The sequence below is a fragment of the Halomonas litopenaei genome (assembly GCF_017303055.1).
GTDB lineage: Bacteria > Pseudomonadota > Gammaproteobacteria > Pseudomonadales > Halomonadaceae > Halomonas > Halomonas litopenaei_A.
On record NZ_JAEKJT010000002.1, the window covers coordinates 1 to 57,671 of the forward strand.

The window sequence follows — 57,671 nt, forward strand, 5'->3', positions numbered from 1 at the left end:
GTCGATGGGCGTACCGGGTGCATACTCGGTGGTGTCGCCGGGCACGGTGATCACCACCTCACCCTGACCATCGCCACCGCCGGAGGTCGTCCAGCCACCGCTCAGACCGCCGTCCGGATCCGCTTCGTCAGGACCGGTGATGCTCACTACCGGCATATCGTCATCGACGGTCAGCTTGAGGGAGCCACTGACACTGTCACCATCTCCATCAGTAATCGTAAACTTAAGAACAAGATCGATATCATCCTCTACCGCTGGGTCACTGTGATCCAGCCCCTGACGCAGAGTAGCTTCATAAGCTCCGGTAACAACATTGGTGACCTCAACCGTCAACACCGCATTGCCAGAGGCGTCGGTACCGCTCAGGGTAAGACCGTCGCCGGACACCGACCAGGTGACCGCTTCACCACCGCTGGTCACGCTGGGCAGACCAGCAGTGGTCCAGGTAAAGGCCTGACTGGCATTAGGCCCATCGGCACCGAAGCGATACCCAAGTGTGCCTGTCACAAAGACAGCAATGCCTGGCACATCCTCCGGACCGCCCGCAATACCTCCAGGCAACCCATCTTCATCTAATACAACGTTCAGACCTAGAGACCTAGGAGGGGTCTCATCACGACGATTTTCAGTGTCCCCGTCATGGGTATTCGCACCGCCAGCCCTGGGAGAAATATCATCGCCGACTAAACCATTGAAGGCATACTCCAGAGGACTGACTTGCTCCACGATACGCAGGAGTCTTACGAACCCGTGCCCCTCGTTCCCCCCTCCGCCCGCGCCAACAGAACCTGCCTGAGGGGCAAGGTCGTTGTTAGAATCATTTGAAGAATCCAAGGCGTTCAGTAGTTTATCCAACTGCTCCTCATCAAGAGGTTCGCCGAAAACATCGTTTTCGGCATCGCCTTGAGATGTCGGCAGACTGAGCTGCTGGCTAGCCTCCAGAACCAGAGGGAGGCTTCCATTCCCGGTATCGACAGTAGCAGAGCTAGCGACTCCAGTGATCAGCACGCAGTCACCATCCAAGCGATCTCCGATTCTTGCATGGCGAGTATTTCCAGAGGCATCACGAATCCACGCCTCACCGACAATCGCTACAATAACTGCATCTTCCATGTGCCTTTCCTTATCTTAGATAGCCTTCATTAGTTACCAACAAGATAAGTAAGGAATATGCGAAACCACACTGTACTTAAGGACTAGCTTTTCCATTTTTATCCGCACACAAGCGATTCAGCAAAATAGCATTTCAATAGCAATTTTTTATATCAACATCTATTCCAGTTACCAGAAAAGTCGGATCAACTGGGCCACAAAAAAGACTCCTTGACTTTCATAAAAAAAGGGGCCTGATCATCAGGCCCCTTCCATTTACTTCTTTGGCTTGCTACTCAACGATCAACTGTCCGTCGTCCAGCATCTGCTGAAGGACGTCTACACCGGAGCCGCTTCCACCTAGCCCTGCCAGCTCAATCGTCAGGTCGGCATTACTTCCCGAAGCGTCAATGCCACCATCAGACTTCACCTTCAGGACAAGCGTATCTCCTTCGTTAATGGCGATAAGGTAGCTCGAGATGTCCGCTGCCGCACCATCGCTTAGAATGCCACTTAGATCAAGGCTATCGGCCTCGTCACCCGAGCCAAGCACGAAGTCTTCGATACGGTCCACCTCGGGAACATCCGGGACGATGTCACCATCCTCCCACACAAAACTATCCTGTCCGAAGCCGCCCCACATCACATCGTCGCCCCGGCCTCCGACAAGAACATCCTGCCCCGCGGCGCCAATCAAGACATCATTCCCTCCTTGCCCATACAGCGTGTCGTTACCCCCATCCTGTCGACTCAAGTTCATCAGATCGTCGACATTATCAAGGACATAACGCTTTATCTCATCCTGATTAAGAGGCTCACCATCGCCATGCTCCGCGGACCATTTCAGGAACTCATAGAGGCCTAGATATCCCATTCCGTCATGCTCGCCGGCCAGGAATACCTCTCCGGTATCCCCGTCTGTCCAAGAGAGAGCGTCAGAATTTACCGTATCGCCAAACACGAGGTCATCCCCTGCTCCTGCAAAGACCCGGTCGTTGCCAAGGGGCTCTAGTCCAGAAACACTGGAACCGGTATCCAGTGCTAGATTAAGTCCTTCTTCCGTGTTCACGATATCCACTTCACCAACCGTACCGGAGAAGGTATTGCCATCCAAAAGTGTAAGTTCGACATCCTCTCCCAATACATCTGTATTGTCGAAATACCGTATATAATCGACAAGACTATCTTCACCAATACCTATACCGTGTACGGAGTCGGCGTATTCCAAAAGTTCATTGTAGACCCCGATAGCCTCCTCCATGGCCGTCAGCGTACCCTCCTGCAGCGGGTCAGGTATTACAATTTCACCATTATCATCGATCCAGGCGACAGGACGACCGTCGGTGACAAAAATAGCCGTTGACTCGTAGCTATTCTCCTGCGCCATATCTCTCAGGAAGTTCCTACCTGCACGCAACGCTGACTCAAAGTTGGTGGTACCCGACGCCTCCATACCCATAACATAGCTCACGGCATCAGCGAGGTTGTCGCGACCAAAGTTATCAAAAATTATGGGAGTACGAGCCCGTGAATCAAAGTCGACTAACTGAAGGTTCACGATACCTTCGAAGTCAGCCAACGTCTCCAATTGTCGAACCATTGCAGCCTGCAGCAACTCCAACCGGGTATAGTTGCCAGCACCATCGGGACGCAATGTCTCAACCTCAGCAAGCATACTGTCTGATGAATCAAGTATGAAAGACAGGTTGTAATTTCCCGCAGGATTCACAATGACAAAGGATCCGCCCGTATCGGCAATGACCACATCATCCCCACCACTAGTCGTAATGGTGTTGTTGGCATTGCTGGCCACCACGAACTCACCTGCGCCTGGTACGACCAACGCCAACTCACCAGACGTCGGATCGCCATCACCATCAGTGGCCGTTAGCCCCAGATTGAGATAGGCATCACCAGGTGCAGCACCACGGACGACCTCTACGTCTCCCAGTCGGAATGGCTCACCGTTGCCCTCCTTTATCGTGACCGACTGCATGCCCTCAAGACGAACCAATACGAAGGTCCAACCATCTTGGATACCTTCGACCCTAAGACCTTCGGCAGTCTCTGTTACACGAACCTCATTGGACACATCAATCCCGCGGCTATCCAAGATCCGTAGGTCGTCGGCCCCCAGCGCAAGATCACTGGGGGTTCCGCCGCCCGGGGTGAACTCCTCAGCCGTCAGAATCAACGTAGCTCTGGCATTGGCAACCCCATCGACATAGATCGTCTGACTGAACGCGCCGACACGGATAGCGTTATCCCAGGAAACGCCGGACGAGCCACGTGAGGCGCCTTCGACCATGTCAATGCGAACCACATCGCCGTCGTTGATCTGTCCGGCTCCCACAACTAGCCCACCATCCAGCACAGACACACCGTTGGTGGCGGAATACACCACCTGAGAGTCCAGGTCAGGATCTCCCAGATCAAGAATAGCCTCCGTGCCCCCCGTGATCGTGTCGACACCGTCAATAGGCACAGCCAGACGCGTGAAGAATGAGCGCTCCCCATCCTCGGTCTGCAAGAGATACCTATCGTTGGCCTCATCCAGCACCACTCGGAAGCCGATAGCGCCATCACTCGTGAGGGCAACCAGTTCTTTCCCATCAGCAGACAGCTGCCATCCTAAGGCGTCGCCGTTGAACAGGATGATGTTGCCTTGGATATCGAGAACGGGGGTACCATCGATTCCATCCTGAAAACCGATAGACTCACCAGAGCCATCTGCTCCATATCCGCCATCCAAGCCGAGAGACCCACGGGTATCTTCACTGATAACGCCGGATTCCGCGGCGATTGGCCCTGGAGTATCGTCGTCGATGCGCACCTCCAGTTCGCCGTTCGCCGTGCTGCCATCCAGATCGGTCACGACATAGCCAACGGACAAAGCAAGATCATCCTCCGTCGTAGCGACCGAATGATCGAGCGGCCCTGAAAGGGTCACCTCAAAAGCGCCAGTCGCCACATCTACGAGGGCGATGCGCAATACTTCGCTGCCAGAAGCGGTTGACGCCAGGAGTACCAGTCCACCGTCGGCCAGTGAATAACTAAGAGCTTCACCTTCTGACGTCCACGCAGGAAGCCCCGAAGTCGACCAACTGAATGCCCCGGTGCTGGCCGCGCCATCATCGCCAAAATCGTAGCCCAAGACACCACTAACCAAGGTGACCCGTCCAGGTACATCACCGTCTCCGCCAGCGATACCTCCCTCCAGGCCATCCTCGTCAAGGACAACTTCTCCGGGCCCGGCTGCTGGGTCGCCTCCATCCGTAGGCGTCGTCGGTGTAGCCGCATCCGCAATATCTGCACTGATATCGATTTCGGTGACGTCGCCATCGCCGTCAATCACCCGCAGCACGACATCAATACCCTGCTCGCTTGAATTGTCCAGGCCTGTGGCGGCCGTGAACGTCCACTGACCATCACCAGCGATCACCAGCTCGCCCTGGGGCAAGCTGATCGTTGTCGTTTCATCGCTGGCAGGAAGCCGGGTGAATGTCGAAGGCGAGCCGTTGACCACCACTTCGATAGCGCCAAGACCATCGGCACCAGCGTCAACTACCCAACTACCGGTGACGGATTCGCCCTCAGCCGTCTGAATCACGTCATCCACCACGGTGACATTGTCATCCGGGGTAATCGAGGCCACGGGTGAGTCGTCATCAATACGTAGGTCGAGCTCGCCGGTTGCCGTGCTACCATCCAGATCCGTGAGCGTATAGCCCACCGTAAAGGCCAGGTCGTCTTCCACCGAACTCACCAGATGATCCAACGGTCCTGTCAACGTGACCTCAAAGGCGCCTGTAGCAAGGTCTGTCACAACAACAGTGAGGATCGCCTCTCCCGTTGGCGTCTCAGCAACCAACGTCTGACCGTCATCGGCCAACCGATAGGTCAAAGCCTGCCCTATAGAAGTCAGCGACGGCAAATCCGACAGTGACCAGGTGAAGGCACCACTGGTGGCCGGGCCATCCTCACCAAAGTCGTAACCGAGGAGCCCTGAAGAACGGGTACTCTCACCCGCCACATCCTCTGGACCACCGGCGATGCCGCCGGGAAGCCCTTCCTCATCCAGCACCACTTCCGCTGGTGCCGCATCTGGGTCTCCGCCGTCCGTAGGTGTCGTCGGTGCCACCGCGTCACCTATGTCAGCGCTGATATCGACTTCCACGACATCACCGTCACCATCAATGACCCGCAGAACCACATCAATACGCTGATCCAGCGAGTTGTCGAGCCCCTTGGCGGCGGTGAACGACCATCCTCCGTCACCATTGACGGTGAGTTCACCCTGCGCAAGGGGCAATACGGTAGACTCACCAGGCCCTGGCAGGGTGACACTGGTGAGCGGTGAGCCGTTGACCATCAGTTCGATCGCGCCGAGACCATCGCCACCCGGCTGGATTGACCAGACACCGGTGACAGTGGCGCCTTCTTCGGTCTGAATAACGCCATTGTCAACTGTCGTGCCGGCGTCCGGCGTCACCGATGCGACCGGCGTATCATCATCGATACGAATGTCCAGGTGCCCATCCGCGGTGCTGCCGTCGATGTCAGTGACGGTGTAGCTCACCGAAAATGCCAGATCATCCTCAGTAAGCGATTCAGAATGGTCCAGCGGGCCGGACAGGCTGACTTCGAAGGTGCCGGCGACCACATCCGTCAAGGCGACGCGCAACACTTCATCGCCACTGGAGGATTCCGCAAGCAACGTCTGCCCATCATCGTCCAAACGGTAGACCAGTGTTTCGCCGTCAGATGTCAGCTCCGGCAGACCGCTCACTGACCAAGTAAAGGCACCATTGGCAGCTGGGCCGTCATCGCCAAACTCATACCCGAGCAGCCCGCTGGCGAACGTCGTCTCACCCGTCACATCGCCGTCACCGCCGGCATTGCCACCGACCAAGCCATCCTCATCCAGGACTACCTCAGCGGGAGCCGCTGCCGGGTCTCCGCCATCCGTCGGCGTTGTCGGCGTAGCCACATCGCGAATCTGCCCGCTGATGTCGATCATCACCACATCACCGTCGCTGTCCGTGACGTTCAGTACAACATTGACCTCCTGCGGACTGGAATTATCCAATCCAGTGGCCGCAGTGAAGGACCAGCTGCCATCTCCCCTGAGGGTCAAATCACCCTGGGGTAACGTCAGCACTTCCTCATCAGCCGGCCCAGGAAGAGCCGTGAACGGCAAGGACATGCCATTTACCACAACATCGACGGCAGCTAAGCCATCAGCGCCACCCGCGATAGCCCACTGGCCAGAGATGGTCGCACCTTCATCGACGTCAATCGTCCCGGCTACCTCGGTGCCGTCGGACGTCGTGACAGACGCTGTGGGAGTATCGTCATTGACAACGATGTCGAGCATTCCCGTCGCCGTACTGCCATCCAGATCGGTCAACGTATAGCCGACCGCAAGCGACAGGCTATCTTCGACCGAGTTCTGAGGATGATCGACAACAGCGGACAGCGTGACCTCGAAGTCTCCCGTCGTCATGTCGGTAAGCGCTATGCGGAGAACCTCATCTCCAGACGCTGTCTCGGCAATAACGGTCAGGCCGCTATCCGCCAGGCGATACGCCACCGCTTCACCCAAGGAGGTGAGCACCGGCAACCCATCAAGAGACCAGGTAAACGCACCATCCCGAGCGGGGCCATCATCGCCAAAGTCATAGCCCAGCTGCCCGGAAATCTGGGTGGCTTCTCCAGCGACATCACCATCCCCCCCGGCAATACCGCCTGCCAGTCCATCCTCATCCAGCACTATCTGGCCGGGACCCGCTGCCGGATCACCACCGTCAGACGGTGTCGTTGGCTTAGCGGCGTCAAGCACCTCACCGGAGATATCAATTTCCGTCACGTCGCCATCGCCATCGGTGACCCGAAGCACGACGTCAACCAGCTGGCCCACCGAGTTGTCGAGCCCGGTGGCGGCGGTAAAGGTCCAGCTGCCGTCACCATTCAGGGTCAATTGCCCTTGTGGCAAGGTCAGCGTCCCGCTATCGCTGCTGTCGGGCAGGCGGTCGAACGCCAAAGGCGACCCATTGATCACCACCTCAATCCCGGCAAGGCCATCCGCACCCGGCTGAATACTCCACTGACCAGAGATGGTCTCGCCTTCATCCGCCTGGATGACGCCATCAACCACGTCCACACCTTCATCTGCGACCACGGAGGCGACAGGCGTGTCATCATCAATGCGAATATCCAGTCCACCGGTCGCCTGACTGCCATCAAGGTCAGTCAAGGTATAGCCGAGACTGAGCGACAGATCGTCCTCGACCGAGTTTTCCGGGTGATCCAGGGGAGCCAACAGGCTGACCTCAAAGGTCCCGAGGGCCAGGTCGGTCACCGACACCCGAAGTACTTCGGTTCCCTCCTGAGTGGCGGCCACCAAAGTCTGTCCGTCATCCGCCAGTCGATAGGTCAGCGCCTGCCCCTGGGACGTCAACGCCGGTAGTCCTGTCAATGACCACGCAAAGGCCCCGCTGGCAGCAGGGCCATCATCACCAAAGTCGTAGCCAAGCTGCCCGCTAACCAGCGTAGCCGCACCAGGCACGTCACCATTACCGCCCGCAACGCCACCCGCCAACCCATCCTCGTCCAGCACGACCTCGGCAGGTGCCGCATTCGGGTCGCCACCGTCGCTGGGCGTAGTGGGAGACGCAGCATCATTAATGGCACCACTGACGTCGATCTCCACCACATCGCCATCGGCATCGGTCACCCGCAGCACCACATCGACAGTCTGAGCAACAGAGTTGTCGAGCCCGACAGCCGCCGTAAATGACCAGCTTCCATCGCCTTTCAGCGTCAACTCACCCTGTGGTAACGGTAGCGAAACCTCATCACTGGTAGCGGGTAAACGATCAAAGGACAGCGGCGAACCATTGATCAATACGTCGATACTGCCGAGCCCATCGGCGCCCGGCTGGATGCTCCACTGACCGGTAACCGTTTCACCCTCGTCAGCCTGAATCACACCACCTATCACTGTGGTACCCGCATCAGGCGCCACCGTTGCCACCGGCATATCATCGTCAATACGAATATCCAGGCCACCAGTCGCCTGACTGCCATCCACATCGGTCAGGGTATAAGCGAGGCTAAGGGACACATCATCTTCAACCGAGGTTTCAGCGTGATCGATCGGCGCTGCCAAGCGAACCTCGAAGGCACCCGTCGCCAAGTCTGTCAGCGTGACGCGTAGCACCTCATCCCCAGCCTGGGTGGCGGCCACTAGCGTCTGGCCATCGTTGGACAAGGTAAATGCGACGGCTTGTCCCATGGACGTCAATGCCGGCAAGCCGCTCAGCGACCAGGCAAACGCTCCGGATGAAGCGGGGCCATCATCACCAAAGTCATAACCGAGCTGGCCTGTCACCGAGGTGGCCTCCCCCGCTACGTCACCGGCTCCCCCCGCAATTCCCCCCGCCAGGCCGTCTTCGTCCAGCACCACTTCAGCGGGCGCAGCGGCCGGATCGCCGCCATCCGTTGGCGTCGTTGGGCGCGCGGCATCCCTTACCTCACCGCTGATATCTATCTCAACGATATCACCGTCGCCATCGGTCACGCGCAGCACCACGTCAACGACCTGATCCACCGAGTTATCGAGACCATCGGCCGCAGTAAACGCCCAGCTACCATCACCCCGCAGTGTCAATTCGCCCTGCGGCAGGGCCAGGCTAGCCTCTTCATTAACGGCGGGCAGACGATCAAACAGCAACGGCATACCATTGACCAACACCTCGATACTGGCAAGACTATCGGCGCCGGGCTGGATACTCCATGTTCCCGTGACCGTCTCCCCCTCCGTTGCCTGCACCACGCCGTCCACGACCAGGGTGCCGGTATCGGGTGCGACCGTAGCGACCGGTGTGTCGTCGTCGATACGGATATCCAAGCCACCCGTGGCCTGACTGCCATCGATGTCGGTCAAGGTATAGCCGAGGCGCATCGACAGATCGTCTTCCTCAGAGTTTTGGGGATGATCTAGGGGGCCAGACAACAGCACCTCGAAGCTACCGCTTGCCAGGTCCGTCAACGCCACACGCAGTACCTCAACCCCAGCATCGGTGGCAGCCACAAGCGATTGGCCGTCATCGGCCAGGCGATACACCAACTCCTGGCCCATCGACGTCAACGCAGGCAGCCCCCTCAACGACCACGCGAAAGCGCCAATGGCAGCGGGGCCGTCATCACCAAAGTCATAACCCAGTTGCCCGCTGACCCGAATGGCTTCGCCCGCGACGTCTCCCACGCCACCGGCGTTGCCACCCGAAAGACCATCCTCATCAAGCACCACTTCACCAGGCCCAGCGCCAGGATCCCCACCGTCAGTCGGCGTGGTCGGTGCCGCCGCGTCGAGAATCGACGCGCTGATATCGACTTCGCTGACGTCACCATCACCATCGGTGACCCGCAGGACCACATTGACGGCCTGCTCCTGAGAGTTATCGAGCCCCGTGGCAGCGGTAAAGGACCAGCTGCCATCGCCTCGCAGGGTAAGGTCACCTTGGGGCAGCGCTACCGTCACCTCATCGCTGGTATTCGGCAGGCTGGTAAAGGTCAGCGGCGTGTCATTGACCATCACCTCGATCACACCAACGCCATCGGCGCCCGGCTCAATCACCCATGAACCGGTGACGGTCTCGCCTTCGCTGGCAAGCACCTGTCCATCCACCACCGTCGTGCCCTCATCAACCGCGAGATTCACGACAGGTGAGTCGTCATCCAAACGCAGATCCAACTGTCCTTCGGCGGTGCTGCCATCGATGTCGGTAACGGTATACCCCACCGCCAAGACGATATCGTCCTCTGTGTCGCCTAGCGGATGGTCCAGGGGACCCGACAAGACCACCTCAAAGGTGCCGCTCGCAACATCTGTCACCGCAACGCGCAACACTTCTTCGCCATCCGGCGTCTCCGCCAGCAGCACTTGGCCGTCACCCTCCAGCCGATAGGTCAATGGTTCGCCTTGCGACGTCAGCTGGGGCAACCCCTCCAGTGACCATGTGAAGCCACCACCGGTGGCGGGCCCATCCTCGCCGAAGTCGTATCCCAGCTGCCCACTGACACTGACGACTTCCCCAGCGACGTCCCCAGGACCACCGATCACACCACCAGGCAGACCTTCTTCGTCGAGCACCACCTCTCCAGGGGCCGAAGCAGGATCCCCGCCATCGCCAGGCGTGGTCGGCTCTGCGGCGTCCTGAATCACGATACGGTGGTCTGCCACGGCCTGATCACCATCACCATCCGTTGCCACGATCGAGAATTCCACGGCGCGCTCAAGCGTCTGATCACGCCCACCTGTGGCCGTAAACGTCCAGGTGCCGTCGGCATTAACGACAAGCACGCCATCCGGGAGGGAAATCTCATCACCCAGCGCAAAGGTACCGTCGACTCCCGCCACCACCACCTGTGTTGATACGATGGCATCGGCGCCTTCTACCTCTTGCCAGACCCCTGAGACCTCTTCACCTTCCGATACGATGATAGGGCCTGTCACAGTGACGTCAGGCACATCATCCAGGATGAGCACGTCAAGACTGCCCGTCGTAGTATCCCCATCCACGTCGGTGACCGTCACCACAAAGCTCTCGATCAAACCTGCATCGGTCGCCCCTGGAACGGTATCGTTGTCTACCGCTGACAGTAACTCGTAGTGATAAAAGACGGTTCCGCCTGTGCCATCACCTGCAAATGCATCCAACCAGAGAACGCCATGGGGAGATTCGATGGACTGGGGCCCAGACGATAAGGCCAGCAGGTCCGCGAGCGTAAGCGCCACATCCGCCACCACAAGCGTATCCAACCCATCCACACTGCTGAAGGTGAAGCTGCTCGCCTGCTGGGCGGCACCACTGGACGAATCGCTGCCGCCCGTCAAACCTGACTCACGCACCAGCAACTCGGCACTATCGATGCCAGGCGGCAAGCCGTCGATATCTTCCAACCCACCGCCAAGGCCGCTCCCGTCGGGCCCTCCGACCAAGCCTCCCAACGACACCCCATTGTCAGGAGTTTCATCCGTATCGCCGTCAACGATATCACCGACAAACAAAGGAAATTCCTGATTGTCACCGCTGTTAAGGCCGTAGTCGTATGCGAGGGGCGATACCTGTTCGAGGACGCGTAGCAAACGGACGAAGGAATGCCCGTTGTTCGCTCCCGCTCCGCCCCCCAGCCCTGCGGCAGGGTCCTCAAGAACATCGAAGGGATCCTCGCCAGCATCTAGTGCTGTCAGCAAGGCCTCAAGCTGGCTGTCACCGAGGACGCTTTCCTGGGCAAGGTCGGCGGATACCTGCGAGCGGAGGATTTCATCAAACTCGACGACCAGGTCCTCTCCTGCAGCATTCTGAGGAACCTCAAGCGACTGACCTGCAGCCAGATCCAGCGATCCCTGTCCATCTCGGCTCGCCACTGTCGCATGCCCATTTTCTCCGGCCATGAGCCGTTGGCCCGGCAACAGGATGTCCCCCGACCGTGCGAGTGTGCGCTCCCCGGTCACATCGATAATCCAGACCGTACCTTCAACAGAAGTGATATTCATGGTTTCTACCCTGCGTCTTGCTGTTGATTAGTCATTCAAGGAGCAAACTAGGGCGCGCGGCTTTGTGACGGTAGTGTCTAGATGGTCAGTGGCGGGTAAATGCGCGGATAAAAAATCTTTAGTGCATATTTAGTACGAGTTATGGGTCTCACAAAGGCGACATAAGACAGCCGTTCAATAGCCAATAGACGACTTTTCAAACACCAATAACGACAGCTTAAAAAGCTCACGCGAATCTTTCTTCTAGGCCAAATCCTCGTACGGTCAGGAACTACTGGTTCACTTTACGGACGGCGGTATACGACACGGCACAGAAAAGCCCGAACACCTTGCGGTCTTCGGGCTTCGTGGAACTCACGTAAAGGGGATGCGTCAACGATCTCGAGACATTCTTAAAATCAACTGCATGCGATCCTTGACGCCCAGCTTGCGGAAAACTGCACCAAGATGTGCCTTTACCGTGCGCTCGGTGATACCGAGCTCCCTGGCCACCAGCTTATTGCTCTGGCCTTCAGCCACCGCCAGGGCAACATCCTTCTCTCGCTCGGTCAGTCCTTCCAGCACATCCTGATGAACCGCAGGCGCCCCGCCCATCGCCTTGAACACCCCGCCAACCAGGCTATCCATGAGTTCAGGCCATAACCAGATTCCGCGGTGGCGCACCACGATATCGACCTGACGCAGTACTTCCGGGGTGGACAGCGCGTGCACATAGCCCCTGGCACCGGCGTTAAAGGCCTGATAGGCCTCTGCAGAATAAGGGTTGAACGACAGCACCGCCACCAACACACCCTTGGCCGTCAGACGAGAGCAAAGCCCCGTCCAGTCACCGGCCTCGACAACGATCCAGGCAACGTCTCCCTTGATCGCATGATCCAATACACTATGGGGCGCCACGACCTCCAGATCGCTAAAGGTATCGCTCCAACGCGGTACCTCACTACTTCCTTGATAGACCAAGTATCGCGTCATCACCGCTCTCCCATCGCGTTACCCCACGCCCGCAACACCGGCTTCAGCAAGAACTGCATGACGGTGCGCTTACCCGTCAGGATATCCACCTGAGCGGTCATGCCCGGGATGACTTCCACCTCACTGGCGGCCTCTTCGTCCTGCGTGCGAACACGCACCCGGTAGTAGGTATTACCCTCTTCATCGGTCGTGGTGTCGGCGCTAATGTGCTCGAGCTCTGCCTCCAACCCCCCATATATCGAGAAGTCATAGGCTGTCAGCTTGATGGTCGCTGGAAGCCCCGGCCGCAGGAAGGCAATATCCTGAGGCGCAATCTTGGCTTCGACCACCAGCGCATCATCGGTCGGCACGATATCCACCACTTCCTGGCCAGGCTGGGCGACACCCCCGATAGTATTGATCGCAAGGCGCTGAACCACCCCATCCACCGGAGAACGAATCTCGGACAGGCGGACACGATCCTCTAGGCCCTCACTTGATTCATTCAGCGCCGAAAGCTCGCCCAGGGTCGCCGAGAGCTCCTGGCGCCATTCTGTCCGCGCCTTGGCTTCAACCTCCCGCAGCTCGCCCTGCGCCTCTACAATAGCGGCCTCGAGTCGAGACACCTGTGCCGCGGCCTGATTGCGTTCACCACTCGCACGGGAGACTTCCCGCTGCAATCTCAGTACCTCTACCTCAGATACCGCGCCAGTCGACAGCAGTGGACGGGTCATGTTGAGTTCCTGACTGGCCAGGTTAAGCTCTCGGCTAGCGGCATTGCGGCGCGCTGCCGCTTCATTCAGCTCTGCCCTGCGCTGCTCCAAGCGCTGCTGCAGAATCTGCTTCTGCTCGTCCAGTGTCTCCAGACTGCTCTGGTACAGCTCCCGCTCCCTCGAGACGATGTTAGGCGCCTGTTCGATCAACTCCTCCGAAGGATCAAAAGAAGACCCCGTAGCCAGCGCACGCAGACGCTCCGCCTTGGCCTGCAGGGTTTCGGCCTTGGCACGGTTCTCATTGAAATTGGAGAGGAATCGGGTGGGGTCGATGCGCATCAACAGATCACCGGCCTCCACAAAGTCACCCTCGGACACTTGAATTTCCTGCACCACGCCGCCGTCGAAGCTCTGCACTCGCTGCAACTGACTGGAAGGTATCACCCTGCCGCTGCCACGGGTCACCTCGTCAATGGGGGCAAAACACGCCCACACGATGACGCAGATAATCGCTACCACGACCATATACAGCATCAGGCGCGCCCGAAGGGGGTCCTGTTGCATGCGCGCCCAGTCGGCGTCGCTGGCCCAATCGCGATTCAAGTGCGAGGCACTGACCCGGCGGGCAAACAGGCGATCAATAAAGGGGCGAAAGACTTTTCCTCCCGAGCGGGAAACTCGGCCGACGCCCTCGAATCCTTTTTGCTCGGCACTCTTGGCAGACATCAGCTGGCCCTCCCGATTTGGCCCTTGCGCAGCGCATCCATGACGCTGTCACGCTCACCATCCGCCACGATCTTGCCAGAATCAATAACCACGATACGATCTACCAGCGACAGCAGCGAGGTACGATGCGTCACCACGACCACCGTCTTGCCACTTGCAAACTCATTGAGGTTGCGCTTGAAGGCCTCCTCGCTGGCATGGTCCATCGCGCTAGTCGGCTCATCAAGCAGGAGAATCGAGGGATCGTGCACGATGGCCCGTGCGATCGCCACGGCCTGCTTCTGCCCTCCAGATAGCATCTGTCCACCTTCCCCGACCTGCAGCTCCACCCCTTGGGGGTGCGTGCTGACCAGGCTGTCCAGGCCACTGATACGAATCGCCTTGAGCAGCAGGTCGTCATCGACACCCTCGCTACCGGCACCGGCAACGATGTTTTCCTTCAATGAGCCAAAAAACAGACGCACGTCCTGCGGGACATAGCCGATATGCCGCCTGAGCTGCAGAGGGTCCAGCTGGCGAATATCGACATCATCGATCAGCACCGAGCCCGCAGTTGGCTGATACAACCCCAGCAACAGCTTCTGCAGCGTAGTCTTGCCACAGCCTACACGCCCCAGCAAGGCGACTTTCTGACCCGGAGCGATGGACAGACTGATGTCGCGCAGACTGTCCGTCTCGGCCTGGGGATAGCGAAAGGTCACCTTGTCGAACTTCACCAGCCCCTTGACGGCAGGCCGGTCGATATAACTCTTGTCCTCGCGCTCGACCGGCATTTCCATCACGCGATCCAGCGATTCGAGCGCCGTCGCGGACTGGTGATACTGAGCCAGCAGCGCTGCTGCCTGGCTGACCGGGGCCAGAGCCCGCGACGACAGCATATAGGCGGCGATAAGCCCCCCCTGGGACAGATCGCCCTTGATGATCAGATACACGCCGATCAAGATGACGCAGATGCCGACCGTGTTCTGCGTCCACTGGGCAATGCTGGTCACCGATGTTCCCAGAAATTTCAGCTGTGCGCCTGTGCGAGACAGAAACGCACTGGCCTGCTCCCACTGCCCCTGAATCCGGCTCTCGCCACGCAGCGACTTGACGGTTTCCAGTTGGGACACTGACTCAACCAGGGTGGCGTTGCGCTGAGCGCCGACCTTGAGCGTGGTGTCAGAGAGGTCATGTAGCTTGCCTTGAGCACCAAGGGCATACAGCAAAATAAAGATCACTCCAGCAACAATGGGGATGACCAACGCCGGACCAATCAGGCCGATAATGGCGATAAACATGATCACAAAAGGCAGATCGACCATGGCGATGACAGTGGCAGACCCGATAAAGCTGCGCACGGACTCGAAGGACTGCAACATGGCCACGAAGGACCCCGTCGAGGCCGGCTTCGCCTCCATGCGCATCCCCATCACCCGTGCCATGATACGGGACGATAGCTTGACATCGGCCCTGCTCGCCGCCAGGTCGACAAAACTCGATCGCATCAAGCGCAACGTCAGATCGAACGCCAACACAATCAGCACCCCAGCCGACAGCACCCAAAGCGTCTCGGTGGCATGGTTTGGCACCACACGGTCATAAACGTTGAGCACGAACAGCGGCATCGCCAGCGCAAAGATATTGATGGCGATGGAACCCAGGATGACATCCCTGTAGAGGCGACGATTCTCCTTGATAACCCCCCAGAACCAGTGTCCCGAACGTTTTTCGTTCACGTCCTTGGTGCGAGCGTCGAAACGGAATCTGGGGCGAACGTAGATGGCCGTCCCGCTGTAGCGCTCGTGCAGCTCATCCAGGCCAATCTCGACAGCAGACTGACCCAGCTCGGGATACACGACAGTTGCCGTGCGCGCCTTCACGTTCATGTCAACAAGAGCGCAAGCACGCCCAGGCTCGAGCAACAGGACCACCGGAAATAGAGCCGGATTCAATTGCACAAGGCGGCTCTTGATGATTCTCGCCGTCAGGCCGGCACGTTCCGCCGCTCGGGGAAAGATCCCCGGCGTCAGTGCCCCATCTTCCAGGGGCAGGCCTGCGGTCAAGGAATCTGCGTTGACGTCATGATCATGGTAATGAGCTACCGCCAGCAGCACTTCCAGAAGTTCATCCTTGACGGGGGAACCACTCCCTTCCTGCGTTTCCGGTTCAGACGGTGCAGCATCCGCTGCGACTCGAGAATCGTCCACATGTACCTCTTCTGTAGGCCGATAGCATTGCCGATAACTGAAACGTAGCGCTCCCGCCGGCGAGCAGGCACGCTACGCTTATCACTTCGGTGCCGAGATCACTACGCTTCAGTGTCCGGCGACGTTCGACATCCATGCGGAGAGCACGACGACACTATCGTCATGCTCCCCGCGACTGGCATCAGCCCTCTACGCTACCTGCACGATGGTCTTTCGCCCAGGCAAGGGACACTACATCATTGCCAGCTGCCGGGTGAACCGAGCCCAGGTCCAGGTTCTCGCCGCTGCGCTCAAGGGTGATTTCCACACGCCGATTTTGGCGCCGCCCATCAACCGTATCATTTGACTGCACCGGGCGGTGGGAGCCAAAACCCTGCGTCTGAATCAGTGAAGGATTTACGCCTTCACTAATCAGATAGTCGCCCACGGCAGCCGCACGATTACGCGACAACGGGTCATTGATTCCATCGTTTCCGGTGCTGTCAGCATGCCCAGCAACAAAGATACGCACCAGATCATTACGCGCGCGTAGCTGTGCAGCCAGCTGTCCAAGCTCGCGACGGGCACGCTCGCTAAGTACATAGCTGTTGACTTCGAACAGCGCATCGGCAGACATCACCACATCTGGGGCACGGGTGGTCCCGGTCAACTCATCGATGGTATAGGCACGCGGCCCCACCGCGGGACAGACGATATCGGGCGTAATGGCAACGCCGTTGCTGTCCAGGTCGGCCAGCGTCGGCAGCCCATCCTTGCGAACCTCAAGTACTTCGAGCAGCTCACCAGTAGCCCGCAGCGTGCGCGCATCCGCCAATGCCACATCAAACTGGGCGTTCACGTAAGCACGACTTGCCTCGAAATATTCGTTCTCGATATCAAGCAGGTCGAGCAGCGAGCGCTGACCAATATCGAACTGTTGCTTGTAGGCGCCACGCACGCGGTCAGTGGTCTGACGGTGCTCATTCAGGTAAGCCAACTGGTCACGCAGGCGGCGGGTGTCGTTGAAGGCAATCGTGGTCGTCTGGCGAATGTCCACACAGGCCTTGTCACGCAGGTTGATAGCCTGTTCGACGCGGTCACTGGCGGCACGAAACGACGCCAGGTCACTACCACCACGATAGAGGTTGATGCTACCCACCAGCTCGATGCTGTGACGGTCTTCATGTTCATTGTCCGAGATGAAGTCGCCGTCCGTGTCGCTACCTTTATAGGTGCCAGTACGGCCCACCAGGTCCAGCCGAGGATGGAACGGTGCCTTGGTGCCTTCACGCTCGGCTCTGGAGGCTTCAATATTCTCGATGGCCGCATGAAAGTCAGGATTGCCGTCATATGCCAGCTGCAGCGCCTGAGCAACATCGGCCGGGAGCAGTTCGGCAAAGGTGGGCGCCGGGGCCAGAGACTCCGGAGGGAGCTCGCCGACCAGCCGCTGGAAGCGCGCAGACACGTCATGCAGGTTCGACGCTTCGGTGATCAAGTTGGACTCGGCAAGCGCCAAACGACCGCTTATCTGCTCCAGGTCAACCCGGCGACCGGCACCGGATAGCGCCCTCGCCTCAATCTGCTGGTACACTTCCAAGTGTTTCTGGTAGTTATCCTGGGCCAGCCCCACCAGGCGACGGTAGCGCTGAACGTCAAGATAGGCATTGGTCGCGTCAAGAGCGGCGTCCTGACTCGCGCCCAGCAGTTCGTAGTAACGCACCAGCTCGGCACGACTGAGGCGTTCCACTTCGCTAGCAGTGGCAAAGCCGTCATAAATCATCTGATTGAGCGTCATCTCGACGTAATCGGTGTCGTAGCTCCCCTGCTGGTCGTTCTGCCGGTCTTCCAGGCCAACGCCAGCATTGACATCGATCTGAGGCAGATAGCCACCGAAGGCGACTCGCTCGTCGTGTCCTGCGGCCTGGAAGCCATTCCAGGCTGCCAATACCTCAGGATTGGTATTGATCGTTTGCTCCACCACATCGCGCAATGTCGCTGCGCCCGGTGAAGACGTGCCTGCTGGCAATGACTGTGCATCCTGCGCCAGTACAACAGGCGCCACCATCATCGCTGACGTGGTCAGCGCAACGGCTCGCACCAAAGGCCGCAACAGAGCGGAGCGAGCTTCTCGGCTGTAACTGTTCATCTGTGTTCCCTTAATTATCAATGGCCGCAGCCAGTACAAGTGAATCTAGTACCAACGAACTAGCTCAACAACCCAATTCACCGTTGAACCCGTCATGCTGCCTCGGCGCTACCAGACTCATCATCCCGGTATGGGTGGCCAGCTTTTTTCCTTCAACGCCAAGCATCCAGCGACATTGTTGGCGATCGCCCCACCCCATCACCCGCTACAATACTCGCACAAACGATCACATTCTGTAACACCAAAAGCCCCAAACACTCATTCCAGGGGCGATTGAATGCTTGACACAGACAAATGAACTGCTCCTAAAAGTCATGAATCCCGTTCACTGGCTCAATCATGCTATCGTAGAAGCCAGCATCACGTACCCATTTCAGGAGTCTCAGATGGCCTCATCCGAAATCCAAAAAACCCGCGTCATCAATGAATTGACGGGGTTCATCAAGAAACTGCTGCAGGACCCCAAGATCCTGGAAACCTCTCTGGAGATTGCCCGGCGTCACCTCGAAAAAGGCAGTGACAGCGGTGTCATGGCAGACATCGCCAACGAAATCTCTGATACCACCAGCATTCACATTCCTGACAGCGCTGACGAACACTCCGAGGCCGATCGTCTGTTCCTCGAACTCCTCAAAGAGGTAGTGCAAGAAGAAAAAGCGCTGTATTGACAGACACATTACGGCATAGCAGTCACCATCGCTGACCTCCCCCTCTGGTGGTCAGCGTTTTTTTACACTACCCACGCAAATATTGATCCAGATCACTATTACCATTCTTACACTCACGCACCGAACTTCACACCATGGAATTTCGTCTTACGCTCTCCGCTGACGTTTCTACCAAGTCAGCCTCTGTCAGGCGCCATATGGGGCGCTGTCTGGCCACCAACGTCCGCAATGCACTGCGCCGGGAGCTGCCAGGGTCAAAGGTGGTTACTGCACATGACCATCTAGTCGTACGACTCCCGTCCCATGTGGATAACGCCCAGCACACATGGGCACTCGACACTTTGGCGAGCACCCCCGGCATTCAGAAGATAGCCCACATCCAGCGGCGTGAATTGGCTGACTGGCGAGCGACCCTCGCCGGGCTCGCCCTGGAGAAGGCCGAGCAGGTGGAGGGACGCGAGTTCAGGATCAAGGTCAGGCGCAAGGGAAGGCACACTTTCAACTCCGTCGATGCAGAGCGCTTCCTGGGCGCCGAGCTGCTGCGCCACACCCGCCACGCCAAGGTCAATCTCACGCATCCCGACCTCACCATTTCACTAAGGCTCGACGGCGCTGAATTGATTGACGAAGTGGCTACTACGGCGGGCATCGGCGGTTTCCCTCTGGGCACACAGGATCAGGCACTGGTGCTGATGTCAGGTGGCTTCGACTCGCCCGTCGCCGCCTACCGGATGCTCAGGCGAGGGATAAAGTGCCACTTCATTCTGTTTCGCTTCGGCGGAGAGGCACAGGAGCAGGCCGTCAGACAGCTGACCCATGACCTCTGGCGACGCTTCAGCGCGTCACACAAGGTCAGCTTCACCAGCGTTCCCTTCGAAAAGGTCGTCGACCAGCTCACCCGTGAGGTGCCCGAAGGCCTGGTATCCCTGGTACTGAAACGCCACATGGTGGCTGCCGCTGCTCGGGTGGCCCAGCGCGCCCGGATTCCCGCGCTGGTCACGGGCGAGGTGATCGCCCAGGTGTCCAGCCAAACCTTGAGCAACCTGGGGCTCATTGACAAGGCCAGCCACTTGCCCGTGCTGCGCCCCCTGCTGACAGAAGACAAACAGTCCATCATCGACGAAGCCAGGCGCATTGGCACCGCACAAGCGTCAAGCCAAATGCCGGAGTACTGTGGGGGTATGTCAGCTCGACCTCTGGTGAAGACGTCCCTGGCAGCGCTGGAAGAAGCCGAAGCCAGGCTGCCAGCTGAGCTGCTTGACGACGCCCTGAGCCGGATGCGCCAGTTTTCCGCAGATGACCCAGGTGAGCCACAAACGCCATCGCGGCACGCCCTCGATGAACTCACCATCGCAGAGCTCACCGCCTCAGCTGACGCCACTATCCGCGTCATCGACGTGCGCTCGCCGGATGAAGCAGCACGACGCCCCCTGACCATTGCCGGCCACGAGGTCGAGCACGTTCCTTTTTATGAATTGGCGACCCGAGCGGCTGCGCTGTCTCGAGACTCCCGCTATCTGCTGTACTGCGACCAGGGCATCATGAGCCGCCTGCAGGCGCTGTCCCTCAAGGATCAAGGTCTGCCGCGAGTAGGCGTGCTGCTGGCTCGAAGCAAGCACGACGCGGCATAAACTGGCGCGCTTACGACATCCCATCAGCATTTGCCTGAACTCAGGCGTTCACACACGATAGCGGATGCACTAGCGCTCGATCATGGCTACAATCGACGCCTGATTTTCAACGGGATATCACGTCACATCATGTCCACTTCCGCACCCGACAAGCGCCAGATCCTGGTTACCAGTGCCTTGCCCTACGCCAATGGAGCCATCCACCTGGGTCACCTGCTGGAGTACATCCAGACGGACATCTGGGTGCGGTTCCAGAAGAGTCGGGGGCACCAGTGCCATTATGTCTGCGCGGATGACGCCCACGGCACCGCGATCATGCTGCGCGCCGAGCAGGAAGGCATCAGCGCCGAGGCCCTGATCGATCGCGTGTCCCGCGAGCACCAGCAGGACTTTGCCCGCTTCGGAGTGGCCTTCGACAACTATCATTCGACCCATTCCGAGGAAAATCGCAGCTTCAGCGAGCTCATCTACACCCGCCTGCGTGACAAGGGTCACATCGCGACCCGAGACATCGAACAGATGTATGATCCGGTCAAGGGGCTGTTCCTGGCCGACCGCTTCATCAAGGGCACCTGTCCCAAGTGCCATACGGCGGATCAGTATGGTGACAACTGCGAGGCCTGCGGGGCGACCTACACCCCTGCCGAGCTCATCGATCCGGTGTCGGCTATCTCGGGAGCCACTCCGGAAGTTCGCAGCTCGACCCACTACTTCTTCAAGCTGCCGGATTTTGCGGACTTCCTGAATGCCTGGATCAAGGACGATCACGTCCAACCCCAGATCCGCAACAAGCTGATGGAGTGGTTCGAGTCGGGCTTCAACGAGTGGGACATCTCCCGCGACGCGCCCTACTTCGGTTTCGAAATTCCCGACGCGCCCGGCAAGTACTTCTACGTCTGGCTCGACGCGCCCATCGGTTATCTGGCCAGCTTCAAGAACCTGTGCGACCGCGAGGGCCTGGACTTCGACAGCTACTGGCAGCCGGATTCCCAGGCAGAGGTCTATCACTTCATCGGCAAGGACATCGTCTACTTCCACGCCCTGTTCTGGCCGGCCATGCTGCACGGCGCTGAAATGCGCACCCCGACGGCAGTCAATTGCCATGGGTTCGTCACCGTCAATGGTGCCAAGATGTCAAAATCTCGTGGCACCTTTATCAAGGCGGCGACCTACGCCGAGCACCTCAACCCTGAGTACTTGCGCTACTACTTCGCTGCGAAGCTGACGTCCCGGGTTGACGATCTTGACCTCAATCTCGAGGACTTTGCCCTGCGCGTGAATGCCGACCTGGTCGGCAAGGTCGTCAACATCGCCAGCCGCTGCGCCGGCTTCGTCAAGAAGCTCGGCGATGGGCGGCTGTCGTCCCACTGCGCGGAGCCGGATATGCTGGCGCGTTTTATCGCAGCGGGAGACGACATCGCCAGCTACTACGAGCAGCGTGAATTCGGTCGTGCCATGCGCAAGGTGATGGAGCTGGCCGATGACGCCAACACCTACATCGCCGACAAGGCCCCCTGGGCCCTGGCGAAGGAAGCGGGACGCGAGCAGGAAGTCTTGGACATCTGCTCCATGGGCATCAACCTGTTCCGGCAGCTGATGGTGTATCTGGCGCCCGTCGTTCCCGCCATGGCCGAGCAGGCAGCGACGTTCATGAACCTTCACAGCCTTGACTGGAACAGCCGCGAAACCTGGTTGGGCGATCACCCGATCAACAAGTTCAAGCCGCTGATGACCCGCGTCGACGGCGACCGTATCCAGTCCATGATCGAAGCCTCCAAGGAGGACCTGGTGGAGGAACAGAAGCTCAAGGAAGCCCCTAAGGGCCCGCTAGCCGAAACACCGATCGCCGACGAGATCAGCTTCGACGACTTCGCCAAGGTGGATCTGCGCATTGCGCGTATTGCCAAGGCAGAATACGTGGACGGCGCGGACAAGCTGCTCAAGCTGTCCCTGGACCTGGGCGGCGAGAGCCGCCAGGTGTTCGCCGGCATTCGTCGCGCCTACTCCCCGGAAGCCCTGGAAGGCAAGCTGACGGTCATGGTGGCCAACCTGGCGCCTCGCAAGATGCGTTTCGGCATCTCTGAGGGTATGGTGCTGGCCGCCGGCAATGACGATGGCATCTACCTGCTGGAACCCCACAGTGGAGCCGAGCCGGGCCAGCGCGTCAGCTAAGCTCGTTCTCTGCTACTCCCTGCCGGCGGGCTCTAGCCCGCCGGCCGCTATACCGTGCATGCCATGACCGACGTTCTCCTCGTTCTCGTCAGTACCGCCCTGGTCAACAACTTCGTTTTGGTGCAGTTCCTCGGACTATGCCCTTTTCTAGGGGTCTCCTCCAAGCTGGAGTCCGCCCTGGGCATGGCACTGGCGACCACCTTCGTGCTGACATTGGCGGCCGCCGCCAGCCATCTGCTGTACCGCTACCTGCTCGTCCCCTTTGAGCTGGAGTACCTGCGCACCATCGCCTTTATCGTGGTGATCGCCGTGGTGGTTCAGGCCACGGACATCATGGTCAGGCATACCAGCCCCCTGCTTCACCGGGTGCTGGGCATTTTCCTGCCGCTGATCACGACCAACTGCGCCGTACTCGGTGTCGCCCTGCTCAGCCTCCAGCGTGACAGCGGCTTCTTCGATGCTGTGCTGTACGGCTTCAGTGCAGCGCTGGGTTTCTCCCTGGTGCTGATCATGCTCGCCGCCATGCGCGAACGCCTGGCTGCGGCAGACGTACCACGCCCGTTTCGAGGCCCTGCCATCGCCATGGTCACCGCCAGCCTGATGTCGCTTGCCTTTATGGGCTTTGCCGGCCTGGCGGAGGGGGCAATCCAGTGACCGCCCCTTCACTGCTCGGCCTGCTGCTGCTGGTCAGCCTGATCGGCAGCTGCGGCTTGCTGCTTGGCTGGCTGCACCGACGTTTCGGCGCCGGCGAGGACGGCCTGGTCCAGCAGATCGACGCGCTGCTGCCTCAGACCCAGTGTGGCCAGTGTGGCTACCCTGGCTGCCGCCCCTATGCCGAGGCAGTGGAGCAAGGCGAAGCGATCAACAAGTGTCCTCCAGGGGGCGACACCACCATTGCCGAACTCGCCGCCTTACTGGGACGTGATCCCGTTCCCCTGGATGGCGAAGCGACCAGCACTACCATGGTGGCCTTTATTCGGGAAGATGAGTGCATTGGCTGTACCAAGTGCATCCAGGCCTGCCCCGTGGACGCCATTATCGGGGCGTCTAAGCTGATGCACACGGTGATTGCCGACGAGTGCACCGGCTGCGACCTGTGCGTCGCACCCTGCCCGGTCGACTGCATCGACCTGCTGGAGAGACCTCCCGCGATGGGCGAATCCATTCGTCTCATCGCGTCAGACCGCTCACCGGGAGAACACCATGTCAACGCTTGAACGACTGCAGCGCTGGCTGGGCCTCGGCGGCTCCTGTGCGCCAGGCATCCGCCCTGACACCCGCAAGGCCCGAACCCGTGATCTCGGCATTCAACGCGCGCCGCTGCCACCCCAGGTCTCCCTGGCGCTCAATGACAACTCCCACAAGCCGTGGGCCGAAACACTGCTGGAAGTGAACGACGGTGACTGGGTTCGGGCGGGCCAGCGCATCGCCCGCCCGGTGGGACATTTGGCACTGCCGATGCATGCCCCGATCAGCGGACGGGTCAATTTGACTGGCGCCGCGGCCATCACCTCCACCCGGGAGCATGCGAGCGATGCACCAGGAATTGTCATCGTTGCCGAAGGCTGCCAGCAGATCCTCACCATGCGGCCGCTGGCAGCCGATCATGCATCTCCAGAGCAGATTTTTGAACGCATCGCAGAGGCGGGTATCGCAGGCATGGGAGGCGCAGGCTTTCCGGCCGCCTTGAAAGCCAGAGCCGCCCACCGCGCCGGCATCGACACCCTGGTGATCAATGCCGCTGAATGTGAACCCTACATCACCGCTGACGATGCCTTGCTGCGTCACGACGCCGAAAGGGTCGTGAGCGGCGCGCTGATTCTCGCGCGCGCTACCGGTGCCACCCGCATCGTCGCCGGCATCGAAGATGACAAGCCAGAGGCGGCCGAGGCGCTATCTGCCGCCCTCGCTACGTCTTCACTGCCGGCGGACGTAGTGATCATCCCGACCCGCTACCCCAGCGGGGGTGAGCGTCAGTTGATCGATCGCCTGCTGGCGCGCAGGATGACGCCGCAGCAACTGCCGGTTGACGCCGGGGTCCTGTGTCACAACCCCGCCACCCTGGCCGCCATCCACGACGCGGTGATTCGCGGCCTCCCCGCCATCACCCGCATCGTGACGCTGGCGGGTCAGGCGTTGAGTGCACCGGGCAACGTTGAGGCCAGAGTGGGCACACCGGCAGCCACGCTGTTGGCTGACGCTGGACTGGATACCTCCAGGCTCGCCAAGTTGATCGATGGAGGCCCGCTGATGGGGCACCAGCGGTCGCTTGCCAGCGCAGCGACAACCCCCACGACCCACTGTCTGATCGCGGCCACCGAACAAGAGCTGCCCAGCCCGCCCCCGCCGTCGCCCTGCATTCGCTGCAACGACTGCGTGCCCGCCTGTCCTGCGGGCCTGGCGCCCCAGCAGCTGTGGTGGCACACCCGGGTCGAAGATGACGCACGGGCCAAGGCCCACGGCCTGCTTGCCTGTATCGAGTGCGGCGCTTGCGACTATGTGTGCCCCAGCCACCTCCCGCTGGCGGCATCCTTCAGCGATGCCAAGCGCCGCCTGCGGGTTGCCGACGCCGAACGGGCCAGGGCGGACCAGGCCCGAGCTCGCTTCGATGCCCGCAAGGAGCGCATGCAGCGCGAACACGATGAGCGTGAAGCCAGACGCCAGGCGCGCAAGGCGGCGCTGCGACGTCCCGCTCCCAAGACCCCAGCGGATGACCACGCGCCCACCTCCTCGGCTCCCGCCGATCTGCGCAGCCTGCGCATCGCCCAGGCGGCGGCCAAGGCGGCGCTGCGCAAGGCAGAGAAGGCGCTCGAGCGTGCCGCCCAGCAGCAGCAACCCAGCGAGGTGCTGGCCGACCTCGAGTCTCAGCAGAGCACTGCTCGCGAACATCTAGAGGCTGCCAATGCGCAGCTGGACGCCGCCCGCCAGGAAGCCCCGACATCATGAGCTACTTGCACCAGACAGCGCCTATCGCCAGCAGCGCCCGCGTGATGCGCAGCGTCTCGTTGGCCTGCTTGCCCGGCATCGCCGCTCAGACCTGGTACTTCGGTGCCGGTGTCATCACCAATGTGCTGACCGGCATCCTGTGCTGCTGTCTGGTGGAAGCCCTGATGCTCGCCGCAAGATCACGACCACTGCGCCCAACACTGGCCGACGGTAGCGCCATGCTGACGGGCATTCTACTCGGCGCGGCGCTGCCCGCTGGCACCAGTGTCTGGCTCATTCTGATCGGTGCTGTGGCCGCCATCGCCGTGGCCAAGCACCTCTATGGTGGGCTGGGGCACAACATCTTCAACCCCGCCATGGTCGGCTACGCGATGCTGCTGGTGTCCTTCCCGGTACCGATGAGTCTATGGCCGGACGCCACAGGCTTTGGCGCCGGCGACGTCCAGAACCTGTGGCAGGGCTGGCTCGGCCAACTTGACGCCAGCACATTGGACGCCGTCAGTGGCGCCACTCCCCTCGATGCGCTGCGCCAGCCTGCCGGCGCCTCGGTCATCGGCGATGCCAACCTCTCTTCACCTTGGGCCATCATTTCCCTGGCCTGGCTGGCTGGCGGGCTGGTACTACTGGCCCAGCGTCTCATCGACTGGCGCCTGCCGCTGGCCATGCTGAGCACCATGGCAGTCCTGGCAGCGCTGTTAAACCAGGTGTCGGGTACTGGCTCCGTGGCGTTTCATCTGTTCAATGGTGCCACCATCATGGGCGCCTTCTTTATCATCACCGATCCGGTCAGCGCTCCCGGCCATCGACGCGCGCGCTGGGTGTTCGGTGCCGCGATCGGCGTACTGGTCATGCTCATCCGGGGCTACGGGGGCTACCCCGACGCCATCGCCTTCGCCGTGCTGCTGATGAACCTCTCGGCCCCGCTGCTCGATCAGCTGTGCTCAGGGACGCACCGCTCAGCCACCGATGCGCCAAGGGGGAATTCATGACAGCCCCGACAGCGCCACCCTTACCAAGCCCGCGGGGGGCGGTCGCAACGCTGCTCCTGCTTGCCGTCGTCACGTTAGCCAGCGTCGTGATAACGCACTGGCTGAGTGAGGCCCCGATCGCGGCCAATCGCGAGCACTATCAGCAGCAACTGCTGAAGCAGTTGGTACCGCCCCAGACAGCATCGATCGTTGCCCTCGACGAAGCTACCTCCTGGCAAGCCATCGGCCCCAACGGCCAGCGACTCGCCACCGTTCACGCCGGTAAGGCGATGGGATACGGAGGAGCGATACGCCTGTTGGTCGCGTTCACCCCTGAAGGCAAGATCGTCGCGGTGCGCGTGCTTGAGCATCACGAAACCCCGGGTCTGGGGGACAAGATCGAACGACGCAAGAGTCCTTGGGTAGATCAGTTCGAGGGGCGCCATCAGGATGCCCTGGCGTTGACACCATCAGGTCCCATCGAGGCACTGACCGGCGCTACCATAACCTCAGAGGCCGTGATTCGCGCTATCGTGGCTGCCACGCCAGCAGCCTCATCTGCCACCACCTCACCGCGGGAGACTCCTGATGAATGACGACTCGCATAGCTCGTCGGACAGCTCGTCAAATAGCTCCCTGACTCGCCAGCAGGCTCGCCAAATCGCCGCCAACGGACTGTGGAGCAACAACCCTGCCCTGGTACAACTATTGGGGCTATGTCCATTGCTGGCGGTATCCGGCACCATCGTCAACGGCCTGGGGCTCGGTCTTGCAACGCTGGCGGTCATGCTGGGCGCCAATGGCTGCGCATCGATGATAAGAGGTCACATCCGCCCCGAGATACGGCTGCCTGCCTTTGTCATGATCATTGCAGCGCTGGTGACCTGCACAGAACTCGCCATGGCCGCGATGGCCTACGAGCTTTATCAGGTGCTGGGCATCTTCCTGCCTCTGATCGTGACCAATTGCGCCATCCTTGCCCGAGTAGAAGCCTTTGCCTCGCGCCAGCCGCTGGCTCCATCGCTGCTGGACGCGCTGATGAATGGACTAGGCTTCACCCTGGTGCTGATAGTGATTGGCGCCCTGCGCGAGGCTCTCGGCCAGGGCACACTGTTTGATGGCATGGAGCTACTGCTGGGTAGCGGCGCGGCTGACTGGGTGATCCAGCTACCGGGGGAGCGCCACATGCTGTTTATGGCGCTGCCGCCTGGGGCCTTTCTGATAACCGGCCTGCTGATTGCCGGCAAGAACGCCATCGACGACCACATCGCTCGCCGCCGCCCCGCCTCGCAGCCCCCTTCCGAGCAGCGAAGGGTTAGAGTCACCGGGACCATTCACTAGGCCCAGTCACTCAGTTCAGCGCAACACCCAGTCACTGACTCAAGTCCCAACCTTCCAGGCCGCTCTTCAGCGTGACCGCAACCCTCGCTACAGGAGTCCCATGAACGCTGCCAAACGCCACGAGATCTTCACTCGACTGCGGGCCCATAATCCCGAGCCCACCACAGAGCTTCATTGGTCGACCCCGTTCGAGCTGCTGGCAGCAGTACTGCTGTCTGCCCAGGCAACCGATGTCGGCGTCAACAAGGCCACGGCAAGGCTATTTCCCGTCGCCAACACGCCCCAGGCCATCATTGATCTGGGTATCGACGCCCTCAAGGACCACATCAAGACGATCGGCCTGTTCAACACCAAAGCCGAAAACCTGATGAAGACCTGCCATCTGCTGGTCCAGCAGCATGGCGGCGACGTGCCGCGTACTCGCCCTGAGCTAGAAGCACTCCCGGGAGTCGGCCGCAAGACCGCCAACGTGATTCTCAATACCGCTTTCGGCCAGCCTACCATCGCGGTGGACACCCATATCTTCCGAGTCTCCAACCGCACCGGCATCGCCAAGGGCAAGAACGTGATCGAGGTGGAGGAGCGGCTGATGCGGCATGTGCCCAAGGAGTTTCGCCAGGATGCACACCATTGGCTCATCCTGCACGGGCGCTACACCTGTGTGGCGCGCAAGCCACGCTGCGGCAGCTGTGTGATCGAGGACCTGTGCGAGTTCAAGGAGAAGGTCGATCTGTAGCCTGACAGCCGGCGCGTCAACGGCACGGCTAACGCCAAAGTTGAAGCGCATAGACCGTCAGGACACGTTACGCTGACGCTTTATGCTGCAATATGAGCGATCAACCATGAACGATGTGCTGCGAGAACTCTGGATACCACTGGCCATGGCCTCAAGCTTCGGCGCCTTTACCGGCTCGCTGTTCCGCTTGAGCCGCCGCCCCGGGTCCGAACGTCCGCTGATGTTCCCGGTACTGGGCCTGCTGGGCGGTATCACCGCGTTCATGATCCACCAGGTGCTGGTGTGGACCGTCGGCGCCCCGACCTGGCTCCTGCCGGTGCTGGTGGTGCTGCAAGTGTGGCTCTGGTTGGGGCCGCTGGGACCCAAGATGCCGCGGCGTCAGTCCCCTGGCGACTGAACGCCCATCGCAGCCCCCCTGCGCTGTCGGTAGATACCCTGCCAGACCCTGCAAGCCACCATTCCCGATCACGCCATGAAAAAGGCGCTCCTGCCACGGCAGGAGCGCCTTTTCTTTACCTACTGTCTCTACCTATTTTTCTACCTACTGCTCCGTTGTTGCCATCCACCTCTGCCATCTGTTCGACAGCGCCTACCCAGGCTATTCCCGAGTCGACGGACAGGGCGCTCCGCAGGGCGCGCAGGCGTTGGCATCCCGCTGATTCAGGGATGTACGGGCGTGACCGTCGCCCATGTTGAAGGCAAAGGTTGGGCTGCTGAGATGATCCGCAAGTATCAGTACCAGGATGGCCAGCAACATGGCGATGATGCGGCTACGGCGGTAAGCGGCTTGCATGGCGCACTCCTTGTTCAATTGGGCAGACGGAACCAGGGCCGCAGGCGAATACCCACCAACGAACCAACAAAGGCGCAGGCGAACCACACCCAGGCATGCAGACTTCCAGAAGCCAAGCCCGAAAACAGCGCGCCGATGTTACAGCCAAATCCCAACCTGGCGCCGTAGCCCAGCAGCAGGCCACCCACCACCGCGGCCAGAAATTGACGACCCTCTACCTTCTTGCGGCTGGCTTCGTTGAAGCGATTGGCCAGGCCCGCTGCCAGCATGGCCCCAAGCAGCAGACCGAAGTTCATTACCGAGGTGATATTGACCAGCACAGAGTCGGCCAGGGCCATGGCCGGATAGTCCCAGGTCCAGAACTCGAACTGGCTCATGTCCACGCCGATGGCCTGCAGCGCCTTTGCTCCCCACAGATTGAAGGCAAAGGTAATGCCCCAGGGGGCGCCTCCCACCAGCAGCGTCAGGGTGTTGCCGACTGCCAGCACCAATATGGCCCAAACGAAGGGCCAGCGGCCCTGCACGAGGGCCTTGAATGCACTCCCTTCTACTGGACGAAGGCGCAGCTCTGAACGCTCAAGCTCACCGTGAGCGCGACGCTCCACGCGATTGACCCACAGCGCGACCAAGCCCAGGCCGACCCACTGCACCGCTATCGCTCCCGGCACACCCACACTATCGATCAGACTGACCGGATCAAGACTGGGCAAGTCCAGCCACCAAGGCAGGTGGATCGAGCCGACCACCGCACCAATGATGAAGAACGCAAGCGTCACCAGCATGCGCAGATTGCCGGCGCCGACCGTAAACAGGGTGCCTGAACCGCACCCTCCGCCAAGTTGCATGCCCAGACCAAACACAAACGAGCCAACGATAAGCGAGGTGCCAATGGGCGCAACCGCGCCGACCAGACCGGGCTGGCCGCTGCCAAGCAAAGGAATCATCAATGCCGAGGTCAGGGCAAACAGCATCAGCTGCGCGCGCATACCGGCCCCGCGGCGTTTGGTGACCAGGTTTCGCCAACCGGCCGTAAAGCCGAAGGCACCGTGGTAAAGCGCCACGCCGAGCGCGATGCCAATGGCGAACAACACCACCAGAAAAGGCGCGGTCTCAAGCCACACCAGACCGCCCAGCACGACCATGCCGATCAGCGCCAGGCTGACGACGAAACGATCCACCTTGAGGGGGGCCTGTCCAGGAGTTTGTCCAGCGCTTAGCTCAGCGCCAGGTGGCCGAACCCTGTGCGCGGAGCCAGCAGCATCGCTAGCGGTGGCCGAAGCGGCCTGTGAAGACATCTGAGTCATGGAAGTGCATCTGTTCAAAGGAAGGAGTATCACCGCCGCCGGTGCCGCCACTGATTCACGGCGTCCTGGCGGCGGTCATCTAGGCATCGCCAATAGCCATCTAGGAGCTCACTATCTAAACGACACCTATCGAGGGGTCACGGACCCAAGGGTCACTCGTCACCGAAGCCGAGCGCGTCCAGCACCTTGCCAAGCCCCTGCTTCGCCACGGCCAGCGGACGTGACTCATCCTGGGTCCACTCAGCCATGGAACCGTCATACAACGCCACGTTGTCGAAGCCGGCAATTTCACTCAGCACGAACCAGTCAGTCGCTGCCCAGTGTCCGGTGTTGCAGAACGCCACGGTCTTGGCATCCGCATCCAGCTCTGCCGCCTGGATACGCGAGGTCACTTCCGCCGTATTCAACCGCCAGGCGCCGTCGTCATCGGCCAGCAGCGTCTGATGAGGCAGGTTACGTGCGCCAGGAATGGTGCCCGGAGCAGCCGCTGCAGGAGACTGGTTGTCGCCCTTGAAGTAGTCCTCTGGGCGGGCGTCGACCAGCTGCCCCTGGGACTCGCGGGCCGCCTCTACCTCTGCAGTCGTCGCCAGCAGAGCCTCATTCAGACGTCCTTCAAAGCGCACCGGATCAGGGTACTCTGCCGAGCCACTGGCCAGTTCGAGGCCTGCCGCTTTCCAACCGGCAAAGCCGCCGTCGAGAATCGCCACCTGCTCGTGACTCAGCACCTTGAAGGTCCAGTACACCCGTGCCGCGCTGCCAAAGTCCGTCGCGCCGGTACCCGCCGGCACCAGCACCACAGTATCGTCATTATCGATTCCGAGGCCGCCGATCAAGCGCTCAAGACTCGACACCGGAGGCATGACTCCGGTGACACCATCGCGGGTTTCCCGCCAGCCGTCCTCGGTATAGCTCGAATACAGACTGCCGGGAATGTGGGCTTGCTCGAAGCTTGACCGGTCACCGCCATTGTCGATGCTGGAGCGAATATCCAGCACCACCACATCGTCATTATCCAGGTTCGCTTCAAGCCACTCAGGACTGACCAGCGGCTCGACATCGGCTGCATGCGCGGAGCTCGCCATCATCAGCGCCCCCGCAAGCGTCAGTAAGATGCGCATAAAGTTGACCTCTTGGGTAGGAGATCAACCCATTATCCTGCTCGCAGCTGCAAACTCAATATGCTTGGCATGAATAATGATTCACGTGCTCATAACCAAAACTGATCAGCCACCGGGTCAGACCTGTTTCCATAACGCCGGTCGAGGCTCTGTCCGAAAAGTCGACGAGCGAAGGTTAGACAAGGCAAAAATCGGTGAGAAAGCGCAGTTTACGAGGTGTAAATGAGCATTTTAAGCCGATTTTTAACGCCGTATCACCAAGCGCAGGCACTTTTCGTACAAGCCCTAGAGTGAGAGCTCACCGCCCTTCTCTGTAGCACGGCCATAGGCGGGTCGCGCCCGGGCCTGCTCGAGAAAGCGCGTGAGCGCCGGATGGTCAGACAACATGCCCCGACCTTCCAGCGCCAGGAGCGGGAAACTCATCTGGATATCCGCCGCGCTGAACGTCTCTCCCGCGAACCAGCTGTGCTCTGCCAGGTGCTGCTCCCAAAAGCCCATCAGCCGTCGTATTTCTGGCCCGAGGTACTGCTCTTTCACCCCCTTGGCGAACATCTTGCCCAAAGGACGCACCAGAGCCGGCACAGGGGGCTTGCTGAGCCTGCCAAACACCAGATTCATCACCAGCGGGGGCATCGCCGAGGCCTCCGCATGGTGCATCCAGAACACATAGTCATCGTAGGCTTCACTGTCGACGGGGGGAGACAGCGCCTGCTCCCTGTCGTAATGGCGCAGCAGATACTCGATGATCGCACCGCTTTCAGCCACGACCCTGCCCGCCTGATGCTGGTCGGTGATCAGCGGCGACTTGCCGAGCGGATGAACCTGCTTGAGGGATTCAGGGGCCAGCATGGTCTTGGGATCACGCCGATAGAGCTGAATGTCATAGTCGACTCCAAGCTCTTCCAGTAGCCAGACCACTCTGAGAGAGCGGGAGTTTTCGAGATGGTGCAATACGATCATGTGGTCTCCTTTACCCCATGGCTGAAACAGAAACGGCGCCCAGGGGGCGCCGTTTCCATCGCTTCGTCTCAATCAGACGAGAACATGCCATCACCGACTTCATCGATGTAGCGTTCCGCCTTCTGTCGCATCAGCGCATCACAGGCCTCACGCCCAGGCACCAGGTCAGAGCGCTCGAAAGCGTGTTCCAGCGTCTCGCCACCCTCGATGGGCTTGCGAATAAAGCCGCTGACGCGATACTGACCGCCCTGCTCCTGCGGACGAGACACGATCAGGAATCCGCGATACTCCACGGCCTCGGCCTCCTCCGTGGAACGCGATTCAGCGGCGCCTCCACCCTTGAAAAGGCTGCCGATCAGCTTCTTGAACATGTCGCCTCCTGGATCCGATGGTCGAACGCCAAGCGCTTAGTCCTGACGACGGCCCTTGCCTGCGGCGATACGCAGACGCAGCGCATTCAGCTTGATGAAGCCTTCCGCATCCTTCTGGTCGTAGGCGCCCTTGTCGTCTTCAAAGGTCGCGATGGACTCGTCGAACAGCGACTCGTCGGAGCGACGGCCTGCCACGATGGCATTGCCCTTGTACAGCTTCATGCGAACAACGCCGGACACATTCTTCTGGGTCTCGTCGATGGCGGCCTGCAGCATGCGACGCTCCGGGCTCCACCAGTAGCCGTTGTAGATGACCTCGGCATACTTGGGCATCAGCTCATCCTTGAGGTGGGCTTCTTCCCGGTCGAGGGTCAACGACTCGATGGCGCGGTGAGCACGCAGCATGATGGTACCGCCAGGGGTTTCATAGCAGCCGCGAGATTTCATGCCGACGTAGCGGTTCTCGACGATATCGAGACGGCCGATACCGTTGTCACCACCCAGCTTGTTCAGCTTCTCCAGCACTTCGTGGGGCTTCATCGGCACGCCGTCGATGGCCACGATGTCGCCCTTTTCAAAGGTCAGCTCGACGTAGGTCGGAGTGTCCGGTGCCGCTTCCGGCGACACGCTCCAGCGCCACATGTCCTCTTCGGCTTCCGCCCAGGGATCTTCGAGAATGCCGCCCTCGTAGGAGATATGCAGCAGGTTGGCATCCATCGAGTAAGGGGACTTCTTTTTCTTGCTGAAGTCGACGGGAATATCGTGCTGCTGGCAGTAGGCCATCAGCTTCTCGCGGGAATTCAGATCCCACTCACGCCACGGCGCAATGACCTTGACGCCAGGCTTCAGGGCGTAGCCGCCCAGTTCGAAACGGACCTGATCGTTGCCCTTGCCGGTAGCACCGTGGGAAATCGCATCGGCACCGGTCTGGTTGGCAATCTCGATCAGACGACGAGCGATCAGCGGACGCGCGATAGAGGTACCCAGCAGGTACTCACCTTCGTAAATGGTGTTGGCACGGAACATCGGGTAGACGTAGTCGCGCACGAACTCTTCACGCAGGTCCTCGATGTAGATTTCCTTGACGCCCAGGGCCTCAGCCTTGGCGCGGGCCGGCTCGACTTCCTCACCCTGACCGATGTCGGCGGTAAAGGTCACCACTTCGCAGTGGTAAGTCTCCTGCAACCACTTGACGATGACGGATGTGTCCAGACCGCCCGAATAGGCGAGCACGACCTTCTTGACATCGGACATGCTAGGGGCTCCTTCTTGTATGACAGACATGACGTGACCAGCGCATTCCTTCATGAATGGCGCTTGAAGAGGGCCGAGTATAGCGCGCATGGCCGGTGTCGAATACCGCTACGGGACGCCGCGCTGCCAAACTGCTAGACTTTCGCCGTTTCGGCCTGCATCACACAGGCCCATTACCCCACGGCCCGACAAGGAGAGGTGCATGAGCGAGCTGATCGCCCGCGAACTCATGGCGCAACGTTTTCGCAGTTTTCTGCCGGTGGTGGTGGATATCGAGACCGGCGGCTTCAATCCCGAAAGCGACGCCCTGCTGGAGATCGCCGCTGTCACCCTGACCATGGACCCGGAGGGCAACCTGCTGCCCGACGCTACCTTTGCCTATCACATCGAGCCGTTTGCTGGCGCCAACGTCGAACAGTCGGCACTGGACTTCACCGGCATTCGTCTCGACGACCCCCTGCGTCAGCAGGTCGCCATCAGCGAAGCCGAGGCGCTGGGTGAAATATTCCGTCCAGTGCGCAAGGCCATCAAGGCTCATGGCTGCACCAGAGCCATTCTGGTAGGCCACAACGCTGCCTTTGACCATGGCTTCCTCAATGCCGCGACCAACCGCTGCGACATCAAGCGCAACCCCTTCCACCCGTTCTCAAGCTTCGATACCGCCTCCCTGGCAGGACTGGTCTACGGCCAGACCGTGCTGGCCCGAGCTTGCCGTGCCGCCGGCATCGACTTCGACAACAACGCCGCCCACTCTGCCCGCTATGACACCGAGCGCACGGCCGAGCTGTTCTGTGCGATGGTCAATCGCTACAAGGACCTGGGCGGTTGGCGGCTGGCTCAGCAGGAACAGGGAATGGAGGAGGACTGACACCGGTCCATGCCTTTTTACTGCGGCAGGATGCTGCTCACTGCAGAGACTCTCGACATACGACAAGGCCCCGCTGGTGTCCACACCAGCGGGGCCTTGCGTTTGATCAGTCAGATGACCGTGTTTGATCCGTCGCGCGGGGGCGCGGTAACACCCTCACCACCTCGGCGATCCAGCGGCTAGCCGGTCCTGACCGGTCAATCGACTGCTAGGCTGCACCTTACTCGGCGCCGCCCTCTTCATTCTGGCGAGCACGTTCAGCGGCTTGCTTGATCAGGGGCTCAAGTTCGCCATTGTTATGCATCTCGACCACGATATCGCAACCGCCGACCAGCTCACCTTCCACCCACAGCTGCGGGAAGGTCGGCCAGTTGGCCACCTTGGGCAGTTCGGCTCGAATGTCGGGGTTGTCCAGTACGTTGACGAAAGCAAAGCGCTCGCCACACGCCATCAGCGCCTGCACGGTCTGCGCAGAGAAGCCGCACTGCGGCAGCTGCGGAGACCCCTTCATGTAAATGAGAATGGGGTTTTCGCTGATCTGGCGCTGAATGTTTTCGACGGTGGTGCTCATCACGGCTCCTCAATGATTCGGGCTTGTCTGGCATGTCCTCACGGTACGATGCATGCCCTTACGGTTCGCTTTCGGCCGATACGATGGGGTCAACATCCGCACTTTTCAATGCGCGTCGGGATCGATACCCCTTTCGAGACAATACCTGATTGCCACGCTCGGCCTTTCCTTGAACGCATTGTACGGCCCAGCGGCGCGTTGCGCATCCCCTCCGCGCTGGCTAGGATGGTCGTTTTTTACCTCGTTGGAGAGACGCCATGGCCGCCCGCCACTTCCTGACCCTACTGGACCTGAGCCAGGATGAATTGCGCTACCTCATCCAGCGCGCGATCACGATCAAGAATGGGCTCAAGGCCCAGGGCCCGACCTACGCGCCCTTTACCAACCGCACCCTGGCGATGATCTTCGAGAAGTCGTCAACACGGACCCGTGTCTCCTTCGAGACCGCCATGGCTCAGTTCGGTGGTCACGCGCTGTTCCTCTCGCCTAGGGACACTCAACTAGGACGTGGCGAGCCCATAGGAGACACGGCTCGGGTGCTGTCAGAGATGGTTGACGCGGTGATGATCCGCACCTTCTCCCACCAGGGCCTTGAAGAGTTCGCCGCTGCCAGCGACGTACCGGTCATCAATGCGCTGACCGATGATTACCACCCCTGCCAGCTGCTGGCGGATGTGATGACCTGGACCGAGCTGCGGGGCAGCGTCAAGGGCCGCACGGCGGTGTGGATCGGGGACGGCAACAACATGTGCCACTCCTGGATCAATGCCGCACGCCAGTTCGACTTCTCCCTGCGCATCTGCTGCCCTGAAGGCTACGAGCCCCGCGAGGATATCCTGGCAGCCGCAGGAGACCGAGTGACCATCCTCCGCGATCCCATGACAGCCGTCGCAGGTGCCGACCTGGTGACAACCGATGTATGGGCATCCATGGGACAGGAAGAGGAGCAGGCGCGCAGAGAAGCCGACTTCGCCGGCTTCCAGGTGACTGAGGCCATGCTGGATGCGGCGGACAAGGATGTGCTGTTCCTGCACTGCCTGCCCGCTCACCGCGGCGAAGAGATCAGCGAAACCTTGCTGGATGATCCCCGCGCCGTGGTCTGGCAGGAGGCCGGCAACCGCCTGCATGCCCAGAAGGCACTGCTGGAGTTCCTGATGCTGGGTCAGGTCAGTCACTGATACCCTGCGACTCGCTGCTTATCAGCAAGGCCCTGCCGCAATATCGCGGCAGGGCTTGGCGTTACGCGTTTAGCCTGTCGCCCCCTTAAGTCGCTGCCATCTATCCACGCCTCCCGTTTCATTCCTCTCGTTACCTTTCTCTTGTTACCTTTCTCTTGTTACCTTTCGTTCGCTACGCCCCACCCACACCAACGCGGGCTTAAGCGCCCAGATCCCCATCGAGTCATGCTGAGCAGGCGCCACGTCAACGAGTGCTTGAACCAAAACACCTACAGCGCCTGGCCATGACCCGCGGCATGTATCCGCAAGCGGACAAGGAATAGACTTTGGTCTAATCAGACTAATGTCGTATACTTTCGCCATATTTCTGTCAGAGATCGCCGCATGGCACTGCTCGCCGAACATAATGACACCGCTCAGCGTATCGACCTGACCGCCTTTATCGAGGACCTCTACCGCGACGGCGACGTCCTTGAGGCCTTGACCCACAGTGATCGTGGTCTTAGCGCCACACGCCTTGATGCCCTTACCCGGACCCGCTCCCAGGCGTCCCGGCTGCGTCGTCTGCTGCGGCAATCGCTGGTCGTCCACAATCCGCGCGGCAGGCTGATCCTGACACAGGCTGGCCGAAAGCTGGCATTTGAGCTTTACGGCGTGGGCGCTGCTGATCTCTAGGCACCGTTTCAGCGGTTGTAGCCAGCACTCCCGTGGCTGGCTCTCCCGTTTTTGCCCCCCATTTCTGTCCCTCCCATTTCTGTCTCTCTCGATTCTGGTTCTCTCGATTCTGTCTCTCTCGAATCAGCTTTCCGCCTCCTCAGCTGAACGTCACCCGAGCTGTCTCGCCTGAGCCAACACCAGCCGCACACCAAGGCTCGATGACGGGCCCTTCCCCCTTGGTCCGCTGACACAGCGACGTCGCCCGATCCCTCTATTCTCCTATCTGATTCCCGCTTTGCGGGGCAGGCTGATTCCCGCTTTGCGGGGGCACACTGATTCCCGCTCTCAGGGAAGAACATCCGAGCCCGTTTCATCTTGCTGGCTATCGGCGGCGATGCCCTGCCTATTGCCCTGGGCCGACTCCGCCCTACCTCAAAGGCGCCTGACGACAAAAACATGGCGCTTATTGCCAAGTCGCAACGCCGTCACTTCGCCACACTACCTCTCGATTCATTCAGCCGCGGAGCGACGAGACGCTGTCTACGCCACGGCGCCGCCCTGTCAGGCGGCGTGAACTCGCCTTCGAGCCACTTGGCATGGGGCCGCGGCCGACGTCCCGTCATCCGAGATCGAGAGGAGCCCTCCATGAACCGTAACGTCATCCTTACCTGCGCCGTGACCGGTGCCGGCGATACCACCGGCAAGAGTCCCAAGGTGCCGGTAACCCCCAAACAGATTGCCAACGACTGCATCGAGGCGGCCAAGGCCGGTGCCAGCATTGCGCACATCCACGTGCGCGACCCGGAAACTGGCGGCGTCAGCCACTCCCTCGACCACTTCCGTGAAGTCATGGAGCGGGTGCGTGAGGCCGACACCGATATCGTCATGAACATTACCGCTGGGGGCGGTGGCGACTGGATCCCTGACAGCCAGGACCCCACTCGGGGCGGACCGGGTACCGACATTCAGACGCCGGCCCAACGCCACGAGCCAGTCGGGGAACTGCTGCCCGAGCTGTGTACGCTGGACTGCGGCAGCCTCAACTTTGGCGACATGATCTACGTCAACTCGGCTGACTGGCTGCGTGAACATGCCCGCCTGGTGCAGGCTGCCGGGGTCAAGCCTGAGCTGGAGTGCTTCGATCTGGGCCATGTGTGGTTCGCCCGCCAACTGCAGGCTGAAGGCCTGATCGACGGCGACCCGCTCTACCAACTGTGCCTTGGCATCCCGTGGGGCGCCGAAGCCGATACCGAGACCATGCTGGCGATGCGCAACAAGCTGCCGGCCAACGCCAACTGGGCGGCATTCGGCATTGGCCGGCACCAGATGCCGATGGCCGCTCAAGCGGTGATGCTCGGTGGCCATGCCCGGGTTGGGCTCGAGGACAACCTGTACCTCGAAAAGGGCGTGCTGGCCTCCAACGCTCAACTGGTCGAGAAAGCCGGCAGCCTGATCAACCACCTGGGCGGCAAGGTCATGACACCGGCGGAAACTCGAGATTTCCTCAAGCTGCGCAACCCACACACCGGCACCATCATGGGAGAACAGGCATGAAACAGCTATCTGTCATCGGCACCGGTGTGATCGGCAACGGCTGGATCGCCCGCGCCCTGGCCAGCGGTTGGAGCGTAGTCGCTTTTGATCCGGACCCCGCCGCCGAAGCGCGCACTCGGGCGTTTGTGGATAATGCCTGGCCTGCGCTGCAACGCCTGGGTCTGGCCGACGGCGCCAGCATCGACCACCTGCGCTTTGCCTCCTCACTGGAAGCCGCCGTGGACGGCGCCGACCTGATCCAGGAGAACGTACCGGAAAGACTCGAGCTCAAGCAGAGCATCCTGGCCCAGATCGACGCCGCGGCGCCTGCCGATGTGCTGGTGGGCTCCTCGACGTCGGGATTCAAGCCCACCGACCTGCAGCAGGACTGTGCCAAGTCACCCGGGCGCATCATCGTCGCTCACCCCTTCAATCCGGTCTACCTGCTACCGCTGGTCGAGCTGGTCGGAGGACAAGCCACGGCGAGCGAGCAGACTCAGCAGGCGCAGGCCCTGTATCAGGCGCTGGACATGCGTCCACTGGTGGTCCGCCGTGAAATCGAAGGGCATATTGCCGACCGTCTGATGGAAGCCCTGTGGCGCGAGTCACTGCACCTGGTCAATGACGGCGTAGCCACTACAGAGGAAATCGACGCCGCGGTGGTCTACGGCTGTGGGCTGCGCTGGTCGCTGATGGGCACCTTCCTGACCTTCCACCTGGCCGGTGGGGAACAGGGCATGCGCCATATGCTGGAGCAGTTCGGACCCGCGCTGAAGCTCCCCTGGACCAAGCTGGAAGCCCCCGAGCTTACCGATGAGCTGATCGACCGCGTGGTCGAGGGCTGCGAGCATCAGGCGGCCGGCCGCAGCGTGGCCGAGCTGGATCGTCGTCGCGATGACTTCCTGGTCGAATTGCTGGGCCTGGTGAACAAGTACTGGCCGGAAGCAGAAGGCCTCGAGGGACGTATCTGATGGCCTTGCTCAACACCCAGGTGGCGTCACAGTGGGTCGACTACAACGGCCATATGAACGATGCCGAGTACGCCAGGGTATTCTCCCTGGCGGTGGACAGGCTGATGGAGAACATTGGCCTGGACGATGAGGGCCGGCAACGGCTCGGCTACACCCTGTATACCCTCGAGACCCATCTTCGCTACCTGAAGGAAGCCCACGAGGGGCAAGACCTGCAGGTCGATGTTCAGATCGTCGATCAAGATGCCAAGCGCCTGCACCTGTGGTTTGTACTCACCAGTGGAGCGGACCTGCTGGCTACCAGCGAGCAAATGCTGATGGGCATCGACACCACCAGCGGCAAGCCTGCTGCCTTCCCCGCAGCGCTCTCTGATGCCTTGGTGACATTGCCCCCCCTGTCATCCCCCCCGCCCGAGGGGCTGGGACGGCGGATCGGTATCAGCCGACGCTGACAGGCTTGGCGTCCTGGCCGGGCCATATCCAGCCAGACCCGCTCAGGCCCGCCCAGACCAGCTCGGGCCAGGGCGCCATCCACCAGGAATGCTCGGCGACGCCGGGCGGGATCCGGATGTAGCGATGACGATCGACGACTTTGCCAAGCGCTTCCAACATGGTCTCGACGCCATGGCATCAAGGCCCCTCGCCCTGGCCAGAGGCGACTACGATCGGCTCTGCGCCAGTTTCGCCACGCCGTTGCCCACCACCATGCGGGTCACCGACGAGCGGATCGCTGGAGTACCCGTGCGCCGATATCGGCCAGGGAGAGTGAGAGGGAAGGAGAGAGGGACAGCGAGTGGGAGAGTGGAAGGAAGAGACAGCGTTCTTTCTCACGCCCACGCCCACGCCCACGCCGATACTGGTCAGCAGACCGTGCTCTACATCCATGGTGGCGGCTTCACGATCGGCTCGCTGGACAGCCACCAGGGCGTCGCAGCGGGCCTTGCCGAAGCACTCGGGCGAGAGGTGGTAAGTGTGCAGTATCGACTTCTGCCCGAGGCACGCTACAGCGACCAGCTCGACGACGTCGATCGGGTGCGCCGCTGGCTTCAGCCCTGTGCCCTGGTGGGGGACAGCGCAGGAGGTCGCCTGGTGCTGGACGTGGCTCGTGCCGCCAAGGACCCACATCCGCTCGGCATGATCTATCCGCTTCTCGGTGACATGTCCGAGACATCTCTTGGACCCGATGCGCCCTTGCTGAGTCGTCGGGACGCCCAGGCCGCCTGGGCGATGATTGCCTCCGACGCTGCCCGCGTGGGCGACGCTCCCCCGGTCAGCAGCGCAGTGGAATGCCTGGTCGTGGAACACGACCCCCTGACCCCAGCGATACTGGCGACGCTGGACCAATGGCGTCAGCAGCGGCGGCAGGTTGGCCTGCATACGGCAGAGGGGATGTTTCACGGGGCGCTTCACGCCCATGCGCAGCTGGCACCGATGTCGATCACCTGGCGTGGGTTCTGTCGTGCTCTCGCGTGTCACCTCGACGAGCGACACCTAGACTATTCTTTGCGTTGAAGTGCCTCTCTACCCCTCTGATTCATAAGCACTTATCGGGTTAGAAGCAGCACAGTCACGACGTTATCACTCCACTCCAGCGAGGTTCCCACCGATCGATCGCCGTCCCTCCTTTTTCAATAAGACAACGAGACACCAATGAAACAGAACATGTCCACATTGGTGGCCACCGTGGTCACCGTCATTACGCTTATTGCCTTTGCTGCCATCGCCCCAGGTAGCTTTCAGACCATCCTTGATGTCATCAAGGTCAATGTCATCGGCAACTTGGGCTTCATCTTCACCTACCCGGCCTTTGTTGCCTCCATCGTGTTTGTCGTCCTGATGTTTACCCCACTGGGCCGCTTGAAATTCGGTGATGAGCCGCCAGAATTTTCGACGCTCGCCTGGCTAGGCATGCTTTTCGCCACCGGCATGGGTATTGGATTGGTCACCTGGGGAGTGCTGGAGCCTCACTATCACGTCGAGGCCGGGAACAGTTCCGATCAAGCACTGCTATATGCGTTCAATCACTGGGGGCTACTGGCCTGGGCAGGCTATCTTGCCATCGGCGTCATCTTTGCCCACTGCATGTACAACCTGAGGATCGAGAAACCTGCCGAGACCTTGCTGGGAGGCGGTTTCCTCAGCAAGTTGAACCTGGTGAGCCTGGTCGTTTCCACCGTGATCGGGCTTTCGCTGACGTTCTCCTATGCCACCGATCCCCTCAAGCAAAGCCTGGAGCAGTTCTTTGGCATCCAGGCCAGTCCAACCTTGATCATCAGTGTGCTGGCCATCTTTGCCATCGCCTCGAGTGCCTCGGGGCTCAAGCGGGGCATCAAATGGCTAAGCAACTACAACACGTTATTCGCGCTGATACTGTTGACCAGCGTGTTACTGCTGACATCCCCCTGGGACATCGTTTCGACGCTGGCGCGCCTGTTGCCGGAATACCTGGTGAAATATCCGCTGATGGCGACCGATATTGGCCTGGGGGATCCTGAGCGCAAGGCCTGGCTCGCGGATTGGCTATATGCCTTCGAGGCTGCCTGGTACGGTTGGTTCATCTTCACCGGGGTGTTTATCGCCCGCATCTCCAAGGGGCGTACGCTCCGCCAACTCGTGCTAGGCGTCATGCTGGTGCCGAGCCTATTCTCGTGTTTGTGGTTTACGACCTTCGGCCTCGGCGGATTGGAGACAGGCTCAGAGGACGTCTTTGCGCTGATGGCCACCCTGGATAGCCATGGCATTCTTTCGGCCATTCTGGCCCTGAACATCCTGCTGTTCTTCGTCACCAGCGCGGATTCCGCTGGCCTGGTCTGCGAAATGCTGACCGTCAAACGCTCCAGAGCGTTCTGGATCGTGGCCATGTCTTTGCTGGCGATCGTGATCAACTGGCTGGAAGGTGACATCTTCAAGGTCATCCTGACCCTGATTTCCGTCGCGGCCATTCCTGTGGCCTTTGGCATCTTTGCGCTGGTAGCAGCCTTCTTGCTGCGCCTTCGAGGCCAGCACACCCCATTGCCCACTCAGGACGACGGCTAAGCAAGCGCTGACGTCATCAGCCGAACGGCGTTAGGCGCCCAGAGCCCGGGACCTGGAACCCGAAGTCTATGAGGCTCAGGTGCCAAGTTAGAGCAGCGTGTACGCAGACAGGGCCTGATGTCAGGCCCTGTCTGCAGCCTATGGCGAGTGCCATGGCGCCCTGTAGCACTCTGGCTAACACCTTCACTCAGGCGCTAGCGGCAAAGCGCCATTAGAACTTGCCCAGTTCAGCCTCGAGCGGAAACATGGCGGCGGATAGCTCGCCCACGCTCATGACCGGTGACGCCGGCGCCTTGGCACTCGGCCAGGCCTTCAGCAAGCCCTCGTAGCCCTCCTCCAGGGCAGCATAAGCGCCTGCTTCGCGAAACAGCTCGGCGTGGCGCTCCAGCGACTCACGGGCCGTCAGCACAAATCCACGGCCATCCTGATACTCCACTACATTGACGAACTCACCGTCGTCGACCGCTTCTTCGTACTCGTGCAGCGCAGTCTGCAACAGCGCCAGCTGGACCTTGGCCTGGAAGCCAGCATCCTTCTCGAGTTCATCGTCCACGTCGCCCATGGCGGCCACGATGGTAGCGCGCAGCGACTCATACTCTGCCTCGTATTCGCTCCAGTCTCCGCCCTGCTGGACCTGGCCAGAAAAGTCTTCCAAGGTCTCGTCGAAGGCCTCGATTCCGCGGGTCTCCAACGCCTTGGCGATGCCCGGATAGACCTCATGGTAGGGATGACCGAAATGCGGGTAGGAAGCGGTCTTTGAACCTTCGGTGTAGAGCTCCTTGGCCACCTGAAGGTGCCCCAGCATCAGGGCGAGTTCTGTGGTGTAGATACCAGGATTGGCCGTGTCTACGTGGCCATGCTCGCCGCCTTCACCACCTTCGCCACCTTCGCCGCCTTCACCACCTTCACCACCTTCGCCGCCTTCACCACCTTCACCGCCTTCACCGCCTTCACCACCTTCACCGCCGGCAGTAGCAGTTAAATAGGCAAATACCGCGTAGGGGTCGCTAGCCAAGGAGCCGTGCTCGCCGCCTTCACCGCCTTCGCCACCTTCGCCACCTTCACCGCCGTGGCCGTGCTCGCCACCTTCGCCGCCTTCACCGCCTTCACCGCCTTCACCACCGTGGCCGTGTTCTCCGCCTTCGCCGCCGTGGCCGTGCTCTCCACCTTCGCCGCCTTCACCGCCGTGGCCGTGTTCTCCGCCTTCGCCACCTTCACCACCTTCACCACCTTCACCGCCGTGGCCGTGTTCTCCGCCTTCGCCACCTTCACCACCTTCACCGCCGTGGCCGTGTTCTCCGCCTTCGCCACCTTCGCCACCGTGGCCGTGCTCTCCGCCTTCACCACCTTCGCCGCCGTGGCCAGCTTGCCCCGCTTCGTGCACAACGCCGTCTTGCGTCATTTCCTCGTCGCCATGATGATCGGCCCAGGCGGTGCCGGTTCCGAGCAAAAGGCTGGTGCCTACACCGATCCACAGTTTGGTGCGGGTCTCTTGGGTCATGATGAACATCCTCGTTGTAGCTGCTGTCGGTTTTCCGCGCCTGTTGCCATCTGGGGGCTACGCGCGCTAAGGGTGGCGGCAGGTTCCGCCAATGGTCCATGACTATCCTGGACGCGACATGTGACCAAGTGTAATGCAAATGATTAACACTAGGGTACAATTCACCATTTGCGAGGGGCAACGATGATTCTCTGTATCGACCAAGTGCTCTCCAACGAGCTGCTGACACGCATTCGCCAGACCCTGGGCGAAGCCCGTTTCCGCGACGGCAAGGAAACAGCGGGCTGGCACGCACGCACGGTGAAACAGAATCAGCAGGCGAGCGGCCAGGACCCTGCCATCGCCAGCCTGCGCGACGATGTCATGAAGACGTTGGCCAACCACACGCTGTTTCAGATCGCCGCCAGGCCCCGACGCATGAAGCCGGTGATGTTCAGTCGCTATCAGCAGGGCATGACCTACGGCAACCATGTCGATGATGCGGTGATGCCCACGCCCCAGGGCCCCATGCGTACCGACCTGTCCTTCACCCTCTTTCTGGAGGAGCCAGCCCACTACGATGGGGGTGAGTTGATCATGGACACTCCCCAGGGTGAGCAGCGCTACAAGTTACCGGCGGGCTCCATGATCCTCTATCCGTCGTCGACCCTGCACCGGGTGGACCCTGTGACCCGGGGTGAGCGACTGGCCGCGGTGGGATGGCTGCAAAGCCAGGTGCGTCAGCCGGAACAACGGGAGATCCTGTTTGACCTGGACACCACCCGGCGCCAGATATTTGAACGCGATGGCAAGACCGCTGACTTTGACGCCATTTCCAAGAGCCTGGCCAACCTGCTGCGCATGTGGGCCGACATCTGATCCCCTGCACCAGGGCTAAGCCCCATCCACTGGCGTCAGCTGCTCTCGTCCTGGCGGCGATAGCTCAGGGGTGAACAACCATAGTGGCGCCGAAAGGCACGGCTGAAACTCGAGGCGGAGCCAAAGCCGCAGCTTAGCCCGATGGCGAGCACGTCCAGATCGGTGTCCTTGAGCAGTGACGCGGCACGGTTCAGCCGCAGCCCCAGATAGTAGCCGGTGGGCGACTCCCCTAACTCGTCGGCGAACAGGCGCTGCAGCTGACGCAACGAGATCTGACTGCGCCGCGCAATCTCGGCAAGCTCAAGGGGTGCCTCTAGATGGCTCTCCATCAGTGACACGGCATCGATCAAGCGTGGCTGATGGGTCCCCAATCGACGCACCAGGCTCATGCGCTGCTGGTCGGTACGGGACCGCAAACGGTCGTGAATCAGCTGTTCCGACACGTCTACCGCCAGCGCCATCCCATGCTGCCTGGCGATCATCTCCAGGGTCATGTCCATGGCAGCAGCCCCACCAGCACAGAAAAAACGTCGTTGGCCGAGCAGGAAGAGCTCATCGCAGGTGCGAATGGTGGGATAACGCTCGTTGAAGGCCGGTAGCGTCTCCCAATGCAGCGTAACGGTCTCTCCGGCCAGCAACCCGGCCTCGGCCAGCACCACCGCACCGGTGTCGAGGGCCCCGATACGACAGCCTCCTTGGTCCAGGCGGTTGAGCCAGGCACTCAGACCACGACCGATCCACTGCTCTGGATCAAACCCGCTGCACACCGCCAACGACGGCAAGTGGCGCACCTGGTCGATAGCATGGTCCACCATCAGCGTCATGCCATTGCTGGCGGTGACAGGATCACCAGATAGCCCGATCACCGTCCACTCGTAGAGCGGACGACCGGCAATCCGGTTAGCGATGCGCAAGGGCTCTACCGCCGAGAAGAACGCCATCATCGAAAACTGGGGCAATAACAGAAAACCCATGCGTTCGCTGGTGGTCGATGCCGAGAACATGGGTTCGTTGTCGCCTGAGCCATCAGCGGTGGTGTCAGCGGTGGTGTCAGCGTGAGGATGACGCCCCTGGCCCTCATCAGGGTGGCCGTCCTTGCCCCGCCCATGGGGCTGATCGCTAGCCTCCATGTGGATCTGCCCCTGGCCTGGCCAAGTCTGCATGGCTATCTTCCTTTACGCTTTCTACTGTGTGCGACCGATCGCCAAGCCTAGGCGTTGTCCGAAACGTCGACGAGCGAAGGTTAGACAAGGCAGAAATCGGTGAGAAAGCGCAGTTTACGAGGTGTAACTGAGCATTTTAACCGGGCTGGCGTACCAGCCGATGTTTAACACCGTATCACCAAGCGCAGACACTTTACGTACAAGCCCCAGCATAGCGCGCAGCCCCAAGGCGAGGGCCGGGCTTGAGCCGGGTCGCCTGCGCTGTCATGCTTTTACGCCATCCTATCGAGAGGCCCTGGCGGCGCGCCATGCTCCACTCCCATTCTCACGACTCGTCGCCCCGTCGGCATCAGGCTCATGCCCAGGCCCAGGCGATGCGGAGGAAGCCGTCGTGCGCCTGACCTACCAGGGACCGAGTCCGGAAGCCATCGGCTTTTTGCTGTTGCCTCGTTTTTCCATGGTGGCGCTGTTCTCCGCCATCGATCCTCTGCGCATTGCCAACCGACTGTCCGGTGAGACGCTATTTCGCTGGCACCTGATCAGCAGGGATGGGCTGCCGGTCCATGCCAGCAACGGCATTCCCCTGGCGGTCGAGCACGCACTAGAGGACACCCCATGGCTGCCCAGCCTTGCCGTCTGCGCCAGCTTTGAGCCCATGGCCGCCGTCGATGACAGCCTGACCACCTGGCTGACGCAACGTCGCGAGCAGCGCACCTGCCTGGGGGCGCTGGATACAGGGGCTTTCTGCCTTGCGTCCGCCGGACTGATCGACGACACCGTCACCTTGCACTGGGAGAGCCTGCCCGAATTCAGGCGCCAGCACCCCCATATAGAAGCGGTGGAGTCGCTTTACGAAGTGACACCCAGCGGCTTTTTCGGGGCTGGGGCCAGCGCCTCCATCGACCTGGCACTGGACACCATTCGACGCCGCCACGGCGACGCCTTGACCCGCCGCGTCAAGGAGCAGCTGGTGCATGACCATCGGCGGCTGCCGGCCAGCCGACAGCGTGACGTCCGCTACCAGGAGCGACTGCCACAACGCCTGGCCACCCTTATCGGGATCATGGATGCCCACCTGGAATCCCCCCTATCCATTCCCCAGCTGGCTTCCGCCATCGGACTATCGGAGCGCCAGCTGGAGCGGGAGTGCCAGCAGCATCTGTCCCGCACCCCAGGGCAGCTGTACCTGGAGCGGCGCCTGAGCCTCGCCCATCAACTGGTCACCAGTACCCGACACAGCGTCATGGATATCGCACTGGCCAGCGGCTTTGCCTCAGCCTCGAGCTTCACCCGCGCCTTTCGCCAACACCACGGTGCCTCGCCTAGCGCCTTGCGACGTAAGCCCACCCCTCCGATGTCGGATTCTGCACGATAATTGTCGACTTCTGCACGATGCCTCAGCCCCACCGGCGCCATGCTGTGGCCATCGTCGTGACCCACTGCAGGGGGCTGAATGCCTGCCCGCTGGGGTGCGTCACCCACACGTCGCTTTCCGACGACTCGTCCAGGCTAGCTCAAGGAGGCTCCATGCACGCGCAGACGTCTCGACCGTCCGCTAACTCCTCTACGTCCTCTGTTTCCACCACCGCGTCCTCCGCCGCCACACCGCCGTCGGCGCTGCCACCGACGCCCGACTACGACAGCTGGCCGGTAGCGGTGGCCATCGCCGAGGTGACGAGCGACTCTCGGGTGCTGACCGTGACCTGGCAGGATGGCCGCGTCAGCCGCTACCACAGTGTCTGGCTGAGAGAAAATGCCGCCGATGACAGCACCATCAATCCCGCCACACGAGAGCGCATTCTCGACCTGTCGTGCCTGGAGGCTTGGCCGCAGATAGCGGCTGCGCGGCTCGATGACAGCGGAGCCGTGGAACTGATCATGAGTCCTGAACAGCGCACACTGCGCTTTCATCCGGGCTGGCTGCGCGCCCACGACTATGACAACTGCGAGGATCCACTGGCTCCACTGGTCGCCGTGGAGACCTGGCTGGGAGGAGCGGACGCGGCGCCTGACACCTTGGACGCCAGCACCTTTTCCACCACCGCCATCGATAGCCCGGAAGAAGCCTCGACGCTGGAGCCAGCACTGGAGTCACTGCTGCGCAAGGGCCTGGTGCGCCTGCGCGGCCTGCCCACGGAGCCTGGGACACTGGCCAGAGTTGCCGAGCGTATCGGCCCGGTAAGAGCCACCAACTTCGGCACCCTGTTCGACGTGCGCGCCAAGCCTGACCCTGACTCCAACGCTTATACCTCGATTGCGCTTCCTCCCCACGTGGATCTGCCCACGCGGGAATACCATCCTGGCCTGCAGTGCCTGCACTGCCTCGAAAACAGCGTCGCCGGTGGACAGGCGGTCATGCTCGATGGCTTTGCGGTGGCGGACGCCCTGCGCCAGGAAGACCCTGAGGCTTTCTCCACCCTGACCCAGGTACATTGGCGCTACGCCAACACCGCCAAGACCACGGACTATGTCTGGCATTCGCCGATGATCGTGCTGGATGATCAGGGCCAGCTCAGCGAAGTGCGCATTGCCGACTTCCTGCGAGGGCCGCTGATGACGGACTTCGACCTGGTCGAAGAGGCCTATCGCGCCCTGATGGCGCTGCAGGGGCTATTGCGTCAGTCCCGCTTCGCGCTGCGCTTTACCTATGCACCGGGAGACCTGGTGATCTTCGACAACCGGCGTCTGTTGCACGCCCGCGACGCCTTCGAGGGCGACTCAGGACATCGCTGGCTACAGGGCTGCTACCTCGAACGTGATGAGGTCCGCTCCCGTTATCGTATGCTCCAGCGTCGTCAACGAGAGCGCAGCCTCAGCGACGCCTAAGCCCTTTAGCAAGCGCCTAGCTGTCCTGCCTGCCGCCCGGCCCCAAGCCACGCCGGGCGGTCACACTGGGCGCTTCCCCAAAACGCCGACGGTAGGCCCGTGAGAAGTGCGCCAGATGCGTAAAGCCCACGGCGACGGCTGCCGCCGTAACGGTCATGCGACTGTCCGCGAGCATCCGCTGAGCCTGATCCAGACGCATGTTGAGGTAGCACTGCTTGGGCGTTTCGCCAAACTCTGCCATGAACCGGCGGGTCAGCTGCCGCTGGGACAGGCCTGCCAGCCGACACACGTCGGGAATCGACAACGCCTGGGTCAGATTGGCCTCCATCACCGCCAGGGCCTTCAACACCGGGCGCGGCAATCCGCCGCCCACAGCGGGGTTGTCGACGGGATCGATGTGGCCTGCAGAGTGGCCGTCGCCCTGGGGGCGGGAGTGCATGATCTGTCTTCCAACCGCCTCTGCCAATGCAGGACCGTAAAGGGTCGTCACCCATTCCAGCATCATGTCGATACTGGCTGAGCCTCCGGACCCGGTCAGTCTTGCCCCTTCCCACACGTAGCTGTCGGGGCGCACCTCCAGGCCAGGAAACTCCTCACGAAATGCCGGCACACTCTCCCAGTGCAGCGCCACCGGATAGCCCTCCATGACCCCCGCTCGTGCCAGAATGAAGGGCGCCGTATCCAGCCCACCCAACCACACCCCATAGGCCGACAGGCGTTTCAGCAATAGCAGGTCATCCACGGTCACCATCGCTTCAGGCTCATAGGACGACACCACCATCAGGCGGCCGCTGGAGGCGATGCCCTGATACCAGTCCGCCTCGGTGACCTCAGCCAGGCGCCCGTCCACATCAATGCGTACGCCATTGCTGGCCATGACCGGCTCGCCATCGCTGGACAACAGCCGCCAGGCAAACAGATCCCGGCCAAACCGATTGGCCACTCGCAGCGGCTCAAGCAGGCACACCAGCGTCAACATCGAGAACTTGGGCACCAGCCACACGTCCAGCGTGTGCTCGGCCTGAGCAGGGCTGAGCAGCGGGGGTGAGTCAGGCCGGGGATAGGGATGGCTGGAAGGCCAGTCGGTGGACGTCATGGGGCGAATTTGATCAACAAGATGGCGAATTTCATCAAATGATAACCGAACCCGCACAGTAACCTAAGGAAAACTCTGAACAAACCGCTGAGCCAGGCCCTTCGGTGGCGCTGACTCGGCACGTTCGACGGCCCTCGGAGACGGTTTTCCATGATCCTGCAGACGCCCCCTGCCCTTGCCGACAATGGACGCCAGCTACAGCTGTTCCTGTCCAACGGCCAGCTTCATCTCGATGCGCTATGGCTACGCGAGCGCCTGCCACAGGCGGATACGCTCGACCCCCAGACCGGTCAGCGGCTGATCGAGGCCGCCGAGCTGCCCCTGGACCTGGCGCTGACCGCTGCCAGCGCTGAGGAAGGCGAACTGGCACTGGCGTTCTCCGACGGTCAGCAGGGGCGCTTCCCTCTTGCGGAGCTGGCCAGGTCAGCCAGCACTGGCAGCGCAGACACACCGCCCCGCGAGCTGTGGGATGCTGCTCTCGAGGTCCCCTCCAGCGTCGACTTCAGCGAGGCGCTCACCAGCGACGCGGCGCTGCTGACCCTGCTGCTCAAGCTGGAGCGCTTCGGCTTTGTTCACGTGTCAGGGCTACCGGACGACACCGACGCCATGCAGCCGTTGATCGATCGCATCGGCCCTCTGCGGCGCACCAACTGGGGCGGCATTGCCGACGTCAAGTCGGTGGCCAATGCCTATGACCTGACCATGACCCAACGCGGACTCGAGCCACACACCGACAATCCCTATCGTGACCCGATTCCCGGCTACATCTGGCTGCACTGCCTGACCAACGCCGCCGAGGGAGGCGACAGCACGCTGGTAGACGGTTTCGAGGCGGCACGCCGCCTGCGACAGCAAGACCCCGAGGCCTTCGACTGCCTCACCCGGGTAAGCCCCCGCTTTCGCTATCAGGACGACGCCACCCACCTGGAAAGCCGCGGGCCGCTGATCGAATGTGATCCCCACGGAGAGGTGGTCAGGGTGCGCTACTCCAATCGCACCGAACGGGTCGATGCCATGGAGAGCCAGGAGTTGCGACGCTACTACGCCGCGCGCAAGGCCTTCTACGATCTGATCCGCAGCGAGGCGCTTACCCTGCGCCTTAAGCTGTCGCCAGGCGAGATGCTGATCATGGACAACTACCGCCTGTTGCATGGCCGCACCTCGTTCACCCTTGACGGTGGCGTGCGCCATCTACGCCAGGGCTACGTCGATCGGGACAGCACCGCCAGCCGCCGCCTGGTGTTGAGTCGTCACCTCGCAGGAGTCACCTCATGACAGCGACCGACAGCACCCTCTCCAGCCAAGCCAAGCAAGCCGAGCAAACAGAGCAAGCCACGTTTGCCCGCTTCGATGAGAGTACCGCCGCCGAGTGGCGGCTGATCGACCAGCATTTCCGCGCCTACCAGGATGACGCCTGCCGCCGCGTGCTCGATCATCTGGCGCGACTGAAGGGCGATACCCACGGCTATCCGGTAGATCGCTACGAACACTGCCTGCAGACCGCCACCCGCGCACTGCGCGACGGTGCCGATGAAGAGATGGTCGTGTGTGCGCTGCTTCACGATATCGGCGACGACCTGGCCCCGGCCAACCACGCCGAGATTGCGGCTGCGATCCTTGAACCCTTCGTCGATCCTCTCAACGTGTGGATGATTCGGCATCATGAGCTGTTTCAGGGCTACCACTATCGCCATTTCTTTGGCCAGGACCGACACGCCCGTGAGGCCTATCGCGACCATCCAGCCTACGCTCGCACCGTCAGGTTCTGCGATGAGTGGGACCAGACCAGCTTCGATCCCGACTATGACACCCTGCCCTTGTCAGCGTTTCTGCCGATGATTCAGCGGGTCATGCAACGCCCCCCCTTTGGCGGCCTGCCTGACGTCGTGGATGATCCACAGGAGCGCTCATGAGAACCTGCGCCCAGACCCTGATCACGCTGCTGGAAGACTATGGCGTCGATACCGTGTTCGGTATTCCCGGCGTGCACACCGTCGAGCTATACCGAGGTCTCGAGGGGGCCGGCCTGCGCCATGTCACACCCCGCCATGAGCAAGGGGCAGGATTCATGGCCGATGGCTACGCCAGAGCCAGCGGCAAGCCCGCGGCTTGCTTTATCATTACCGGCCCAGGCATGACCAATATCGCCACTGCCATGGGCCAGGCCCTGGCAGACTCGGTGCCGATGCTGGTGATATCCAGCGTCAATCGCGTGGCAACCCTGGGCCGGGGCCAGGGCCGACTGCACGAGATGCCTCAGCAGAGCGCAACGCTTGCCGGTGTCGCGCGCTTCAGCCATACCCTGCTCGACCCTGAGGCCCTTCCGGAAGTGCTGGCGCGGGCCTTCGCCATCTTCCAGGGTGCCCGGCCCGGGCCCGTTCACATCGAGATTCCCATCGACCTGTTTGATGCGCCAGTGAGCCGCGCGCCAGGCCGGCCGATCCGTGTCTTCCCGCCGGCGCCAGCTCCGCAGGCCGTGCATGAGGCCGCCCGCTGGCTTGATCAAGCCCAACGGCCGCTGGTCCTGGTGGGTGGTGGTGCCTGCTCCGCCGCAGCGTCCGTCAAGGCCCTGGTCGAGCGCCTGGGTGCTCCCGTGCTGACCACGGTCAATGCGCGTGGTGTGCTCGGCAGTCATCACCCCCTGGATCTTGGCACCACCGCCAGCCTGGCACCGGTACGCCATCTGGCGCGTGACGCCGATGTCGTGCTTGCCCTGGGTACCGAGCTTGGCGAAACCGACTACGATCTGGTCTTCAACGATGGCTTCGCCCTTCAGGGCCGCGTGATTCGTGTTGACCTGGACGTCGAGCAGCTTGCCCGTAACCGCTCCGCGGAGCTGGCGATGGTCGCCGACGTCGGTCTCGCCGCAGACGCGCTGCTCGGCGCTCTGAGCGAATCAGCGGCGCCTGGTCGTCCGTCACGCTCCGAGAGTGCTGAGCAGTTACGCGCGGGTGCCGAGCGCTGCCGCGCGGTTCGTCGTGACCTCGCGCTGTACGAAGACCCGGAGCTGAAGCCCTATCTGCCCCTGTTCGATATCCTCGATGACGCCTTGCCCGAGGCCATCATCGTCGGTGACTCCACGGGGCCCGTGTACGCCGGCAACGTCATCGCTCGACGCTCGGCGCCTCGCCGCTGGTTCAATGCCGCCACCGGGTTCGGCACCTTGGGCTATGGCCTGCCCGCCGCGCTGGGAGCCGCCCTGGCCAAGCCTCAGCTTCCCGTGGTTGCCCTGGTCGGCGACGGTGGTCTGCAGTTCGTGCTCGGCGAACTCGCCACCGCGCGCGATCTTGCTCAAGCTCCTGATGCCTCCGACAAGGTCCAGCCCCTGGTGCTGATCATCTGGAACAATGACGGTTACGACGAAATCCGTCGCTACATGAGTGCTGATGGCGTCGCTCACATCGGCGTCAACCTGCAGCCGCCGTCCTTCGCTCCCCTATGTGATGCCTTCGCCTGCCGATACATCAGCGTCAACGCACCAGAAGCGCTACGAGAGGCCCTGACAACACTGGACCAGGCCGCCTCGCCGCTGGTCATCGAGGTCGACGCCCTTGCCTGGCAAGCATCACTGGAGCAGCCTGCCACCGGCTGTTGAGGAGACGTGTCGAGGAGACAGAGGAAATCCCTTGGCGTGCCGGTGCGGTGGCCGCGGCGCGCTGTAGACAGACGTCAAGGCGGCGACAACGGCCCCGCTACAGAGACGATCAGCGCCTAGCCAGTCCTGAGCTGGCCGGGACAGCAAACCCTGATAATAACGAAGGAGTTCCCCGTGACCCGAACCCACCACACGACATCCCTGCTGCTGCCGACGCGTCGCCCCGGAATCCCTGCCGGCTCACTGCCACCGTGGCTGGCCGGAGCGCTGCTGGTCGCGACCCTGTCCACCTCCTCTATCGCCCTGGCGGAAGATCGGGACGAGCGTCTTCGCCTGGTGGTCCCGCCCTGGCCTGGGGTCACCGTCAAGAGCGAGATCCTGGCCCAGCTTGCCGAACCCCTCGGCTACCAGGTCGAGCGCCTGGAGGTCAGTTCCACGGTGGGCTACAAGACCCTGACCAGCGGCGACAGTGATGCCTTTCTGGCAGGCTGGCTGCCGGCCCAGCAGGAAAGCTATGACGCCGCCGTGCAAGCGAACGCCATCATCGACCTCGGCAACAATGTCACCGGTGCTCGCATGGGCTTTGCGGTGCCTGGCTACGTGGCGGACGCCGGCATCACCGACGCCGCTCAGCTCGGGGACGCCGCCAACGCCGAGCGCTTTGAGCGCACCTTCTATTCCATCGAAAGCGGCTCTACCGTCACCGATTTCATCGACGCTGCCGTGGAAGCCAATACCCATGGTCTTGGCGACTGGGAGGTCATGTCTTCCTCCACCCCGGGCATGCTGAGTGAAGTCAAGGCGGCGGTGGACGAGGGACGCTGGATCGCCTTCTACGGTTGGACCCCGCACTGGATGATTCCCGAATACGATGTGCGCATCCTGGACGACAGTGAGAACGTGTTTGGGCCCGACAACGGCAGCAGTGATGTCAAGACCGTCGTCGCCAAGGAGTTCGCCGAGGCTAACCCCAACCTCACGCGACTGCTCGATCAGGTGGTGTTCAGCGCCCAGGAGCAAAGCGACTTCATCAAGGCGTATAGCCTGGAGCAGCAAGACCTTGAGCAGGTCGCCAGCGAATGGCTCGCCTCGCACCCGGAAAAGGTGTCCGCCTTTCTTGACGGCGTCACCAGCCGCGACGGCGGCGAGGCCCTGGCAAGCGTCAAGGACACGCGCTGATGGACCATCGACAGCAACAGCTGCGCCAGGATCTGGCGGCCGCCTATCGACTGATGGCGCTGGATGGCATGGACGACGGTATCTCCACGCATATCTCGGTACGGGTTGACGCCAACAGGTTTCTGCTCAACCCGTTCGGCCTGCGTTTCGAAGAAGTCACCGCCGACAGCCTGATCAGCGTGGACGAGCAAGGCAATGTGCTCGATGACCCCACCGGGCTTGGCATCAACCCCGCGGGTTTCACGATACACAGCGCCATCCATGGAGCCCGCAGCGACGCATTGTGCGTGCTGCATGCTCATACCGTCGCGGGCGTGGCCGTCTCCTGCCTCGAAGAGGGTCTGCTGCCGCTTAACCAATGGGCCATGCAGTTCTATCAGCGCATCGGCTACCACGACTACGAGGGTATCGCGCTGGATCTGGACGAGCGCCAGCGCCTGGTGGACGACCTCGGCCCACATATGAGCATGATCCTGCGCCAGCACGGTGTGCTGGTGGTTGGCACCAGCGTCGGCGATGCCTTCCTGCGTATGCGCGACCTGGAACGATCCTGCCAGGCACAGCTGGCCGCTCAGTCCACCGGGCGGCCCCTGGTCAGCGCCTCGCATGCCCTGTGCGACAAGGTCGCCCGACAGTACGACGCCTGGGCCGCCAGCCCACAAGGCACCGATCTCGCCTGGCGCGCCGAGCTGCGTCGCCTGGGCCTACATGCTCCCGCGCTCGAGGACAGCCCATGACTCGCGTCTCCCGTCTCACCCAGCGAATCGCCGGCGAAGGCGCCGCCGCCTGGGATATCCACAGTCGAGCCTTGGCGCGCCAGGCCAATGGCGAGGACATCACGGTACTGTCGGTGGGCGACCCCGACTTCACCACGCCGCGCAGTATCGTCGAGGCCGCCAAGCACAGCCTGGACCAGGGCGCCACCCACTACGCCGACGTACAGGGCAAGCTGGCGCTGCGTGAAGCCATCGTCTCCCACTACCGTCGCAGCCAGCGTCTTGGCCACGTCGAGTTGACGCCGGATCGCCTGATCGTGATGGCAGGGGCCCAATGCGGCCTGTATGCAGCGGCCCAATGCCTCCTCGATCCTGGTGATGAGGTCATCGTGCCCGAACCCAGCTACGTCACCTACGAAGCGGTGATCCAGGCCACCGGCGCCACACTCTCCCGTGTGCCACTGCAGGCGGACCAGGGCTTTCGGCTGAATGTGGATGATGTGGCGGCGGCCATCACCCACCGCACCAAGGCGATCCTGATCAATAGTCCCCACAATCCCACGGGACAGTCGCTGACCCGCGAACAATGGGAGCAGGTGGCGGCACTCTGTCAGCAGCACGATCTGTGGTTGATCTCCGACGAGGTCTACGCGGAGCTGATGTTCGATGGCACCCATACCTGCCCGCTGGCGCTGCCGGAGATGGCCGAGCGCAGCGTAGTGATCTCGAGTCTGTCCAAGTCACATGCCATGACCGGATGGCGACTCGGCTGGGTGATCGCCCCGCCGATGCTGATCGAGCACCTCAGCCATCTGGCCCTGTGCATGTTGTACGGCTGCCCGGATTTCGTTCAGGACGCCGCCATCACCGCTCTCGCGGACGAGCAGGGTCAGCTTGGCGACGATCTGGCGACCATGCACGCCGCCTACCAAGCTCGGCGCGACAGCGTGTGTGCCGCTCTGGCGGGCAGTCAGGCCGCCAAAGCCGTATGCCCCGACGCCGGGATGTTCGTGATGGTCGACATTCGCGCCACCGGCCTATCATCGGCACAGTTCGCTGATCGCCTGCTGGATCAATGCGGCATCTCGGTGCTGTCTGGCGAGGCCTTCGGCCCCTCGGCCGCTGGCTTCATTCGGCTGGGACTCACCCACCAGGCCGACACCCTGGCCGATGCCGCGCAACGGCTTCGTGAGTTCGCCGACGCCTGTCTTGCCACCCACCCATGAGCCGCCTATGACGCCATCTTCCCCAGACTGTACCGATACCCCGCCATCTTCCGCCGTGGTCGAGGCCCGGCACCT

The 57,671-nt window shown here is 61.3% G+C and carries 46 protein-coding genes (1 of these 46 running past the window's edge); 30 read left to right on the forward strand and 16 right to left on the reverse strand.

The features are described from left to right. The 6 genes from JF545_RS03820 to JF545_RS03845 form a co-directional block, all read right to left on the reverse strand. The coding region (locus JF545_RS03820; protein WP_206939289.1) for a retention module-containing protein at window positions 1–1,113 on the reverse strand (1,113 nt) is incomplete at its 3' end. Between the two features lie 271 nt (window positions 1,114–1,384). Then, complete coding sequence (locus tag JF545_RS03825; RefSeq protein WP_206939297.1) at window positions 1,385–11,656, reverse strand: retention module-containing protein; 10,272 nt, start codon at window positions 11,654–11,656, stop codon at window positions 1,385–1,387. Window positions 11,657–12,028: 372 nt separating this feature from the next. Then, window positions 12,029–12,628, reverse strand: coding sequence for a response regulator transcription factor (locus tag JF545_RS03830; RefSeq protein WP_206939299.1), 600 nt, complete (start codon window positions 12,626–12,628; stop codon window positions 12,029–12,031). Next, window positions 12,628–14,046, reverse strand: a complete 1,419-nt coding sequence (locus JF545_RS03835; RefSeq protein WP_206939301.1) for an HlyD family type I secretion periplasmic adaptor subunit — start codon at window positions 14,044–14,046, stop codon at window positions 12,628–12,630. The genes JF545_RS03830 and JF545_RS03835 overlap by 1 nt, the downstream gene beginning before the upstream one ends. Further along, entirely contained in the window at window positions 14,046–16,235 is a 2,190-nt protein-coding gene (locus JF545_RS03840) for a type I secretion system permease/ATPase (protein WP_206939304.1), read from the reverse strand. Before JF545_RS03840 ends, JF545_RS03835 begins: the two co-directional genes overlap by 1 nt. Before the next feature lie 181 nt (window positions 16,236–16,416). Beyond that, window positions 16,417–18,360 carry a TolC family outer membrane protein gene (locus JF545_RS03845; protein WP_242520678.1) on the reverse strand — a complete coding sequence of 648 codons (1,944 nt, stop codon included), beginning with the start codon at window positions 18,358–18,360 and terminating at the stop codon, window positions 16,417–16,419. Between the two features lie 386 nt (window positions 18,361–18,746). Between JF545_RS03845 and JF545_RS03850 the strand changes: the two genes are divergently transcribed. The 11 genes from JF545_RS03850 to JF545_RS03900 all read left to right on the forward strand — a co-directional run bounded on the left by JF545_RS03850 (window position 18,747) and on the right by JF545_RS03900 (window position 29,219). After that, window positions 18,747–19,028 (forward strand): hypothetical protein, encoded by a 282-nt coding sequence (locus tag JF545_RS03850; protein ID WP_206939306.1) that lies wholly within the window; start codon window positions 18,747–18,749, stop codon window positions 19,026–19,028. 134 nt (window positions 19,029–19,162) lie between these two features. After that, window positions 19,163–20,659: a tRNA uracil 4-sulfurtransferase ThiI gene (thiI, locus tag JF545_RS03855; RefSeq protein WP_206939307.1), complete on the forward strand. Its 1,497-nt coding sequence runs from the start codon at window positions 19,163–19,165 to the stop codon at window positions 20,657–20,659. A gap of 129 nt (window positions 20,660–20,788) precedes the next feature. Continuing rightward, window positions 20,789–22,831 carry a methionine--tRNA ligase gene (metG, locus tag JF545_RS03860; RefSeq protein ID WP_206939323.1) on the forward strand — a complete coding sequence of 681 codons (2,043 nt, stop codon included), beginning with the start codon at window positions 20,789–20,791 and terminating at the stop codon, window positions 22,829–22,831. Between the two features lie 63 nt (window positions 22,832–22,894). Next, a complete protein-coding gene (gene rsxA, locus JF545_RS03865; RefSeq protein WP_206939325.1) occupies window positions 22,895–23,485 on the forward strand; it encodes an electron transport complex subunit RsxA in 591 nt (196 codons plus the stop codon). Beyond that, entirely contained in the window at window positions 23,482–24,048 is a 567-nt protein-coding gene (rsxB, locus tag JF545_RS03870; RefSeq protein WP_206939333.1) for an electron transport complex subunit RsxB, read from the forward strand. Before rsxA ends, rsxB begins: the two co-directional genes overlap by 4 nt. Continuing rightward, complete coding sequence (rsxC, locus tag JF545_RS03875) at window positions 24,035–25,777, forward strand: electron transport complex subunit RsxC (protein WP_206939335.1); 1,743 nt, start codon at window positions 24,035–24,037, stop codon at window positions 25,775–25,777. The genes rsxB and rsxC overlap by 14 nt, the downstream gene beginning before the upstream one ends. Beyond that, a complete protein-coding gene (locus JF545_RS03880; protein ID WP_206939346.1) occupies window positions 25,774–26,766 on the forward strand; it encodes an RnfABCDGE type electron transport complex subunit D in 993 nt (330 codons plus the stop codon). Before rsxC ends, JF545_RS03880 begins: the two co-directional genes overlap by 4 nt. Then, the gene (locus JF545_RS03885) at window positions 26,763–27,341 is read left to right on the forward strand and encodes an RnfABCDGE type electron transport complex subunit G (protein ID WP_206939351.1); all 579 of its coding nucleotides are present in this window, start codon (window positions 26,763–26,765) and stop codon (window positions 27,339–27,341) included. The genes JF545_RS03880 and JF545_RS03885 overlap by 4 nt, the downstream gene beginning before the upstream one ends. Beyond that, window positions 27,334–28,086 (forward strand): electron transport complex subunit E, encoded by a 753-nt coding sequence (locus tag JF545_RS03890; RefSeq protein ID WP_206939353.1) that lies wholly within the window; start codon window positions 27,334–27,336, stop codon window positions 28,084–28,086. The genes JF545_RS03885 and JF545_RS03890 overlap by 8 nt, the downstream gene beginning before the upstream one ends. 100 nt (window positions 28,087–28,186) lie before the next feature. Continuing rightward, window positions 28,187–28,822 carry an endonuclease III gene (gene nth / locus JF545_RS03895; RefSeq protein ID WP_206939354.1) on the forward strand — a complete coding sequence of 212 codons (636 nt, stop codon included), beginning with the start codon at window positions 28,187–28,189 and terminating at the stop codon, window positions 28,820–28,822. Window positions 28,823–28,928: 106 nt separating this feature from the next. Beyond that, a complete protein-coding gene (locus tag JF545_RS03900) occupies window positions 28,929–29,219 on the forward strand; it encodes a hypothetical protein (RefSeq protein ID WP_224907623.1) in 291 nt (96 codons plus the stop codon). A gap of 201 nt (window positions 29,220–29,420) precedes the next feature. On the opposite strand, the gene JF545_RS03905 is transcribed toward JF545_RS03900, so the two are convergent. The 6 genes from JF545_RS03905 to JF545_RS03930 all read right to left on the reverse strand — a co-directional run bounded on the left by JF545_RS03905 (window position 29,421) and on the right by JF545_RS03930 (window position 34,622). Further along, the gene (locus tag JF545_RS03905; protein WP_206939357.1) at window positions 29,421–29,615 is read right to left on the reverse strand and encodes a hypothetical protein; all 195 of its coding nucleotides are present in this window, start codon (window positions 29,613–29,615) and stop codon (window positions 29,421–29,423) included. A 14-nt stretch (window positions 29,616–29,629) separates the two neighbouring features. Continuing rightward, window positions 29,630–30,793 carry a YeeE/YedE family protein gene (locus JF545_RS03910; protein ID WP_224852108.1) on the reverse strand — a complete coding sequence of 388 codons (1,164 nt, stop codon included), beginning with the start codon at window positions 30,791–30,793 and terminating at the stop codon, window positions 29,630–29,632. A gap of 278 nt (window positions 30,794–31,071) precedes the next feature. Continuing rightward, on the reverse strand, window positions 31,072–32,037 hold the full coding sequence (locus JF545_RS03915) for a sulfurtransferase (RefSeq protein WP_242520679.1): 966 nt from the start codon (window positions 32,035–32,037) through the stop codon (window positions 31,072–31,074). Between the two features lie 285 nt (window positions 32,038–32,322). Beyond that, complete coding sequence (locus JF545_RS03920) at window positions 32,323–32,997, reverse strand: glutathione S-transferase (RefSeq protein ID WP_206939359.1); 675 nt, start codon at window positions 32,995–32,997, stop codon at window positions 32,323–32,325. A gap of 68 nt (window positions 32,998–33,065) precedes the next feature. Beyond that, entirely contained in the window at window positions 33,066–33,368 is a 303-nt protein-coding gene (locus JF545_RS03925) for an HlyU family transcriptional regulator (RefSeq protein WP_206939361.1), read from the reverse strand. A gap of 36 nt (window positions 33,369–33,404) precedes the next feature. Beyond that, a complete protein-coding gene (locus tag JF545_RS03930) occupies window positions 33,405–34,622 on the reverse strand; it encodes an argininosuccinate synthase (RefSeq protein ID WP_206939363.1) in 1,218 nt (405 codons plus the stop codon). Window positions 34,623–34,824: 202 nt separating this feature from the next. Between JF545_RS03930 and rnt the strand changes: the two genes are divergently transcribed. Beyond that, window positions 34,825–35,490 carry a ribonuclease T gene (rnt, locus tag JF545_RS03935; protein WP_206939364.1) on the forward strand — a complete coding sequence of 222 codons (666 nt, stop codon included), beginning with the start codon at window positions 34,825–34,827 and terminating at the stop codon, window positions 35,488–35,490. A 220-nt stretch (window positions 35,491–35,710) separates the two neighbouring features. On the opposite strand, the gene grxD is transcribed toward rnt, so the two are convergent. Then, window positions 35,711–36,061 (reverse strand): Grx4 family monothiol glutaredoxin, encoded by a 351-nt coding sequence (gene grxD, locus JF545_RS03940; protein WP_206939372.1) that lies wholly within the window; start codon window positions 36,059–36,061, stop codon window positions 35,711–35,713. Between the two features lie 257 nt (window positions 36,062–36,318). On the opposite strand from grxD, the gene argF reads away from it, so the two are divergent. The 7 genes from argF (at window position 36,319) to JF545_RS03975 (ending at window position 43,436) form a co-directional block, all read left to right on the forward strand. Next, entirely contained in the window at window positions 36,319–37,239 is a 921-nt protein-coding gene (gene argF / locus JF545_RS03945) for an ornithine carbamoyltransferase (RefSeq protein ID WP_206939374.1), read from the forward strand. A 384-nt stretch (window positions 37,240–37,623) separates the two neighbouring features. Beyond that, a complete protein-coding gene (locus tag JF545_RS03950) occupies window positions 37,624–37,914 on the forward strand; it encodes a hypothetical protein (protein ID WP_206939376.1) in 291 nt (96 codons plus the stop codon). A gap of 627 nt (window positions 37,915–38,541) precedes the next feature. Next, complete coding sequence (locus tag JF545_RS03955; protein WP_206939378.1) at window positions 38,542–39,450, forward strand: 3-keto-5-aminohexanoate cleavage protein; 909 nt, start codon at window positions 38,542–38,544, stop codon at window positions 39,448–39,450. Continuing rightward, window positions 39,447–40,400: an L-carnitine dehydrogenase gene (locus JF545_RS03960; RefSeq protein WP_206939380.1), complete on the forward strand. Its 954-nt coding sequence runs from the start codon at window positions 39,447–39,449 to the stop codon at window positions 40,398–40,400. The genes JF545_RS03955 and JF545_RS03960 overlap by 4 nt, the downstream gene beginning before the upstream one ends. After that, window positions 40,400–40,852: a thioesterase family protein gene (locus JF545_RS03965; protein ID WP_206939382.1), complete on the forward strand. Its 453-nt coding sequence runs from the start codon at window positions 40,400–40,402 to the stop codon at window positions 40,850–40,852. Before JF545_RS03960 ends, JF545_RS03965 begins: the two co-directional genes overlap by 1 nt. 124 nt (window positions 40,853–40,976) lie before the next feature. Continuing rightward, on the forward strand, window positions 40,977–41,912 hold the full coding sequence (locus JF545_RS03970) for an alpha/beta hydrolase fold domain-containing protein (protein ID WP_206939384.1): 936 nt from the start codon (window positions 40,977–40,979) through the stop codon (window positions 41,910–41,912). A 150-nt stretch (window positions 41,913–42,062) separates the two neighbouring features. Next, window positions 42,063–43,436 (forward strand): BCCT family transporter, encoded by a 1,374-nt coding sequence (locus JF545_RS03975; protein ID WP_242520680.1) that lies wholly within the window; start codon window positions 42,063–42,065, stop codon window positions 43,434–43,436. A 211-nt stretch (window positions 43,437–43,647) separates the two neighbouring features. Here the strand turns inward: JF545_RS03975 and JF545_RS03980 are convergent, their stop codons facing one another. Further along, window positions 43,648–44,451, reverse strand: coding sequence for a hypothetical protein (locus JF545_RS03980; protein WP_206939388.1), 804 nt, complete (start codon window positions 44,449–44,451; stop codon window positions 43,648–43,650). A gap of 6 nt (window positions 44,452–44,457) precedes the next feature. Between JF545_RS03980 and JF545_RS03985 the strand changes: the two genes are divergently transcribed. Continuing rightward, entirely contained in the window at window positions 44,458–45,039 is a 582-nt protein-coding gene (locus JF545_RS03985; RefSeq protein WP_206939390.1) for a hypothetical protein, read from the forward strand. A gap of 81 nt (window positions 45,040–45,120) precedes the next feature. Continuing rightward, window positions 45,121–45,795, forward strand: a complete 675-nt coding sequence (locus tag JF545_RS03990; RefSeq protein ID WP_206939392.1) for a Fe2+-dependent dioxygenase — start codon at window positions 45,121–45,123, stop codon at window positions 45,793–45,795. Window positions 45,796–45,830: 35 nt separating this feature from the next. On the opposite strand, the gene JF545_RS03995 is transcribed toward JF545_RS03990, so the two are convergent. Next, window positions 45,831–46,799: a GlxA family transcriptional regulator gene (locus tag JF545_RS03995; RefSeq protein WP_206939479.1), complete on the reverse strand. Its 969-nt coding sequence runs from the start codon at window positions 46,797–46,799 to the stop codon at window positions 45,831–45,833. A 550-nt stretch (window positions 46,800–47,349) separates the two neighbouring features. Between JF545_RS03995 and JF545_RS04000 the strand changes: the two genes are divergently transcribed. Continuing rightward, complete coding sequence (locus JF545_RS04000; protein ID WP_206939394.1) at window positions 47,350–48,333, forward strand: helix-turn-helix domain-containing protein; 984 nt, start codon at window positions 47,350–47,352, stop codon at window positions 48,331–48,333. A 152-nt stretch (window positions 48,334–48,485) separates the two neighbouring features. After that, window positions 48,486–49,784, forward strand: a complete 1,299-nt coding sequence (locus JF545_RS04005; protein ID WP_206939405.1) for a TauD/TfdA family dioxygenase — start codon at window positions 48,486–48,488, stop codon at window positions 49,782–49,784. A 16-nt stretch (window positions 49,785–49,800) separates the two neighbouring features. Here JF545_RS04005 and JF545_RS04010 read toward each other — a convergent pair whose 3' ends face one another. Then, entirely contained in the window at window positions 49,801–50,880 is a 1,080-nt protein-coding gene (locus tag JF545_RS04010; RefSeq protein ID WP_206939407.1) for a GlxA family transcriptional regulator, read from the reverse strand. 150 nt (window positions 50,881–51,030) lie between these two features. Here JF545_RS04010 and tmpA point away from each other — a divergent pair, with 150 nt between their 5' ends. The 7 genes from tmpA to JF545_RS04045 all read left to right on the forward strand — a co-directional run. After that, window positions 51,031–52,155, forward strand: coding sequence for a 2-trimethylaminoethylphosphonate dioxygenase (gene tmpA / locus JF545_RS04015; protein WP_206939417.1), 1,125 nt, complete (start codon window positions 51,031–51,033; stop codon window positions 52,153–52,155). Then, window positions 52,152–52,793, forward strand: coding sequence for an HD domain-containing protein (locus tag JF545_RS04020; RefSeq protein ID WP_206939419.1), 642 nt, complete (start codon window positions 52,152–52,154; stop codon window positions 52,791–52,793). The genes tmpA and JF545_RS04020 overlap by 4 nt, the downstream gene beginning before the upstream one ends. Continuing rightward, window positions 52,790–54,475: a 5-guanidino-2-oxopentanoate decarboxylase gene (locus JF545_RS04025; RefSeq protein ID WP_206939421.1), complete on the forward strand. Its 1,686-nt coding sequence runs from the start codon at window positions 52,790–52,792 to the stop codon at window positions 54,473–54,475. The genes JF545_RS04020 and JF545_RS04025 overlap by 4 nt, the downstream gene beginning before the upstream one ends. 255 nt (window positions 54,476–54,730) lie before the next feature. Next, window positions 54,731–55,654, forward strand: coding sequence for an ABC transporter substrate-binding protein (locus JF545_RS04030; protein WP_431606255.1), 924 nt, complete (start codon window positions 54,731–54,733; stop codon window positions 55,652–55,654). Continuing rightward, on the forward strand, window positions 55,654–56,391 hold the full coding sequence (locus JF545_RS04035; RefSeq protein ID WP_206939423.1) for a class II aldolase/adducin family protein: 738 nt from the start codon (window positions 55,654–55,656) through the stop codon (window positions 56,389–56,391). The genes JF545_RS04030 and JF545_RS04035 overlap by 1 nt, the downstream gene beginning before the upstream one ends. Continuing rightward, window positions 56,388–57,596 (forward strand): pyridoxal phosphate-dependent aminotransferase, encoded by a 1,209-nt coding sequence (locus JF545_RS04040; RefSeq protein ID WP_206939425.1) that lies wholly within the window; start codon window positions 56,388–56,390, stop codon window positions 57,594–57,596. The genes JF545_RS04035 and JF545_RS04040 overlap by 4 nt, the downstream gene beginning before the upstream one ends. Window positions 57,597–57,603: 7 nt before the next feature. Beyond that, window positions 57,604–57,671, forward strand: the 5' portion of a protein-coding gene (locus JF545_RS04045; RefSeq protein WP_206939426.1) for an amino acid ABC transporter ATP-binding protein. Its footprint extends 745 nt past the window's final position; only the first 68 of its 813 coding nucleotides appear in the window; its start codon is at window positions 57,604–57,606; its stop codon lies off the right edge, out of view.

What these genes read in the sequence shown, in the direction of transcription:
- thiI (WP_206939307.1), top strand. Translation starts at nt 19,163, where the DNA reads ATGGAATTTCGTCTTACGCTCTCCGCTGACGTTTCTACCAAGTCAGCC.
- JF545_RS03845 (WP_242520678.1), bottom strand. Translation starts at nt 18,360, where the DNA reads ATGAACAGTTACAGCCGAGAAGCTCGCTCCGCTCTGTTGCGGCCTTTG.
- JF545_RS03825 (WP_206939297.1), bottom strand. Translation starts at nt 11,656, where the DNA reads ATGAATATCACTTCTGTTGAAGGTACGGTCTGGATTATCGATGTGACC.
- rsxC (WP_206939335.1), top strand. Translation starts at nt 24,035, where the DNA reads ATGTCAACGCTTGAACGACTGCAGCGCTGGCTGGGCCTCGGCGGCTCC.
- JF545_RS03965 (WP_206939382.1), top strand. Translation starts at nt 40,400, where the DNA reads ATGGCCTTGCTCAACACCCAGGTGGCGTCACAGTGGGTCGACTACAAC.
- nth (WP_206939354.1), top strand. Translation starts at nt 28,187, where the DNA reads ATGAACGCTGCCAAACGCCACGAGATCTTCACTCGACTGCGGGCCCAT.
- JF545_RS03880 (WP_206939346.1), top strand. Translation starts at nt 25,774, where the DNA reads ATGAGCTACTTGCACCAGACAGCGCCTATCGCCAGCAGCGCCCGCGTG.
- rsxA (WP_206939325.1), top strand. Translation starts at nt 22,895, where the DNA reads ATGACCGACGTTCTCCTCGTTCTCGTCAGTACCGCCCTGGTCAACAAC.
- JF545_RS04025 (WP_206939421.1), top strand. Translation starts at nt 52,790, where the DNA reads ATGAGAACCTGCGCCCAGACCCTGATCACGCTGCTGGAAGACTATGGC.
- JF545_RS03900 (WP_224907623.1), top strand. Translation starts at nt 28,929, where the DNA reads ATGAACGATGTGCTGCGAGAACTCTGGATACCACTGGCCATGGCCTCA.
- JF545_RS04035 (WP_206939423.1), top strand. Translation starts at nt 55,654, where the DNA reads ATGGACCATCGACAGCAACAGCTGCGCCAGGATCTGGCGGCCGCCTAT.
- JF545_RS04010 (WP_206939407.1), bottom strand. Translation starts at nt 50,880, where the DNA reads ATGACGTCCACCGACTGGCCTTCCAGCCATCCCTATCCCCGGCCTGAC.
- grxD (WP_206939372.1), bottom strand. Translation starts at nt 36,061, where the DNA reads ATGAGCACCACCGTCGAAAACATTCAGCGCCAGATCAGCGAAAACCCC.
- JF545_RS04040 (WP_206939425.1), top strand. Translation starts at nt 56,388, where the DNA reads ATGACTCGCGTCTCCCGTCTCACCCAGCGAATCGCCGGCGAAGGCGCC.
- argF (WP_206939374.1), top strand. Translation starts at nt 36,319, where the DNA reads ATGGCCGCCCGCCACTTCCTGACCCTACTGGACCTGAGCCAGGATGAA.
- JF545_RS03975 (WP_242520680.1), top strand. Translation starts at nt 42,063, where the DNA reads ATGTCCACATTGGTGGCCACCGTGGTCACCGTCATTACGCTTATTGCC.
- JF545_RS03950 (WP_206939376.1), top strand. Translation starts at nt 37,624, where the DNA reads ATGGCACTGCTCGCCGAACATAATGACACCGCTCAGCGTATCGACCTG.
- JF545_RS03930 (WP_206939363.1), bottom strand. Translation starts at nt 34,622, where the DNA reads ATGTCCGATGTCAAGAAGGTCGTGCTCGCCTATTCGGGCGGTCTGGAC.
- JF545_RS03920 (WP_206939359.1), bottom strand. Translation starts at nt 32,997, where the DNA reads ATGATCGTATTGCACCATCTCGAAAACTCCCGCTCTCTCAGAGTGGTC.
- JF545_RS04020 (WP_206939419.1), top strand. Translation starts at nt 52,152, where the DNA reads ATGACAGCGACCGACAGCACCCTCTCCAGCCAAGCCAAGCAAGCCGAG.
- JF545_RS03925 (WP_206939361.1), bottom strand. Translation starts at nt 33,368, where the DNA reads ATGTTCAAGAAGCTGATCGGCAGCCTTTTCAAGGGTGGAGGCGCCGCT.
- JF545_RS03830 (WP_206939299.1), bottom strand. Translation starts at nt 12,628, where the DNA reads ATGACGCGATACTTGGTCTATCAAGGAAGTAGTGAGGTACCGCGTTGG.
- JF545_RS03850 (WP_206939306.1), top strand. Translation starts at nt 18,747, where the DNA reads ATGGCCTCATCCGAAATCCAAAAAACCCGCGTCATCAATGAATTGACG.
- metG (WP_206939323.1), top strand. Translation starts at nt 20,789, where the DNA reads ATGTCCACTTCCGCACCCGACAAGCGCCAGATCCTGGTTACCAGTGCC.
- tmpA (WP_206939417.1), top strand. Translation starts at nt 51,031, where the DNA reads ATGATCCTGCAGACGCCCCCTGCCCTTGCCGACAATGGACGCCAGCTA.
- JF545_RS04005 (WP_206939405.1), top strand. Translation starts at nt 48,486, where the DNA reads ATGCACGCGCAGACGTCTCGACCGTCCGCTAACTCCTCTACGTCCTCT.
- JF545_RS03955 (WP_206939378.1), top strand. Translation starts at nt 38,542, where the DNA reads ATGAACCGTAACGTCATCCTTACCTGCGCCGTGACCGGTGCCGGCGAT.
- JF545_RS03960 (WP_206939380.1), top strand. Translation starts at nt 39,447, where the DNA reads ATGAAACAGCTATCTGTCATCGGCACCGGTGTGATCGGCAACGGCTGG.
- rnt (WP_206939364.1), top strand. Translation starts at nt 34,825, where the DNA reads ATGAGCGAGCTGATCGCCCGCGAACTCATGGCGCAACGTTTTCGCAGT.
- JF545_RS03890 (WP_206939353.1), top strand. Translation starts at nt 27,334, where the DNA reads ATGAATGACGACTCGCATAGCTCGTCGGACAGCTCGTCAAATAGCTCC.
- JF545_RS03915 (WP_242520679.1), bottom strand. Translation starts at nt 32,037, where the DNA reads ATGCGCATCTTACTGACGCTTGCGGGGGCGCTGATGATGGCGAGCTCC.
- JF545_RS03885 (WP_206939351.1), top strand. Translation starts at nt 26,763, where the DNA reads ATGACAGCCCCGACAGCGCCACCCTTACCAAGCCCGCGGGGGGCGGTC.
- JF545_RS03990 (WP_206939392.1), top strand. Translation starts at nt 45,121, where the DNA reads ATGATTCTCTGTATCGACCAAGTGCTCTCCAACGAGCTGCTGACACGC.
- JF545_RS03995 (WP_206939479.1), bottom strand. Translation starts at nt 46,799, where the DNA reads ATGTTCTCGGCATCGACCACCAGCGAACGCATGGGTTTTCTGTTATTG.
- JF545_RS03905 (WP_206939357.1), bottom strand. Translation starts at nt 29,615, where the DNA reads ATGCAAGCCGCTTACCGCCGTAGCCGCATCATCGCCATGTTGCTGGCC.
- JF545_RS03970 (WP_206939384.1), top strand. Translation starts at nt 40,977, where the DNA reads ATGACGATCGACGACTTTGCCAAGCGCTTCCAACATGGTCTCGACGCC.
- JF545_RS03835 (WP_206939301.1), bottom strand. Translation starts at nt 14,046, where the DNA reads ATGTCTGCCAAGAGTGCCGAGCAAAAAGGATTCGAGGGCGTCGGCCGA.